This is a genomic window from Rhizobium sp. R634 (genome assembly GCF_002211305.1).
In the GTDB taxonomy this organism is placed as follows: domain Bacteria; phylum Pseudomonadota; class Alphaproteobacteria; order Rhizobiales; family Rhizobiaceae; genus Rhizobium.
This window is the reverse complement of the sequence record NZ_LOKW01000001.1, coordinates 798,088-853,968: the sequence shown is the minus strand read 5'-3', so window position 1 is coordinate 853,968 and position 55,881 is coordinate 798,088. Positions and strand designations below refer to the sequence as shown.

At 63.0% G+C, this 55,881-nt stretch carries 55 protein-coding genes (1 of these 55 only partly in view); 39 read left to right on the top strand and 16 right to left on the bottom strand.

Translation table 11 applies throughout. From position 1 onward, the window contains the following. Nucleotides 1-267, bottom strand: partial view of a GntR family transcriptional regulator gene (locus tag ATY77_RS03860; RefSeq protein ID WP_088686149.1) — the beginning only. The gene continues 450 nt to the left of window position 1, outside the view; the window shows 267 of its 717 coding nt (coding positions 1-267); it begins with the start codon at nt 265-267; its stop codon lies beyond the left edge, outside the window. Between the two features lie 312 nt (nt 268-579). Here ATY77_RS03860 and ATY77_RS03855 point away from each other — a divergent pair, with 312 nt between their 5' ends. From ATY77_RS03855 to ATY77_RS03820, 8 genes are read left to right on the top strand one after another with little or no spacing between them, the layout of a single operon-like run. Then, complete coding sequence (locus ATY77_RS03855; protein WP_088686148.1) at nt 580-1,707, top strand: BMP family ABC transporter substrate-binding protein; 1,128 nt, start codon at nt 580-582, stop codon at nt 1,705-1,707. Between the two features lie 20 nt (nt 1,708-1,727). After that, complete coding sequence (locus ATY77_RS03850) at nt 1,728-2,855, top strand: ABC transporter permease (RefSeq protein ID WP_088686147.1); 1,128 nt, start codon at nt 1,728-1,730, stop codon at nt 2,853-2,855. Continuing rightward, nucleotides 2,855-3,781, top strand: a complete 927-nt coding sequence (locus ATY77_RS03845; RefSeq protein WP_088686146.1) for an ABC transporter permease — start codon at nt 2,855-2,857, stop codon at nt 3,779-3,781. The genes ATY77_RS03850 and ATY77_RS03845 overlap by 1 nt, the downstream gene beginning before the upstream one ends. An 18-nt stretch (nt 3,782-3,799) precedes the next feature. Then, the gene (locus ATY77_RS03840) at nt 3,800-4,816 is read left to right on the top strand and encodes a formamidase (RefSeq protein ID WP_088686145.1); all 1,017 of its coding nucleotides are present in this window, start codon (nt 3,800-3,802) and stop codon (nt 4,814-4,816) included. A gap of 12 nt (nt 4,817-4,828) precedes the next feature. Further along, nucleotides 4,829-5,530, top strand: coding sequence for an isochorismatase family cysteine hydrolase (locus tag ATY77_RS03835; protein ID WP_088686144.1), 702 nt, complete (start codon nt 4,829-4,831; stop codon nt 5,528-5,530). Further along, the gene (locus ATY77_RS03830) at nt 5,527-7,077 is read left to right on the top strand and encodes an ABC transporter ATP-binding protein (protein ID WP_088686143.1); all 1,551 of its coding nucleotides are present in this window, start codon (nt 5,527-5,529) and stop codon (nt 7,075-7,077) included. The genes ATY77_RS03835 and ATY77_RS03830 overlap by 4 nt, the downstream gene beginning before the upstream one ends. Beyond that, a complete protein-coding gene (locus ATY77_RS03825) occupies nt 7,077-7,745 on the top strand; it encodes a cysteine hydrolase (protein WP_088686142.1) in 669 nt (222 codons plus the stop codon). The genes ATY77_RS03830 and ATY77_RS03825 overlap by 1 nt, the downstream gene beginning before the upstream one ends. Next, a complete protein-coding gene (locus ATY77_RS03820) occupies nt 7,738-8,079 on the top strand; it encodes a cupin domain-containing protein (protein WP_088686141.1) in 342 nt (113 codons plus the stop codon). The genes ATY77_RS03825 and ATY77_RS03820 overlap by 8 nt, the downstream gene beginning before the upstream one ends. Before the next feature lie 684 nt (nt 8,080-8,763). On the opposite strand, the gene ATY77_RS32360 is transcribed toward ATY77_RS03820, so the two are convergent. Beyond that, on the bottom strand, nt 8,764-9,039 hold the full coding sequence (locus ATY77_RS32360) for a hypothetical protein (RefSeq protein WP_141103907.1): 276 nt from the start codon (nt 9,037-9,039) through the stop codon (nt 8,764-8,766). A 526-nt stretch (nt 9,040-9,565) separates the two neighbouring features. Between ATY77_RS32360 and ATY77_RS32355 the strand changes: the two genes are divergently transcribed. From ATY77_RS32355 to ATY77_RS33115, 5 genes are all read left to right on the top strand, one after another. Next, on the top strand, nt 9,566-10,342 hold the full coding sequence (locus tag ATY77_RS32355) for a hypothetical protein (RefSeq protein WP_141103906.1): 777 nt from the start codon (nt 9,566-9,568) through the stop codon (nt 10,340-10,342). Between the two features lie 258 nt (nt 10,343-10,600). Next, entirely contained in the window at nt 10,601-10,903 is a 303-nt protein-coding gene (locus ATY77_RS03800) for a hypothetical protein (protein WP_088686137.1), read from the top strand. Between the two features lie 312 nt (nt 10,904-11,215). Continuing rightward, nucleotides 11,216-11,593 carry a VOC family protein gene (locus ATY77_RS03795; protein WP_088686136.1) on the top strand — a complete coding sequence of 126 codons (378 nt, stop codon included), beginning with the start codon at nt 11,216-11,218 and terminating at the stop codon, nt 11,591-11,593. 35 nt (nt 11,594-11,628) lie between these two features. Further along, nucleotides 11,629-12,087, top strand: a complete 459-nt coding sequence (locus ATY77_RS03790) for a hypothetical protein (RefSeq protein WP_088686135.1) — start codon at nt 11,629-11,631, stop codon at nt 12,085-12,087. A 295-nt stretch (nt 12,088-12,382) separates the two neighbouring features. Next, on the top strand, nt 12,383-12,568 hold the full coding sequence (locus ATY77_RS33115) for a hypothetical protein (protein WP_088686134.1): 186 nt from the start codon (nt 12,383-12,385) through the stop codon (nt 12,566-12,568). A 61-nt stretch (nt 12,569-12,629) separates the two neighbouring features. Here ATY77_RS33115 and ATY77_RS03780 read toward each other — a convergent pair whose 3' ends face one another. Next, entirely contained in the window at nt 12,630-13,172 is a 543-nt protein-coding gene (locus tag ATY77_RS03780) for a hypothetical protein (RefSeq protein WP_088686133.1), read from the bottom strand. Between the two features lie 373 nt (nt 13,173-13,545). Here ATY77_RS03780 and ATY77_RS03775 point away from each other — a divergent pair, with 373 nt between their 5' ends. After that, nucleotides 13,546-14,685, top strand: coding sequence for an ROK family transcriptional regulator (locus ATY77_RS03775; protein ID WP_088686132.1), 1,140 nt, complete (start codon nt 13,546-13,548; stop codon nt 14,683-14,685). On the opposite strand, the gene ATY77_RS03770 is transcribed toward ATY77_RS03775, so the two are convergent. Next, a complete protein-coding gene (locus tag ATY77_RS03770; protein WP_088676007.1) occupies nt 14,682-15,731 on the bottom strand; it encodes a Gfo/Idh/MocA family oxidoreductase in 1,050 nt (349 codons plus the stop codon). The genes ATY77_RS03775 and ATY77_RS03770 overlap by 4 nt on opposite strands. A gap of 353 nt (nt 15,732-16,084) precedes the next feature. On the opposite strand from ATY77_RS03770, the gene ATY77_RS03765 reads away from it, so the two are divergent. The 9 genes from ATY77_RS03765 (at nt 16,085) to repC (ending at nt 26,642) form a co-directional block, all read left to right on the top strand. Continuing rightward, nucleotides 16,085-17,383 carry an extracellular solute-binding protein gene (locus tag ATY77_RS03765; RefSeq protein WP_088686131.1) on the top strand — a complete coding sequence of 433 codons (1,299 nt, stop codon included), beginning with the start codon at nt 16,085-16,087 and terminating at the stop codon, nt 17,381-17,383. 259 nt (nt 17,384-17,642) lie between these two features. Next, nucleotides 17,643-18,572, top strand: coding sequence for a sugar ABC transporter permease (locus ATY77_RS03760; RefSeq protein ID WP_088686130.1), 930 nt, complete (start codon nt 17,643-17,645; stop codon nt 18,570-18,572). Beyond that, on the top strand, nt 18,569-19,411 hold the full coding sequence (locus ATY77_RS03755) for a carbohydrate ABC transporter permease (RefSeq protein ID WP_088676004.1): 843 nt from the start codon (nt 18,569-18,571) through the stop codon (nt 19,409-19,411). Before ATY77_RS03760 ends, ATY77_RS03755 begins: the two co-directional genes overlap by 4 nt. A gap of 40 nt (nt 19,412-19,451) precedes the next feature. After that, entirely contained in the window at nt 19,452-20,690 is a 1,239-nt protein-coding gene (locus tag ATY77_RS03750; RefSeq protein WP_088676003.1) for an ROK family transcriptional regulator, read from the top strand. A gap of 27 nt (nt 20,691-20,717) precedes the next feature. Continuing rightward, nucleotides 20,718-21,572: a sugar phosphate isomerase/epimerase gene (locus ATY77_RS03745; protein WP_088686257.1), complete on the top strand. Its 855-nt coding sequence runs from the start codon at nt 20,718-20,720 to the stop codon at nt 21,570-21,572. A 22-nt stretch (nt 21,573-21,594) separates the two neighbouring features. Beyond that, a complete protein-coding gene (ugpC, locus tag ATY77_RS03740) occupies nt 21,595-22,656 on the top strand; it encodes a sn-glycerol-3-phosphate ABC transporter ATP-binding protein UgpC (RefSeq protein ID WP_088686129.1) in 1,062 nt (353 codons plus the stop codon). Between the two features lie 239 nt (nt 22,657-22,895). Next, complete coding sequence (gene repA / locus ATY77_RS03735) at nt 22,896-24,104, top strand: plasmid partitioning protein RepA (protein ID WP_088686128.1); 1,209 nt, start codon at nt 22,896-22,898, stop codon at nt 24,102-24,104. A gap of 69 nt (nt 24,105-24,173) precedes the next feature. Then, a complete protein-coding gene (gene repB, locus ATY77_RS03730) occupies nt 24,174-25,148 on the top strand; it encodes a plasmid partitioning protein RepB (RefSeq protein WP_088686127.1) in 975 nt (324 codons plus the stop codon). Between the two features lie 213 nt (nt 25,149-25,361). Continuing rightward, the gene (repC, locus tag ATY77_RS03725) at nt 25,362-26,642 is read left to right on the top strand and encodes a plasmid replication protein RepC (protein WP_088686126.1); all 1,281 of its coding nucleotides are present in this window, start codon (nt 25,362-25,364) and stop codon (nt 26,640-26,642) included. On the opposite strand, the gene ATY77_RS03720 is transcribed toward repC, so the two are convergent. Then, entirely contained in the window at nt 26,635-27,105 is a 471-nt protein-coding gene (locus tag ATY77_RS03720; protein WP_088686125.1) for a ProQ/FINO family protein, read from the bottom strand. The genes repC and ATY77_RS03720 overlap by 8 nt on opposite strands. 231 nt (nt 27,106-27,336) lie before the next feature. Here ATY77_RS03720 and panC point away from each other — a divergent pair, with 231 nt between their 5' ends. The 3 genes from panC (at nt 27,337) to ATY77_RS03705 (ending at nt 30,650) form a co-directional block, all read left to right on the top strand. Continuing rightward, entirely contained in the window at nt 27,337-28,254 is a 918-nt protein-coding gene (panC, locus tag ATY77_RS03715) for a pantoate--beta-alanine ligase (RefSeq protein WP_088686124.1), read from the top strand. Further along, the gene (gene panB, locus ATY77_RS03710) at nt 28,251-29,072 is read left to right on the top strand and encodes a 3-methyl-2-oxobutanoate hydroxymethyltransferase (RefSeq protein ID WP_088686123.1); all 822 of its coding nucleotides are present in this window, start codon (nt 28,251-28,253) and stop codon (nt 29,070-29,072) included. The genes panC and panB overlap by 4 nt, the downstream gene beginning before the upstream one ends. A gap of 177 nt (nt 29,073-29,249) precedes the next feature. Beyond that, nucleotides 29,250-30,650, top strand: coding sequence for a VWA domain-containing protein (locus tag ATY77_RS03705; RefSeq protein WP_245314279.1), 1,401 nt, complete (start codon nt 29,250-29,252; stop codon nt 30,648-30,650). A gap of 229 nt (nt 30,651-30,879) precedes the next feature. Here ATY77_RS03705 and ATY77_RS03700 read toward each other — a convergent pair whose 3' ends face one another. Further along, a complete protein-coding gene (locus tag ATY77_RS03700) occupies nt 30,880-31,794 on the bottom strand; it encodes a hydrogen peroxide-inducible genes activator (RefSeq protein WP_088686121.1) in 915 nt (304 codons plus the stop codon). 144 nt (nt 31,795-31,938) lie between these two features. On the opposite strand from ATY77_RS03700, the gene katG reads away from it, so the two are divergent. Together katG and ATY77_RS03685 are read left to right on the top strand one after the other, a co-directional pair. Further along, nucleotides 31,939-34,125 carry a catalase/peroxidase HPI gene (gene katG / locus ATY77_RS03695; protein WP_088686256.1) on the top strand — a complete coding sequence of 729 codons (2,187 nt, stop codon included), beginning with the start codon at nt 31,939-31,941 and terminating at the stop codon, nt 34,123-34,125. A gap of 1,066 nt (nt 34,126-35,191) precedes the next feature. Then, nucleotides 35,192-35,917 carry an SDR family oxidoreductase gene (locus ATY77_RS03685; RefSeq protein WP_088686120.1) on the top strand — a complete coding sequence of 242 codons (726 nt, stop codon included), beginning with the start codon at nt 35,192-35,194 and terminating at the stop codon, nt 35,915-35,917. Between the two features lie 70 nt (nt 35,918-35,987). On the opposite strand, the gene ATY77_RS03680 is transcribed toward ATY77_RS03685, so the two are convergent. The 4 genes from ATY77_RS03680 to ATY77_RS03665 form a co-directional block, all read right to left on the bottom strand. Further along, the gene (locus tag ATY77_RS03680; protein WP_088686119.1) at nt 35,988-36,404 is read right to left on the bottom strand and encodes a type II toxin-antitoxin system VapC family toxin; all 417 of its coding nucleotides are present in this window, start codon (nt 36,402-36,404) and stop codon (nt 35,988-35,990) included. After that, a complete protein-coding gene (gene vapB, locus ATY77_RS03675) occupies nt 36,401-36,661 on the bottom strand; it encodes a type II toxin-antitoxin system VapB family antitoxin (RefSeq protein WP_088686118.1) in 261 nt (86 codons plus the stop codon). Before vapB ends, ATY77_RS03680 begins: the two co-directional genes overlap by 4 nt. A 65-nt stretch (nt 36,662-36,726) precedes the next feature. Continuing rightward, on the bottom strand, nt 36,727-37,278 hold the full coding sequence (locus ATY77_RS03670; RefSeq protein WP_190237572.1) for a DUF3299 domain-containing protein: 552 nt from the start codon (nt 37,276-37,278) through the stop codon (nt 36,727-36,729). Nucleotides 37,279-37,812: 534 nt separating this feature from the next. Next, nucleotides 37,813-38,268, bottom strand: coding sequence for an SgcJ/EcaC family oxidoreductase (locus ATY77_RS03665; RefSeq protein WP_088686117.1), 456 nt, complete (start codon nt 38,266-38,268; stop codon nt 37,813-37,815). Nucleotides 38,269-38,461: 193 nt separating this feature from the next. Here ATY77_RS03665 and ATY77_RS03660 point away from each other — a divergent pair, with 193 nt between their 5' ends. The 4 genes from ATY77_RS03660 to ATY77_RS03645 all read left to right on the top strand — a co-directional run bounded on the left by ATY77_RS03660 (nt 38,462) and on the right by ATY77_RS03645 (nt 42,869). Beyond that, the gene (locus tag ATY77_RS03660; protein ID WP_088686116.1) at nt 38,462-39,583 is read left to right on the top strand and encodes a sensor histidine kinase; all 1,122 of its coding nucleotides are present in this window, start codon (nt 38,462-38,464) and stop codon (nt 39,581-39,583) included. Continuing rightward, complete coding sequence (locus tag ATY77_RS03655; protein ID WP_088686115.1) at nt 39,580-40,239, top strand: response regulator transcription factor; 660 nt, start codon at nt 39,580-39,582, stop codon at nt 40,237-40,239. The genes ATY77_RS03660 and ATY77_RS03655 overlap by 4 nt, the downstream gene beginning before the upstream one ends. Beyond that, a complete protein-coding gene (locus ATY77_RS03650; protein ID WP_088686114.1) occupies nt 40,236-42,152 on the top strand; it encodes an ATP-binding protein in 1,917 nt (638 codons plus the stop codon). The genes ATY77_RS03655 and ATY77_RS03650 overlap by 4 nt, the downstream gene beginning before the upstream one ends. Nucleotides 42,153-42,401: 249 nt before the next feature. Next, nucleotides 42,402-42,869, top strand: coding sequence for a response regulator (locus ATY77_RS03645; protein WP_088686113.1), 468 nt, complete (start codon nt 42,402-42,404; stop codon nt 42,867-42,869). A 29-nt stretch (nt 42,870-42,898) separates the two neighbouring features. Here the strand turns inward: ATY77_RS03645 and ATY77_RS03640 are convergent, their stop codons facing one another. Together ATY77_RS03640 and ATY77_RS03635 are read right to left on the bottom strand one after the other, a co-directional pair. Continuing rightward, nucleotides 42,899-43,471, bottom strand: coding sequence for a pyridoxamine 5'-phosphate oxidase family protein (locus tag ATY77_RS03640; protein WP_088686112.1), 573 nt, complete (start codon nt 43,469-43,471; stop codon nt 42,899-42,901). A gap of 13 nt (nt 43,472-43,484) precedes the next feature. After that, nucleotides 43,485-44,189: an SDR family oxidoreductase gene (locus ATY77_RS03635; protein WP_088686111.1), complete on the bottom strand. Its 705-nt coding sequence runs from the start codon at nt 44,187-44,189 to the stop codon at nt 43,485-43,487. Between the two features lie 106 nt (nt 44,190-44,295). On the opposite strand from ATY77_RS03635, the gene ATY77_RS03630 reads away from it, so the two are divergent. Next, nucleotides 44,296-45,171 (top strand): LysR substrate-binding domain-containing protein, encoded by an 876-nt coding sequence (locus ATY77_RS03630; RefSeq protein ID WP_088686110.1) that lies wholly within the window; start codon nt 44,296-44,298, stop codon nt 45,169-45,171. Between the two features lie 34 nt (nt 45,172-45,205). Here the strand turns inward: ATY77_RS03630 and ATY77_RS03625 are convergent, their stop codons facing one another. Continuing rightward, a complete protein-coding gene (locus tag ATY77_RS03625; protein ID WP_088686109.1) occupies nt 45,206-45,667 on the bottom strand; it encodes a nuclear transport factor 2 family protein in 462 nt (153 codons plus the stop codon). Nucleotides 45,668-45,808: 141 nt separating this feature from the next. On the opposite strand from ATY77_RS03625, the gene ATY77_RS03620 reads away from it, so the two are divergent. Further along, nucleotides 45,809-46,168, top strand: coding sequence for a helix-turn-helix domain-containing protein (locus ATY77_RS03620; protein ID WP_088675981.1), 360 nt, complete (start codon nt 45,809-45,811; stop codon nt 46,166-46,168). A 233-nt stretch (nt 46,169-46,401) separates the two neighbouring features. Here the strand turns inward: ATY77_RS03620 and ATY77_RS03615 are convergent, their stop codons facing one another. Beyond that, a complete protein-coding gene (locus tag ATY77_RS03615; protein ID WP_088686108.1) occupies nt 46,402-47,370 on the bottom strand; it encodes a zinc-dependent alcohol dehydrogenase family protein in 969 nt (322 codons plus the stop codon). 53 nt (nt 47,371-47,423) lie between these two features. Here ATY77_RS03615 and ATY77_RS03610 point away from each other — a divergent pair, with 53 nt between their 5' ends. The 5 genes from ATY77_RS03610 to ATY77_RS03585 all read left to right on the top strand — a co-directional run bounded on the left by ATY77_RS03610 (nt 47,424) and on the right by ATY77_RS03585 (nt 52,309). Continuing rightward, nucleotides 47,424-47,840: a thioesterase family protein gene (locus tag ATY77_RS03610; RefSeq protein ID WP_088686107.1), complete on the top strand. Its 417-nt coding sequence runs from the start codon at nt 47,424-47,426 to the stop codon at nt 47,838-47,840. Between the two features lie 3 nt (nt 47,841-47,843). After that, on the top strand, nt 47,844-49,364 hold the full coding sequence (locus ATY77_RS03605) for an AMP-binding protein (RefSeq protein ID WP_088686106.1): 1,521 nt from the start codon (nt 47,844-47,846) through the stop codon (nt 49,362-49,364). Next, nucleotides 49,342-50,535, top strand: a complete 1,194-nt coding sequence (locus tag ATY77_RS03600) for a thiolase family protein (protein ID WP_088686105.1) — start codon at nt 49,342-49,344, stop codon at nt 50,533-50,535. The genes ATY77_RS03605 and ATY77_RS03600 overlap by 23 nt, the downstream gene beginning before the upstream one ends. A 554-nt stretch (nt 50,536-51,089) precedes the next feature. Further along, a complete protein-coding gene (locus tag ATY77_RS03590; protein ID WP_088686103.1) occupies nt 51,090-51,854 on the top strand; it encodes an SDR family oxidoreductase in 765 nt (254 codons plus the stop codon). Nucleotides 51,855-51,895: 41 nt separating this feature from the next. Beyond that, nucleotides 51,896-52,309 carry a cupin domain-containing protein gene (locus ATY77_RS03585; protein WP_088686102.1) on the top strand — a complete coding sequence of 138 codons (414 nt, stop codon included), beginning with the start codon at nt 51,896-51,898 and terminating at the stop codon, nt 52,307-52,309. 48 nt (nt 52,310-52,357) lie between these two features. Here ATY77_RS03585 and ATY77_RS03580 read toward each other — a convergent pair whose 3' ends face one another. Both ATY77_RS03580 and ATY77_RS03575 read right to left on the bottom strand, forming a co-directional pair. After that, nucleotides 52,358-53,641, bottom strand: a complete 1,284-nt coding sequence (locus ATY77_RS03580) for a cystathionine gamma-synthase family protein (protein WP_088686101.1) — start codon at nt 53,639-53,641, stop codon at nt 52,358-52,360. A gap of 71 nt (nt 53,642-53,712) precedes the next feature. After that, complete coding sequence (locus ATY77_RS03575; RefSeq protein ID WP_088686100.1) at nt 53,713-54,792, bottom strand: YihY/virulence factor BrkB family protein; 1,080 nt, start codon at nt 54,790-54,792, stop codon at nt 53,713-53,715. Nucleotides 54,793-55,881 lie beyond the last annotated feature (1,089 nt).

Below are 55,881 nucleotides of genomic sequence, written 5' to 3'. Positions count from 1 at the left end.
CGTCACATTGGTGACGACGGCGCTGCGGTTCGGTTCGCGTTCGACAAGCCCCATCGCTCCGAGCTCCCGGAGCGCCTCACGGACCGGGGTGCGCGACACTTCGAAACGGGCTGCCAGCGAAATTTCGTCGAGCTTGTCACCCGGCAGCATCTGCCCGGTCACGATCATGTCGGCGATTGCCCGCACCATCTGCTCGACAGTCGTTCCTGCCCGGATGATCTCCCGGCGCCGGATCTGCTTCGATGGGTCACTCTGGTCCTTGGTCATGCTGCATACACATGCATTGTCCGCGAAACAAAGTCAAATACGGAAACAATACATTGTTTTCATTTGAAAAACTGAATTAATCCGCGGCTGGAAACAAGCTCACTTTCTTTGTCACGTGGAATTTCAGCCAACTTTATAGGCTTTGCATAAATTTTATACTTTGAATCGATGAAATTGCATACACTTACGACACCCGTCGAGCGGCTTTAAAATTGCCGTTGAAAAATCAATCCCTTAATATCTGGCACATCAGTTGCATACACTTCCCCGTAACCAATGCACCGGCAGAACCGCCATAAGGGGAGCATTCCAATGACCAAACTCCTTTCCATGAACCGCCGCAATTTTCTTCAGGCTTCTGCCGCTGCCGCCCTCGCCGGCGCCGCACCCGGCCTCCTATCCTCGCGCGCCCTTGCCCAGAGCGCCCTTACCGTCGGATTCATCTATGTCGGTCCGAAGGACGACTATGGCTACAACCAGGCGCATGCCGAGGGTGCAGCCGCCGTCAAGGCGCTGCCCGGCGTCACCGTCGTCGAGGAAGAGAACGTGCCGGAGACGGTCGACGTCCAGAAGACGATGGAATCGATGATCAACCTCGACGGCGCGGCTCTGCTTTTCCCGACCTCCTTCGGCTATTTCGATCCGCACATGCTGGCGATGGCCGCCAAATATCCCGATACCCAGTTCCGCCATTGCGGCGGTCTCTGGCAGGAGGGCAAGCACCCGGCCAATACCGGCTCCTACTTCGGTTACATCTTTCAGGGCCAGTATCTGAACGGCATCGCGGCCGGCCATACGACGAAAAGCAAGAAGATCGGCTTCGTCGCCGCCAAGCCGATCCCGCAGGTGCTGCAGAACATCAATGCCTTCCTGCTCGGCGCACGCACCGTCGATCCGACCATTACCTGCCAGGTGATCTTCACCGGCGAATGGTCGCTCGCCGTCAAGGAAGCCGAAGCCACCAACGCGTTGGTCGATCAGGGCGCCGATGTCATCACCTGCCATGTCGACAGCCCGAAGGTCGTGGTCGAGACGGCGGCGGGCCGCGGCGCCTTCGTCTGCGGCTATCACGCCAACCAGAGCCCGCTCGCGCCCGAGAAGTACCTGACCGGCGCCGAATGGGCCTGGGGCAACGTCTACAGCGACTACGTCAAAAAGGCCCAGGCCGGCGAAAAACTCGGCAACTTCGTGCGCGGCGGCCTGAAGGACGGCTTCGTCAAGATGAGCGCACTCGGCCCCGGCGTTTCCGAAGGCGGGCGCAAGGCCTTCGAGGCCACCCACGCCGAGATGATGAAAGGCGGCTTCTCGGTCTTCAAGGGACCGCTCAAGGACAACAAGGGCAGCACTGTCGTGACCGCCGACAAGAGCTACGCCGAAGACGCGATCGAGCTCGAAAGCATGAACTATCTGGTCGAAGGTGTCGTCGGGTCCACGGCGTAAACCGCAAAGGGAGAAGCGCCATGACCGTCCAGGCCAATGATCCCGCAATATCCATCGCCGAAAACCCGGCTTCGCTGCGCCCCATCCTCGCATGGATCGCGCGAAAAGCCGAACCTCTTGTCATCGGCCTTGCCGCCATCCTGACCGGTCTTGCGCTCTTCTCCCTGTTCATCCTGGCGATCGGCAAGTCGCCGGTGGTGCTTTTCCAGCTCATGTATACCGGCGGCTTCGGCAGCTGGTTTTCGGTGCAGAACAGCCTAAGCCGTGCCGCACCCCTTCTCCTGACGGCACTCTGCGTCGCCCTGCCCGCCCGCCTCGGCCTCGTCATCATCGGCGGGGAAGGAGCGGTCGTGCTGGGCGGCGTTGCCGCCGCGGCCATGACCATGCCGCTCGCGGGTTCGGCGCCGGTCTTGCTGACGCTCGTTCTCATGGGAATTGCCGCCATGGCGGCCGGCGGCATCTGGATCGGCCTTGCCGGTTTCCTGCGCCACTACCGCGGCGTCAACGAGACCATCTCGTCGCTGCTGCTCTCCTATATCGCCATCGCCTTGATGAACCAGTTCGTCGAAGGGCCGCTGCGCGATCCTGCTAGCCTCAACAAGCCGTCGACCAAACCGCTGCCTGCTGAGTACATGCTCGGCAACATCCCCGGCATGGACGTGCATTGGGGCCTTGTCATCGGCATTGTCGCCTGCATTCTCTCCTGGATCCTGATCGAGGTGACGAGTTACGGCTTTGCCGCCCGTATTGCCGGCGGCAACGTGCGCGCGGCCCAGATCCAAGGCTTGCCCGTGGGCCGGCTGATTGCCGGCTTCACCGCGATCGCCGGCAGCTTCGCCGGGCTTGCCGGCATGATCGAGGTCGCCGCCGTCCAGGGCAGCGCCAACGCCTCCCTTGCCGCCGGCTACGGCTATACCGGCATCCTCGTCGCCTTCCTGGCCAGACACAACCCGCTGGCGATCATCCCCGTGGCGATCCTCCTCGGCGGCATCGACGCCTCGGGCGGCCTGATCCAGCGCCGCATGGGGCTGCCTGATGCCACCGTGCTGGTGCTGCAAGGCATGCTCTTCCTCGTCATCCTGTTCTGCGAAACCTTCTACGGCCGCTTCAAGATCTTCAATCCCGACCTCTGGAAAAGGAGCCTCTGATGGAAGAGACAGGCATCGGCATCTGGGGCGTGCCCCTCGCCATCCTTGCGGGCGCCATCCGCGTGTCCACCCCTTTCATCTTCGTCAGCCTGGGCGAGACGATCACCGAGCGCTCCGGCCGTATCAATCTCGGTCTCGAAGGCACGCTCGTCTTCGGCGCGATGACGGCCTATGCCGTCGCCGTCATGACCAACTCCCCCTGGCTCGGCGTCCTTGCGGCCATGGCGACAGGCGCGATCTTCGGCCTCGCCCATGGCTGGATCTGCAGATGGCCGAAGGTCAACGATATCGCGATCGGCATCGCCATGATGCAGTTCGGGCTGGGTCTCGCCTTCTTCCTCGGCAAGCCCTTCATCCAGCCCGCAGCGCCGCATCTGCCGGCAATTCCACTCGGCTTCTGGTCCAGTCTGCCGCAGATCCAGGCGGCGCTGAACATCAACGTGCTCTTCCTCCTCGGAGCCACCCTCGCCTTCCTTCTCTGGTGGGCGTTCAAGAATACCCGCATCGGTCTCGTCCTGCGCGTCGTCGGCGACAGTACCGATGCTGCGCGGGCCATGGGCATCGATCCGGACCGCGTGCGACTGCTCGCCACCGCCGTCGGCGGTTCGCTGGCGGCGATCGGCGGCGCCTATCTCTCGCTCTATTATCCCGGCTCCTGGAACGAGGGCATTTCCTCCGGTCAGGGCCTGATGGCCGTAGCCCTCGTCATCTTTGCCAGATGGAATCCTGTCGGCTGCTTTCTTGCCGCCCTGCTCTTCGGCGGCGCCGGCGCGCTCGGGCCGGCGCTGCAATCGGTTGGGGTAAGCGAGGGCTATTATCTCTTCTATGCCGCCCCTTACGTGCTGACGCTGGTCATTATGATCGCAACCTCTTCGCCGACACGTTCGCTCGCCGGTGCGCCGGGGGCGCTTTCCCTGACAAAGTAGCACGAAAGGAGCCAAGCCATGAACGGTCTCGGCGGTTTGAACAAATCGGAACATGGCGTCGGCATCGGCCTCGTCCAATTGCAGCTTCCAGTTACCGTCACCAGAGAAGACCTCGCCCGCCAGACACAGGTGATCGTCGATCTCGTCGCTAAAGCTCGACGCAATCAACCCGGCATGGATCTGGTTGTTTTCCCTGAATATGCCCTTCACGGGCTGTCGATGGATATCAATCCCGCGATCATGTGCACGCTCGACGGGCCAGAGGTCGCAGCCTTTAAGAAGGCTTGCAAGGCGAACGCGATATGGGGCTGCTTCTCGATCATGGAGCGGAACCCTGAGGGCATGCCCTACAATTCCGGCATTGTCATCGATGATAAGGGCGAGCTGAAGCTCTACTATCGCAAAATGCACCCATGGGTGCCGGTCGAGCCATGGGAGCCTGGCAATGCCGGTATCCCGGTCACCGACGGGCCAAAGGGTGCAAAGCTCGCGCTCATCATCTGCCATGACGGTATGTTCCCAGAGATGGCCCGCGAATGCGCCTACAAGGGTGCGGAAATCATGATCCGCACGGCCGGTTACACGGCGCCAATTCGTGAAAGCTGGAAATTCACCAATCAGTCGAATGCCTTCTGCAATCTCATGGTTACGGCGAGCGTCTGCATGTCCGGCTCGGACGGCACCTTCGATTCCATGGGCGAAGGTATGGTCTGCAATTTCGACGGCACGATCATAGCTCACGGCGCCTCTGGGCGCGTCAACGAGATCATCACTGCCGAAGTCCGTCCCGATCTGGTGCGCGAAGCGCGCCTCGGCTGGGGCGTCGAAAACAATATCTACCAATTCGGCCATCGCGGCTATGTCGCTGTCTCCGGCGGCGCGGGTGACGCGCCCTATACCTACATGCACGACCTCGTCGCCGGCAAATACCGCCTTCCCTGGGACGATCGGGTGAAGGTCACGGACGGTACGTCCTGCGGCTTCGAGAAGCCGACGCGGCGCTACAGTGAAACATTCAAGTTCGCGGGTGAATAGGAGAAGAAGACGATGGACGCCATGGTCGACACCAAAGGACATTATATCGACGCCGACCCCTATGCCTGGCCCTATAACGGCGATCTGAGGCCTGATAACACTGCCCTCATCATCATCGACATGCAGACGGATTTCTGCGGCACGGGCGGCTATGTCGATCACATGGGTTATGACCTGTCGCTCGTCCAGGCGCCGATCGAGCCGATCAAACGCGTGCTGGCCATCATGCGCGCCAAGGGCTACCACATCATCCACACGCGCGAAGGCCATCGGCCCGACCTTGCCGACCTGCCGGCCAACAAACGCTGGCGCTCGCAGCGGATCGGCGCAGGGATCGGCGATCCAGGCCCTTGCGGGCGTATCCTGACCCGCGGCGAGCCCGGATGGGACATCATCCCCGAACTCTATCCGATCGAAGGCGAGACAATCATCGACAAGCCGGGCAAGGGCTCCTTCTGCGCCACCGACCTGGAATTGATCCTGAACCAGAAGCGCATCGCAAACATCATCCTGACCGGCATCACCACCGATGTCTGCGTCTCCACAACGATGCGCGAGGCCAACGACCGCGGTTTCGAATGCCTGCTGCTGGAAGATTGCTGCGGCGCGACCGACTACGGCAACCATCTCGCCGCCATCAAGATGGTGAAGATGCAGGGCGGCGTCTTCGGCTCCGTCTCCAATTCACAAACGCTTGTGAGCCAGCTGCCATGAGCACGGTCCGCGACACACCTCTCCCACAGGCCGGCCGAGCCGTCGGCATCGATACGCTCGACATAACGATGCGCTTCGGCAGCTTCACGGCCCTCGACCGCGTCTCGATCAAGGTGCCCCCCGGCAGCTTCCATGCTTTGCTCGGAGAAAACGGTGCCGGGAAATCGACCCTCGTCAAGTGCATCATGGGCTTCTACCACGCCACCGCGGGCGCGCTTTCGGTCGACGGCCGCGAAGTGGCCATCGCCTCACCCAAGGACGCCGCCATCTATGGCCTCGGCATGGTCTATCAGCACTTTACGCTCGTCCCGTCGCTGACCGGCGCCGAAAATCTCGTTATCAGCCGCGCCGAAGTGCCCGCCATCATCAACTGGGCGAAGGAGCGGAAGGACCTTGCCGCCTTCATGGACCGCATGCCGTTCAGGATCCCGCTGGACCGCCCCGTGAGCGAGCTTGCCGCCGGCGAGAAGCAGAAGCTGGAGATCCTCAAGCAGCTCTATCTCGGCCGCTCCTTTCTCGTTCTCGACGAACCGACCTCGGTTCTGACGCCTGCCGAAGCCGATGAGATGCTGGGTCTCATCAGGGGAATGACCGAGCGCGGCAAACTGACCGTGCTGATGATTTCGCACAAGTTCCACGAGGTGACGAAATTCGCCGATGCCGTCTCGATCCTGCGGCGCGGCAGGCTGGTCGGCACCGGCAAGGTCGGCGACCTCTCGACATCGGATATGGCCGCCATGATGATCGGCGACGTGAAGCTTGCAGAACTCGACAGCCGCGTTCCCGTCGCCGAAAACGCCAGGCCCGTCCTTGCGGTGGAACAGGTCAAGGCGCCGGACCGCTCTGGCCTCAAGACCATCGCGATCGACAATCTCATGGTCCGCTCCGGCGAGATCGTCGGCATTGCCGGCATTTCGGGCAATGGTCAGAAAGAGCTGACGGAAATCCTCGCCGGCCAGCGGCCGGTCGACAGCGGCCGCGTGAGCGTCAATGGCGAGGCCTACGGCGCAACGCGCCCCGAGACCCGCAGGAATAACGTCCGCTTCATCCCGGAGGAGCCGTTGCAGAACGCCTGCGCCCCGCGCATGACGGTCAGCGAAAATCTCGCCTTCCGGACCTTCGACCTGGCGGCCAACGGCAAGGATGCGACCTGGCTGAACAAGGGCAAGATGAAAGAGCGGGCGGCCGTGCTGATTTCGGATTTCAAGGTGAAGACCGCCTCCTCATCCTCGCCCATCGCGGCACTTTCGGGCGGCAACGTGCAGCGCGCGGTGCTCGCCCGCGAACTGACCGGCGAGGTGGACCTCCTGATCGTCTCCAATCCCTGTTTCGGCCTCGACTTCTCGGCTGTCGCCGAAATTCGGGCCCGCATCATGAAGGCCCGCAATTCCGGCACGGCCGTGCTGCTGCTGTCCGAAGATCTCGACGAACTGCTCGAGATGTCCGACCGCATCATGGTCATTTCCGAAGGCAGGCTGGTTTACGAGACATCGGCGCGTGCGGCCGATATCGCCGTGATCGGCGCCCACATGGCGGGGCATCATTGATGGCCGAGATCAAGGCAGAACCCTTCGCTTTCCCGGTAAAGCACGACCAGCTCGCCCTTATCGTCATCGATATGCAGCGCGATTTTGCAGAGCCCGGCGGCTTCGGCGCAAGCCTCGGCAACGACGTCAGCCGCATCGGCAGGATCGTGCCCGATGTCAAACGTCTCATCCAGGGCTTCCGCTATGCCGGCCTGCCGGTTATCCATACGATGGAATGCCACCGGCCCGACCTTTCGGACCTGCCGCCGGCAAAACGCGACCGCGGCAATCCCATGCTCAGGATCGGCGACGACGGTCCCATGGGCCGCGTCCTCATAACGGGCGAGCCCGGAACGGCCATTCTGCCGGAGCTAGCTCCGATCGACGGCGAAGTGGTCATCAAAAAGCCCGGCAAGGGCGCCTTCTATGCCACGAACCTCGGAGAAGTGCTGCAGCGAAAGGGCATCAGGCAACTGGTCTTTGCCGGCGTGACCACCGAGGTCTGCGTGCAGACGACCATGCGCGAGGCGAACGACCGCGGCTATGAATGCCTGCTCGCCGAGGAGGCGACGGAAAGTTATTTTCCCGAATTCAAGACCGCCGCCATCGCCATGATCCGCGCCCAGGGCGCGATCGTCGGCTGGACCGCCCATGTCGACGACATTCTGGAAAGCATCGCCCATGCCTGAAACCACCCGCGAACTTCTGACGTCAGGCGGCTGGAAGGAATTGGAATTCGGCCCCTTCCGCGATCAGGTAACCATCCATTGGATCCGTCCCTTCGAGGACGACCAGCCGGGCGTGGCGCTTCTGAAATACGAGGCCGGCGCCAGCGTTCCGCGCCATCGGCATGAGGGACTGGAAACCATTCTCGTTCTCGATGGCGTACAATCGGACGAGGCGGGCGATTATGGTCGCGGCAGTTATATCGTCAACGCTCCCGGTACCGAACATTCGGTCTGGAGCGAAACCGGCTGCGTCGTGCTCATCCAATGGGATCGGCCGGTGAAAATACTGGAATAGGACGTCGCATAAAACCGGCGATCCGGCCTTCCACATTGCCCCGCTGCGCCAGTCTGTCGCAATGATCTCAGCACGCCGCGATCGTTGCATTATTCCTGGCCGCGTGACCGATCCCGGCATGAAGCCGTACGATCAAGGGTTCCACGTAGGTTTTTCCAATCGATCGCCTTGAAAGGATCTGAACCGCCGACCTGCACCTCGGATATACTAAGGCATTGAAAGTCCACCGATTCTATGCGCGAAGCACCGGCTGCAGCGGACCTCATTATTACTTCCGAGGCGTCTCCGTGTTTCTACCAGCCTATCTCCGGTCCGCAGGCATTCGGAAATTCGTAAGCGACAAGCAGCCCCCGTCTGGCAAGACTGCAATTATCGCGTTACGGCATGAGACATCGGTTTTTCTCATTGTGATGATCCAATGTCTACGCCTACGGCTATCCGTCATGGGACCAGCGAGAACCCGAGCATTGCCGAGATATCTTGTTATCCGCCAGAATTGATCGTTTGCGGAGATCTTGACGAAGTCTGGCTTCCTGGAAGGCTGATCCGATTTCGTAGGTAGGATTGCGGACTAGTTCCAGAAACAGGACATCCAGACACGATAGGGGCTTGCGTTGTGCACGATCCGATTTCGCTCGAGGTAAATGCGCTTTGTTTGCCAGATTATCTTTTGGTCATGTCCGCCTAGTGTCGTAGATGTACTTTTCGCAGTTTTGAGCCCGTAAGTAATCGGAACGTTCGCAGCTGTCCAAGTGGCCGGTCGGCCATGAGTGCCTGGAGGTCTTTGGAAACTGTTAGGTATTTCGGATCGAGAATTGCAAGGCCGAAGCGGTGGGGTTCGGATATGGTTTCTTTGATCGGTTTGATGAGGTCAGCAAAGCGTTCAGGTTCTTTTTCTCGATGAAGGGAATACACCCATTGCAGCATGTTTCGGAAGTAAGCGGCGCGTTGCGCCGTCACGACGGCCTCACAGATTTCGCCAATCCTATTTTCCTTATCCTTCAGCTCGGCAGAAGCCCTTCTAGTGCTGACCATACCGAGACAAGCTGCGTCGACAAGCCGTCGGCGTGAAACCCGTTCGCGTACTCCGTAATAGATTTACGAATTTTATCGGAGACCTCCGGCAGTAGGGTATTAGCAAGATGGAAACTCGTTCCCCCACGATCTTGTTGGCATACTTGTCGGAAACTCGTCTGCGCCATCGCATGGGACAGGGGCCCGACAATCGCATGCCCATCTGCGGTTCCGGCCCGCACGATGACCATTCGATCAACCCAATCAGCTTCGGAATGGGCATTCATTGTATAAGCAATCGAGCGAGCTAGGACTAATTTTGCCTCTGCCTGGGCGCGCGCATCTCCAAAATCATAAGCTTCGAGATCCTTGAGCAGAAAGACGCTCTTGGTGGTGTCGCCGGCAGATCTTCGCTTGCCCCATTCATGGCGTCCCCTTCATCCAAGGGCCGCGTATCGAGGAACTCGGCGATTTGTCGCGCTGGGCGGCCTCGACGGTAGTGGAGGGTCGGCCAGATCCTTCCGATCAATACTTCCATCGGCGGGTCTTGGGCTCGGCCGACAACTCCTACTTGGACGCGTTGGATGCCGACGTCGCGACGGAACTCTGCTCGATCCTTGGTCACATGGCCGCGACAACCGACGCGAAACGAATGCTCGACCGCGTTCCAGATGGCTTCGAAAACATCGACTGCCGCCATGAAGGTTTCGAGATCGCCAAGCTCGGGGAGCAAGCTGTGTCCGATTTTCTCCGCAATCGCCCCACGGCCACCGACCGGCGATTTGGCGCGCATAAGTCGCTCTACTCGCCGGTCATTCGCTGGCTCGACTGGAATATCAATGATCCCAATTATAAGGGCCTGATCGACTTCTTCCAGAGCTTCGCGGAGCAGAACCTGCCGATGGCACCAAGCGAGCGGTTTGTTCGGCCGGTCAATGAGCGTATCGTGCATTCGGTCAAAAGCGCGGCCGCGGAGTACGACATCTCCGAAGCCCGCATCGAATGCGTGGTCCGTGAATACCGGGGGTTCATTTGCGGCGGCAAAAGCTTTAACCGCGCCGCGATGCATGCACACATCATTCGTGAGCAGGAAATGCTAACCACTTCGGTAGCGGCCAAATTGCTTGGGTGCACTGTGATTGTATTGACCAACTGCTCAAGGCGGGCTTGCTTGGCTACCAGTCAAACGACGGCCTTAGGGAGCGGATCTTTCGCTTCGTTGCCAAGGACGAGGTCGAGGGGCTTCTGAAGAAACTCGAAACAATTGTTGAGGAGGTCGACGCGATCGGTACCCCCACGATGCGACCGATCGCGGCATCTAACTACAGCCTCACCACGGCGGTTCAGCATGTACTCGGCGGGAAGATCAATGCAGCCGTCGTGCGCGGGAACCCGATCAGGCTCGATAATATCAACTTGAACGTCGAGGACATGCTTAGGCAAAAAAGGGCGGACCCGAAACGGCGCCGCAATGTCCGCGTAAAATACCCGGATACACTGTCAGTCGATGAATCCGCGTCAGCTTGAACGTAACCGGATCGTTGAGGAGCTGTTCAAGCTTGGATTGTTGGTGGGCGTGCCACGCCGCGCGAACGCGAAATTTCATGCGCGGCGAGCACCCAAGACGGAAATCGAGGAATTCAAAAAGACCTACATTTCAGCGGAGGAAGTCGCGCCCATGCTCGGCACGGTGACGACGAAGCTTGTCAAGAAACTCGACCGCTTTGGTATCGAACCGGTTCTTCGCGGCGTCAAGCACGTGGCGAAGATCTACCGCCGCGAGGATTTGGAGCAGAATCTATCGGTCTGAAAACAACCTCGTAATTGCAGAAAGAGCCCGACGTTGTCGGGCTTTTTTTGTATCTTTATTCAGGAAGGCGACAAGATTGGAAACGAGTTACGGGAACATTTGGAAAATTGGTCTGAAATTTCGATTTGCCCCTAAACAATTTCAATGACTTACTTTGAAAAATGGAAAAAAGTTAAGGGCGTCGACATCGACGCTCCCAGTTCTCTGAGCTCACGGTTTCCGTCGGAACGAAAATTTCTGATAAGGTCCACCTCACCGCGCGTCGTGAAAATCACCCACCAATGGAAAGGCCACCGAAAGAGGAGATACCGCTTGCAACTGAGATTGGAGTTGTTCGTCGAAGCGGCAGAGAGATCGCTCGATTTCTATCGGCGGGTTCTGGGCTTCGAAATTCGGGGCTCGGCAAGCGCGGAATATACCATGCTGACGAACGGTGACGCAGTGATCGCGATCAATTTGCGGAGCGCCCTTCCAAGCGATCATCCGTTGCGGATCGAAACGGGCGAGAAAGCTGGCCTCGGCATCGAGATCGTCTTAAGCGTCGCCGACGTCGAGGATGCCTATCGCACGGCAAAGGAGAGCGGCTGGCCACTTTCCGATCTTGCGCAGCAACCCTGGGGACTTCGCGACTTTCGCCTTGTCGATCCTGACGGCTATTATATCAGAGTGACCAGCCGTCACGCGGGCTGACAAGCTGAGGGGCAAGAAACCGAAAAAGGGGCAGCATGGCACTATTCGACTTCTTAAAACGCAAGCGGTCGCTTGCGACAATTAAAGATACGACGGCCTCTCACGCGCCGGTTATGACGCCGCGTTTCTCTTGGATGATCCTTTTCCGTGACGGCTTTGGCGATCTGACGTTACTTCAAGCAGCGTTGATGAGATATCAGGAACCTCTTCGGCAGGTGACCTCGCACCAGTTGAAGTTCGGGGCACCGGCAGAGTTGGACATTCGATTGAGCAGCGAGAGCCATGTGCTGGCTGAATCCCAGGGGATCGCAGCACAATTTCCTCATGCCGAAAGCAGCGCAATTGCACGCTGCAATCAGCGTGTCGAATTGTCATGGGGCATTGAGGATGACCCGAGCTTAATCACAAATCTCATCGGCTTCGTGGAGCCTGAGGTACGCCGTTTAGTCGGCAACTGTTGGACATTTGACTGCGACAGCGGGCAGTGGTTTTGAATGCTCCATCCGGTCGCAAAATCCGTACTTTACGAAAGCTAACACAGGATTGCATGAACGACGCCGGAAGAACTCGCGGCGGTCATCAAGAACAAGTAGAGGCCTGCGACTATGGCCTGATGACCTAATACTCGCCGGGCGGGCAGTTTCTCGGCGATCTCAGGGTCAAGGCTGGGGCTTGAACGAATAACGGAATCTTGATCAGCAAAAACGGTTATCGGATCGCGAGACCGGCCTATTTGCGCATTCATCGCACTGAAATCGCCGTTTTTTGGGGAAGCGATAGGAGGGTGGGATGCTTCAAATTCGTAAACTATTGGCTGCGATGGCAGCCGTCGTCTTGGTTGCCGTTTCATCGTCCTGCACGACAAGTTCGACCGACTCGGTCCAAACCGGCTCGGTTGGATATAGCAGCGTCGACTATGGCCTCAGACCAGCCTGCCGCGACGGCTTCGGCAACGATCGTCCTTGCAGCTATTAGATCGCCCGGCCGCTTGACGAGCGCCATCAATAGCAGCGGGAAGCAGAAAATCCATTTGGCTTCAGCTTTGTCGTGAGCGCTCAAAATAGCGATTCACGATGTCCTTGACTTCGCGTGAACTGAACCCCGAAACCCATCTGTGCGGTATCGCGACGACCCGTTCAAGAGGCTGTCGCTTGCGCAACTGTCCAAGGATTTCCGGATCAGCGTCGTTGCGGACAGTCAGATAGATGAATTGCGCCCACCGGGTCTCGGGGATATCGACACGTTCGATCATTGACCAGGGGATGAGCTTCGGCAGCCTTTGAGCAGCGATGCCGTCGGGCCCGATCACCATGATGGGCTTCGTGAAATGGACCTTCCGAGCGTTTACCACAACATAAACGATGACGCCGAGCAAGACGATCGCAAACAGGCCCTCTCCGACACCGCTGGTGCGTCTGCTCATTTCAATCTGCCCAAGGGCGATGAGTGAGAGGTAAACGGAAAAGAGCATCAAGAGGCCAACGGTCATGAAGAGGTATCTGACGCCCCCTCGCAAGACGAGAATTGGCTGGGTGGCGTTTGGGTCGCGGTCGGCGGCGGGAGAATGCCCATCGGTCATGTGTTGAAATCAATCCTTAGGTCTCGTTTCAAGAGAGGAAACCATTTCATGCCGCCTGCTCGACCCAATATTTTACCAGCATCAATGCGGCTGCCTTGCTGAGCAGAACGTCACGCTCCTCCGCCAAATCGTCTTCGAAACGCTCGCAGAGCTTTTCCTAGGCAGTGAAAAGATCCGCCGCGTCAGCGTGGCGACGATACCTCAGCTCCAAGCGAGCGATCGTCGACATCAACTCGGGCGTAGTTGGTATAGACGCCATTTTGACCTCCGGAAGCAGGTAACGGAATTAGTTGGCTACACATCTATTGGAAAATCGTTACGAACACCTGCAAGCGTGCTACACAACCGAGATAGTGCTCTAGGAAAGACGGTCATGCGGTATCTTCGGTCAGGGCCGCGTCGGCTTCACACCCAGGAGATGGGCGGTCCGCGCGCCAAAACGGTGGGTCTGAGGTCGGGCGAGATCGCCGACCGGAACATTCGCGTCATCCTGGAGGCGATCCGGCGGCATGGGCCGCTGACGCGCACCGAGCTTGGGCGCCATAGCGGGCTGACCGGGCCCGGCATCACCAATATCCTGCGTCGGCTGGCGGATGAGAAGCTCGTCACCTCGAACCGGCGCAACGGGCTCGGCGGCGGCGCCACGGCGACCGAATTTGCGCTGCGGCCGGAAGGCGCTTTTTCGGTCGGGGTGAAGCTTCGCGAGCGGCGCGGCGAGATCGTGCTCGTCGATCTGAGCGGCCAGATGCATGAGCGGGCCTATTTCGACGTGGACCCGGCGGACAAGGTCCAGTTGGTGCATACGGCCGTCCGAGACATGGTCGATCGGCATGCCGCCAGGCCGGTCATCGGACTCGGCATCGCCGCCAACGACTGGACGGAGGCTGAGAGCGACGCGATTGCCGCGATCTCGACGATCGCTCGCCCCTATGTCGAGAACGAATGCACGGCGGGCCTTCTTGCCGAGCGCACGATCGGCAGCGGCCTGCCGGAGGGCGGGCTCGCGATGATCATCATCGACGACGACGTGCAGGCGGGCTTCCTCATTCGCGGCGTGCCCTATTCCGGCGTGCACGGACGAGCGGGCAGCATCGGCGAAATGCTGACCGGGCCCGACAATGTCCGGCTCAACACCGTCGTCGGCTTCGGATCGCTGCGGGCGCGCATCGGTGAGGAGGATTTCGCCCGGCTGCTGAAGGGCGAGGAATTCTCCTGCCCCCTGCTGTCGCAATGGATCCGCGAGGCCGCGGGCCATCTCCTCGATCCGATCATCGCCATGGCCGGCTTCTTCGCCCCGAGCACCGTCATGATCGGCGGAGACCTGCCGCAGGGCGTGATCGAGGCGCTGATCCACCAGCTTTCCATCGAGCGGCGCGATACCGCGACGCGGCCGATCATCACGCCATGGATTTCGCCGATGCGGCCGGCCAGCTTCAGCGGCGGCGGTGTCGCGCTCGGTGCGGCGCTGCTGCCCTTCCTCAACACGCTGCTGCTGCCGCCGGCTTCGGCCTAAGAAGTGAGCGCCTCGTCTTTGTGGCTGAGATCGGAAGCGAGCGCCTTGTCGAGTACCTTCTGGATATTCGCCGCGCGGCGGAAGGATGGTTCCTGGGTCTTGCCCGCCCGCACCGCCTGGACGAAACGCTGGTAATTGGTCTCGACGGGATCGAAGGGCACGTCGCGCCAGGTCGCCGTGTGCACGTCCTCGCCGAGGCAGGCGCGCAGCGTCGAATTGCCGGTGTCGTAGATCATCTCGACCGAGCCGGTTTCGCCGTAGACCCTAAGCCGCAGCTGGTCCATCTGGCCGGCGGCGGTGCGCGTCGCCTGGATCGTGCCGATCGCGCCATTGGTGAAATCGACATTCATCGTGAAACTGTCATTGGCATCGAGATCGTACTCGCCGATCTTGTGGCCGGGCGCCTTGTCGAAGGTCTTCAGCCGGGCAAAGACATGGGCGACGTCGAGGCCGGAGCCGTAGGAGGCGAAATCGACGATGTGGATGCCGATATCGCCGAGCGCGCCGTTCGAGCCGTGCTTCTTGCTCAGCCGCCACAGCCATTTGCTCTCGCTCTTCCAATCGCCCCAGTGGCGGCCGACCAGCCAGCTCTGAAGATGCGACGCCTCGACATGGCGCACCGCGCCGATCTCGCCGGCGAGCACCATCTGCCGGCCTTTCTGCAGCGCCGGCGAATTGCGATAGGTGAAGTTGACCATGCCGACCTTGCCCGCCCGCTCGATCGCCTCGGTCATCTCCATGGCCTTCGCCGCATCGGTGGCGAGCGGCTTCTCGCAGAAGACATGCTTGCCGGCGGCAATCGCCTGCAGCGTCGTCGGATGGTGGATGCTGTCGGGCGTGACATTGGCAACCGCATCGAACTCGCCCCAGGCGAGCGCATCCTCCAGCGAGAGGAAATGATTGGCGATGCCATGTTCGGTGCAGAAGGCCGCCAGCCGCTCCGGAACGACATCGACGCCGCCGACGACGCTGACGCCTTCGATCGCCTTGAAACGTGCTGCGTGCTGGTTGGCCATGCCGCCGGTGCCGAGAATGAGTAAACGCATCTTCTCCTCCACAGAGTTTGGATTTCCGGCTGCCGCCGGGCAAAAACCGCCGCTTGCGGTCGCGGCCATCCGCGATCGCTCGGGCTCTTCCTCGGGAAAATTGCGGGGTGGATGCGCCGCGCGTCTGGTGGACGCTCCATCACCTTCGATCCGGTGCATGACCTCGCGAAGTCGACTCGATTTTCGCCGGCAGCGCGCTAGCTGCTGTTGAATGTCGCCAGCATCTCGATCCTCCCAAAGCTCTGGCTTGACATCAAATCAAAGTAACTTAATCTAATTAATGCAGCACGGAAATGAGGAGAGGTCAACTGACCGCCAGGCTGTAATCGTTCAAAATGGGGAGGAGACCCATCATGAAGAGCGCGACCGTCAGCGCATTGACGCTGAGCACTATCTTATTTTCAGCATCCGCCATTTTTGCCCAGGAACTTGCCACCAAAGACCGGATCGGCCTTGCCGATGCGGCCAAGATCCTCGTCGTCCGCCTGACCAACGACAGCCCGAACAATTCCGATCCCACCATCGCCGAGGGCTATCAGAAGCTGTTCGTCGAGTTCATCAAGAAGCATCCCGAGTGGAAACTGCAGATGCAGTTCATGTCCTCCGACATCGGCACCGAGCAGGCCAAGATGCTGGAGCAGGCCAAGGCCGGCAACGCACCGGATTGCGCCGCCGTCGACTCCTTCGTGCTGTCGCAGTTCATGGTCAACAAGGTGCTGGCCGATTTCACGCCCTACTTCTCCAAGGAAGAAGTGGACGATCTCTTCCCCTTCATCCGCGCCGGCATCACCGACAAGGACCAAACGGTGCGCGCCTGGTGGTGGGATACGGACCTTCGCGTGCTCTACCGCAACAAGTCGATCGTTGCAGATGCGCCCGAGACCTGGGACGACCTGAAGAAGGCCGCCCTTGCCTCCACCAAGGAAGGCATGGAAGGCGTGCTCTTCAATGGCGGACGCTGGGAAGGCACGACCTTCGACTGGCTCGCCAATTACTGGGCGCTCGGCGGCAAGCTTGTCGACGACAGCGGTAAGCCGGTGTTCGGCGAGGGCGAGAACAAGGAAAAATTCCTAAAGGCGCTGAACTACTTCAAGGATCTCGTCGATTCCGGCGCGGCCCCCAAACGCGTCAGCACCATCGCCAATTACGACGACATGAACGCGGCGGCGGCAGCCGGCACGACCGCCCTCTTCATCGGCGGCAACTGGCAATATGCGCAGCTGAAGACGACGCTGGAGGAAAACGAGTTCAAGAACTGGACCTTCTCGCCGATCCCCGGCCCGACGGCCGATCAGCGCTCGACGGGCACCGGCGGCTGGACCATCGCTTCCTTCAGCAAGGACAAGGACAAGGTCGAGATGTGCGCCAACCTCGCCCGCGAGGTCTATATGGGCCCGGCCAACGCGCTGCAGCAGCAGCTGCCGACGCGCAAATCGCTGTTCGACAAGTACGAGGTCTTCTCCACCGAAGCCAACAAGACCTTCGCCCAGGCTCTGGTCAACGGCCAGGCTCGCCCCGGCGTGCCGATCTATCCTGAAATATCCAACCAGATCCAAATCATGATGGGCGACGTGCTCTCGGGCACGAAGAAACCGGAAGAAGCCCTCGATGCCGCCTTCAGCGCGGCGATGGAGGCTTACAAGCGGCTGTGATGCTGGCGGCGCAGCTCAGGAGATCGGCGAGAGCAGCCCCTCATCCGGCTGCCGCCACCTTCTCCCCGTTGTGACGGGGAGAAGGAACAAGCCGCAAGCTCTCCGTCCCTTACCAGCGCCTCGCGGGGCACGTCCCCTCTCCCCGTCAGAACGGGGAGAGGGTTAGGGTGAGGGGCAGCGGCGATCTCCAACGCATCAGACAGCGGCGGCGCCTGCCCGTGGGCGTCGCCGGCTTTGCCAAACCCGGACAGAGAAGCCAATGAGCCCCATTGCCATCGAGGCCGACAGCCCGCCTCAAAGCAGAACGTTCATGCGCCGGTTCGCCGGTGCGCCCCTGCCCTGGATCATGCCCGTGATTATCGTCATCGGCATATTCTATCTCTACCCGGTCATCGACGTTTTCCGGCTTTCCTTCACCAATGCGACGCTGATCGGCGACAATCAGGACTATACGCTGGGTTCCATCACCAATGCGCTGAGCTCGCCGCAGCTGCCCGACATTTTATGGGCGACGCTGATCTTCGTCGGCGGCAGCGTTATCGGCCAACAAATTCTCGGCCTTGCGGTGGCCGTCACGGTCATCCGCGGCGAAAAGCGCGGCCTGTTCGGCACGACGATCCTGAGAACGACGGCGCTGGTCGCCTGGGTGGTGCCCGGCATCGCCGGCGGCATCATCTGGCAGATGCTGTTTTCCGAAGCGCCCTACGGCGCGCTGAACAGCATTCTCAGGCTGATGCACATGCCGACCGTCGCCTGGCTTTCCGATCCGGCCATCGCGCCCTGGTCGACGCTGATCTCCAACATCTGGCGCGGCACGGCCTTTTCCATGGTCGTCATGTATGCGGCGCTGAAGGCGATCGATCCCTCGCTTTATGAAGCCGCCGAAGTCGATGGCGCGACCGCCTCGCAGCAGTTCTTCTTCGTCACGCTGCCGCAGCTGCGCGCCGCCATCCTCGTCAACATGATCCTGATCACCATCCAGACGGTGAACACCTTCGATGCGATCATCACGCTGACCGGCGGCGGTCCCGGGCGGGCGACCGAGGTCATCTCGCTCTACGTCTTCAACATCGTCTTCCGAAACTACGATCTCTCAGGCGGCAGCGTGCTCTCCGTGCTGATGCTGATCATCAGCCTCGGGCTCGCCTTCATCTACGCCTCGTTCCTGCCGAAGGAGGAAGAGCAATGAGCCGGCGCACCGGAACACGGCTCGGCGATGCCATGAGCTATCTCTTCATGCTGGCTATGTTCATCTTCTTCGCCGGCCCCCTCACCTATCTCCTGTCGATGGCGATGCGCGACAAGCGCGAGATCTATCGCGGCGCGGCGCGTTATATTCCCAATAATCCAACCATCGACAATTTCATCACCGTTCTCAACAACAGCTATTTCCCGATCTATCTCTGGAACGGCCTGAAGCTCGCAGCACTCAGCGGCTTCGGCGTGCTGATCGTGGCGCTGCCCGCGGCCTATGCCTTTTCCCGCTTCAATTTCCGCGGCAAGGGCCTGTCGATGATGGGCCTGCTGCTTTTCCAGATGATCTCGCCGCTCGTCATCATGGTGCCGCTCTACCGCTACATGAACCGGCTCGGAATGCTCGATACGCATTTTGCCGTCGTCATGGTCTATATCGCGCTCGGTGTTCCGCTGGCGACCTGGCTGTTGAAGAGCACCGTCGACGGCATTCCGCGCAGCCTCGACGAGGCGGCGATGATCGACGGCTGCAACCGGTTCTCGGTCTTCTGGCGGATCATCCTGCCGCTGTCGGCGCCGGGCATCGCCTCGGTCTTCATCATCACCGTCATTGCCGGCTGGTCGCAATTCCTCGTGCCGTTCCTGCTGCTCACCAAAAATGACCTGATGCCGATCGGCGTGGGAATCTTTAACTTCCGCGGCATGCAGACCGACTCGTCCATCCAGCTGCTTGCCGCCGCCTGCCTGATCTCGGTCGTTCCGGCGATCGTGGCCTTCCTGTCGCTTCAGAGGCTGATCCTCGGCGCGATGACCAGCGGCGCGGTGAAGGGATGAGGCCGGTTCTGCCCGTGAGGCGCAAGGAAGGATTGAACGCATGAACCAGATGCCCGGCACGAGGCTCTCCCCGGATCTGACGGGCGCCAATGTCGAAGATGCCGGCGAGCACAACAGGGCCGTCGTCCTGCGCTGCATCCACCGTCAGGCGCCGATCTCGCGCGCCGAAATCGCAAGGCGCACCGGCTTCACCAAACCGGCCATCGCCCGCATCGTCGACCGCCTGCTGGACGAGGGCCTGATCATGGAAGCCCGCCGGCGGCATGGGCTGCGGGGCCAGCCGGCGATCGAGCTCGAAATCAACCCGGACGCCTCTTATGCCATCGGCATCAACATCGACCGCGATCATTTGACGATCCTCGCCGTCGATGCCGTCGGCAATGTGCGCGCCCGCGTGCATCATGAGAAGCGCTTCATCCTGCCTGGTGAGTTCATGCAGCTGACATCGGATGCGATCTCGCATTTCCAGCGCAGCCGGCTGATCGACGATGCCCGCCTTTGCGGCATCGGGCTGGCGGTGCCGGATTGGCTCGGCGAAATCTCGCTGCTCGGCAAGCCCGACGCCTATCAGGAATGGACGGAATTCGATGTGCGCTCAGCCCTCGAGAACCTGACGCAGCACCCCGTCTTCATCGAGAACGAGGCCAATGCCGCAGCCCTTGCCGAGCTCGATTACGGCCTCGGCGCCGAAAGCAGCAGCTTCTTCTATATCGCCGTCAATGCCTGCCCGGGCGGAGGCCTGGTGCTCGACGGCAACGGCCATCGCGGCGCCATGGGCCTCAGCGGCGAGATCGGCTGGTTGCCGATCGCCGACGGCCGCGACGGCAAAGGCCAGAAGGTCCAGCTTCTCGGCGAGATCTTCTCGCTGTTCTTCCTCTATGATTTCCTGGCCAAACACGGCATCGAAGTGAGCGTTCCCCAGGACCTGCTGACGCTCGACGCGCATGGAAGGCGGCTCGTTTCGCAGTGGCTCAAGGAAATGAGCGCGCATCTGGCGGTCGCCGTCAAACATATCGCCATGATCGTCGATCCCGACGCCGTGCTCGTCGGCGGCCGGCTGCCGATCCGCATCGTCGATGAATTGCTGCGTTATGTGCACGAGCATCTCGACGCCGAGGACACCAACCTGCCGTCACTGCATCGCGCCTCGATCGGCGAGGACGCCTCGGCGATCGGCGCGGCGGCGATGCCGATGGCAGCCGCCCTCATGCTCGCATCGGCTGACGTGGCGCAACGCACCCGCTCGCCGCTCAAATTCATGGATCGGCTGAACAGTTGAAACGGCCGCAAGGCCCGGGAGGATATGGTGAAGATCGGCTTCTATACCTCGACATTCAATGACCGCCCGCTGGAGGAAGTGGCGGATTTCGCCGCATCGGCCGGTTTCGATGCGATCGAGATCGATGTCGGCGGCCATATCAAGACACCCGACCGGGTGGCCGACGCCGTCGCGCTGGCGAGAAGCCGCGGCCTCTTCGTCTCCTCTCTCACCTATTTCGGCAACCAGCTCGATGCCGACCGCGACAGGCGCCGGGAGCTCCGGGCAAGGACGGCGGAGTTCGCCCAGGCGATCGGCGAGACCGGCGTACCGATCTTCGTGATCTTTCCGGGCCGGGACGACAGCGCCAGCGACGAGGCCAATTATGACGATTTCGCCGACTTCGCGAACGGTCTGATCGCCGAGACGCAATCCTCCGGCCTCACGTTTGCGATCGAAAACTGGCCGGGACCGAAAGACAATTTCATCGGCACGACGCCGAAGGGATGGCAGGCGCTTTTCGCCAGAATCCCGGATCGCCGCTTCGGGCTCGAATTCGATCCCTCGCACCTCATCCGCATCGGCGTCGATCCCTATCACGCGATGGAGGCGGTGAAGGATCGCATTGCCATTCTGCATGCCAAGGATACCGCGATCGATCGCCAGGCGCTGCAGGCGATCGGCTATCACGGCAAGGGCTGGTGGCAATACAAGCTGCCGGGGCTCGGCCTTCTCGACTGGCCGCGGTTCCTCCGCCAGGCCCGCGGCTACGGCTTCGACGGCACGCTGTCGATCGAGCACGAGGATGCCGCCTATGGCTGGCCGGGCAAGGATCTCCATGCGCGCAAGGAGGGCGAACGCCTCGGCCTCGATTATCTCAAAAGCGTCTTGAACGGACTTTGACGGCGAATTCTGGAGGAGTTTCATGGCCCATGTTTCGGTCAACAATGCACGCAAGGATTACGGCGCCTTCAAAGCCATCAAAGGCGTGTCGGTCGATATCGGCGACGGCGAATTCGTCGTGCTGGTCGGCCCCTCCGGCTGCGGGAAATCGACGCTGCTCCGGATGATCGCTGGCCTCGAAGACATCACCTCGGGCAAGATCCAGATCGGCAAGCACATCGTCAACGAGTTGGCGCCGAAGGATCGCGACATCGCCATGGTGTTCCAGAACTACGCGCTCTATCCGCATATGACGGTCGCCAAGAACATGGGCTTCTCGCTGCGGCTGAAGCGCATGCCGAGGTCGGAGATCGACCACCGGGTCGGCAATGCCGCCAAGATCCTCGGTCTCGAAAATCTCCTGGAGCGCTATCCGAAGCAGCTTTCAGGCGGCCAGCGGCAGCGCGTCGCCATGGGCCGCGCGATCGTGCGCGATCCCGCCGTCTTCCTGTTCGACGAACCCTTGTCGAACCTTGACGCCAAGCTGCGCGTGCAGATGCGCTCGGAGATCAAGGAGCTGCATCAGCGCTTGCAGACGACCACCATCTACGTCACCCACGACCAGATCGAGGCCATGACAATGGCCGACAAGATCGTCGTGATGAAGGACGGGCTGATCGAACAGTCCGGCTCGCCGCTCGAGCTTTACGACCGGCCGAGCAACCTCTTCGTGGCCGGCTTCATCGGCTCGCCGGCGATGAATTTCATCAAGGGCAGCATGACGGAGGGCGGCTTCCGCACTGAGGATGGCCTGCTGCTGCCGAGCGAGCGCCGCCCGCGCGACGCGGTCATCTACGGCATCCGTCCCGAGCATATCAGCCTCGACCCCGACGGCATCGAGGTGACGACCATCGTCGTGGAGCCGACCGGCTCGGAAACGCTGGTCCTCGTCCGGCTGGGAGGGCAGACACTCACCTGCGTCTTCCGCGAGCGGATCAGGGCCGCCCCCGGCGATGTCTTGAAGATCGCGCCGATCCACGATGCCGTGCACCTCTTCGGCGCGGACGAGCAGCGCATTACCACAGGCGAAGCGCCGTTGAGTTAAGCCCGCCGAATGCCCCCTCCCCTTCGGCCGGGCGCCGCCGGGGGCGCTTTATCAGCGCCCCCGGCCCAAACTCCCCGGCCTTCCAGCCATCATGCAGCACCGACCAAGTGCTTGAACGCGCGGCCAAAAGGTTAATATGCGTTAACCTTAAAATTCTTGGCCGGTATCGGAGAATCGCGGATAATAACGGTTAGAGGGGCTTTTGATCCCGAAAATCGTTATCCAAGAGATTGCCGCCGATGAACGCTAATTTGAATGCCTTGAAGGCAGCACCACTGCATTTCGAGGATCAGATTCTCGAACATGGCGACGTGATATCGAAGAAGCTGCATCTGCTCAGCGTGCAGCGTTTTCCGCCCAATGCGAAGAAAACGCTGCGCAGCTTCTCGCTGGCGGAGGTCGCCAATTATGTCGGCGCGTCGCAGAGCACGCTGAAGAAGCTGCATCTCGAAGGCAAAGGCCCCTGCCCCAGGACCTCGCCTTCCGGGCGGCGCTCTTACAGTGCCGAGCAGATGCTGGAGCTGAGGCGCTATCTCGATGCGCATGGCCGCTCCGAGAGCCGCATGTATGTGCCCCATCGCCGCGGAAACGAGAAGCTGCAGGTCATCGCCGTCGTCAACTTCAAGGGCGGCTCGGGCAAGACGACAACGGCTGCCCATCTTGCCCAGCATCTGGCGCTGACCGGCCACCGCGTGCTCGCCGTCGATCTCGATCCGCAGGCCTCGCTCTCCTCCCTGCACGGCTTCCAGCCGGAATTCGACCAGGCCTCCTCGCTCTACGAGGCGATCCGCTACGACGGCGAGAAGAAGAAGCTCTCGGAAATCATCCACCAGACCAATTTTCCTGGCCTCGATATCGTGCCGGCCAATCTCGACCTGCAGGAATACGAATACGATACGCCGCTCGCCATGGCCGATAAATCGAGCAATGACGGCAAGACCTTCTTCACCCGCATCTCGCGCGCGCTCGCCGAGGTCGACGACCGCTACGACGTCGTCGTCATCGATTGTCCGCCGCAGCTCGGCTATCTCACGCTGACGGCGCTGACGGCGGCGACCAGCGTCTTGATCACCATCCATCCGCAGATGCTCGACGTCATGTCGATGGGCCAGTTCCTGCTGATGCTCGGCGGCATCCTGAAGCCGATCCGCGCGGCCGGCGCCGAGGTGAACCTCTCCTGGTACCGCTATCTCATCACCCGCTATGAGCCGACCGACGTGCCGCAGGCGCAGATGGTCGGCTTCATGTCGACCATGTTCCACGAATTCATGCTGAAGAACCAGATGGTCAAATCGACGGCGATCTCGGATGCCGGCATCACCAAGCAGACGCTTTACGAGGTCGAGCGTTCCTCGATGAACCGGGGAACCTATGATCGGGCGATCGAGGCGATGGACGCCGTCAATGCCGAGATCGCCGGCCTCATTCACCAGGCATGGGGACGGTGAATTTGTCGGCTGACAAATTCACGGTTTCCTTCAACCGAATCAATTGTTTGACCGCAATCGGAGAAAGTCATGGCACGAAAGAATCTCCTTGAGGGGCTGGCCGAAATGCCTGACGAGGGCGCCGGCGCGCCGAACTATCCGATGCGTGGGGCAGGCCGCTCGCTCGTCCGCTCGCTGGATGAGCTGGCCAAGCAGGCGGAAAAATTCCTCGAGGGCGAGGCGGTGGTCGATCTCGACCCTGACACCGTCGAGGTCTCCTTCGTCAAGGACCGGCTGTCCGAGGATGACGAGGCGTTCCGCGCACTGGTCGAGGCGATCCGCGCACGCGGACAGGACACGCCCATCCTGGTGCGTCCCCATGGGACGATCGACGGACGTTATCAGGTGGTCTTCGGCCACCGGCGCCTCCGCGCCGCCCGCGAGCTCGGCCGCAATGTCCGCGCCGTCGTCAAGGCGATCGACGACCGCACCCATGTCATCGCCCAGGGGCAGGAAAATTCGGCCCGCGCAGACCTTACCTTCATCGAGCGGGCACTCTTTGCCCGGCGGCTGGAAGAGCTTGGCTACGACCGGGAAGTGATCTCGACGGCGCTCGCCGCCAATGCGGCTTCGGTTTCGAAGATGATGTCCGTCATGGAGCGGCTGCCGCAAGAGGTCGTCCAGGCGATCGGCCCGGCCCCCGGCGTCGGCCGCGAGCGCTGGGTGGAACTGTCGCTGCTCGCCGGCAAAACGGCCAATGCCGCAAGCGTCGCCAAGGTCCTCGAAGGCGACAACTTTCATCAGTTACCTTCCGACAAACGTTTCGAAGCGCTTTATGCGGCGCTGAACAAAAGCGCGCGGCCGGTGAAGAAGACCACCGCCGCCAGGAAGGTGACATGGCAGCCGCTTGATAAGGCGGTGCAGGCGGAAATGAAAAATGACGGCAAGGCGTTCTCGCTCTCGCTGAAGGCGAAAAATGCCGGCCGCTTCGGTGAATTTCTCTCCGGCAGGCTGGATGCGCTCTATGAGCAATTCCTCGCCGAGGAGGGCAAACAAGGAGACTGAAACCGCAAAAGAAAAAGGCCCCCAAACGAACGAGTCGTGGAAGCCCTTCTCACATCCTTAAGCAAGACAGAGAATCGCATTTTCACGAATCCCCGTCAAGAGTCCTGAAGCGGCCCCCGCGTCTTTTCAGATGCGGCAATGACGCTGCAGTGCCCTCAACCTTCGCATCGTTTCGGTGAGCGGATTTCTTTTGCCTGAATAGAGGTGAAGGAAATGGAGAGTGAATCTGTGACGACGCCCTTCGGGCGGCGGCCGATGTCGCTTGCCCTGCTGCTGAAACAGCGGCGCGGCGAAGCGATGGCGGCCGGAACGACGCGCAACAAATGGAAATTGTTCCGATCGGTTTGCGAGGCGCGGGCAGGGCTCGGCGTGACCGACCGGGCGCTCACCGTGCTTGATGCGCTGCTGAGCTTCTATCCCGAGGACGAGCTCTCCAGCGAAAAGGGGCTGGTGGTCTTTCCCTCCAATACGCAGCTTTCGCTCCGGGCACGCGGCATGGCCGCCGCCACGCTACGCCGGCATCTCGCCGTGCTCGTCGAAGCCGGCCTCATCTCCCGCAAGGACAGCCCGAACGGCAAGCGTTACGTCCGCCGCGGCAGGGCAGGCGGCATCGACGAGGCCTACGGCTTCATCCTCGCCCCGCTGCTCGCGCGCGCCACCGAGATCGAAGCGATGGCGGCCGGGATCGCCGCCGACCGGCAGATGCTGCGGGCAACGAAGGAACGGCTGACGATCTGCCGGCGCGACATCACCAAGCTCATCGCCGCAGCCGTCGAAGAAGCCGTTCCCGGCGAGTGGGAGCGGGTTTCCTGCCTGTTTCACGCGCTGCTGGAGCGCATTCCGAAGGCGGCAACGCTCGAAAATCTCCCGCCGCTCCTCGAAGAGCTGGAGACACTGCGCCTCGCCATCATCAACACATTGGAATCGCATGAGAAAATGCAAATGGCGAGCACCAGTGAATCTCAGTTTGAGCGCCACATACAGAATTCTCACCCAGAATCCCTATCTGAATCTGAACCGGGCTTGGAAACGGAGCAGGAGGAGAGGCGGGACGATCAGCCAAAGGCAGGGCTGGAAAGCCATGACCAGGGCAGGCGAGGGGATGGCGGGCAGGGATGGCGGGCTGTTCGGACGGATGCCGGGAAACTGAAATCCTTCCCACTCGGCACGGTGTTGCAGGCCTGCCCCGATATCATCGATTACGGTCCGGGCGGGGCGATCGGCAGCTGGCGGGATCTGATGACGGCGGCGGCCACCGTGCGCACGATGCTGCGCGTCGGCGCGGCTGCCTATGAGGACGCCTGTGCAGTGATGGGGCCGGAAAATGCCGCCACCGTCATGGCCTGCATCCTGCAAAGGGGAGGGTGCATCACCTCCGCCGGCGGCTATCTCAGGGATCTCACGCGGCGCGCCGGACGCGGCGAATTCGCGCTCGGGCCGATGCTGATGGCGCTCTTGCGGGCGCAGGATCCGCCTCTCGGCAAGGCTAGCTGACGGGGCTCTTCCTGCCGCGCAGGAGGGCGGCGCGGATCTGTTCGTTCTTGCTGAGCACCGGCGGGGGAACCGGCGCCGGCTCGGGCGCCTCGGCCTTGGCGCTCTGCTTGAGGCTGAGGAAGCGCTTCTGCGCGACCAGCCGGTCTTCGACGGACAAGGCTTCGACCGGCTCGCCATCGATGTTGTGGCGCATGGAATCCGGCTGGGCGCTGGCGAAATAATAGCGCCGGCAATGGACATAGGCGGCGGTCGCGCGCCGGAGCGTCGTCACCCCGGCCTTGGGCTTCAACAGCGGGCGAAGCTCGTTGAACAGGCCGACGGCGAAGGGAAGGACGGGATCGCCGGGCTTGGCCGGAAGCACGCCGACCGGCCGGATCAACATGCCGTTGATCGCGTTGGCCTTCTCCACGTCGAGCTCCGTCGCCGCAATCGGCCCGCGGCTAATCTTCCAGGGTTTGTCCATGCATCCTCCATAACGGCCGACTGTGATGGTATCTTGACGGACTGGCCAATAGCGCCGCGGCTCGCACATTGCCAGCCCGCGGCAAGCTTCCATTTCCGGGCGGATATAGGTTCGCACCAAGCGATCTGCCATCCATATAATCGTTTTTATCGCGGAATGTGCATTGACCTCCGGCATCGATTACACTTCTTATCCGCGCCCAAGAAGAATGACCGGCCGCGGGGAGGATATATGCGGGTTTTCTCGAGCATTGAAGAGCTGCGCCACACGCTCGATGCGCTGAAGCGGCAGGGGCGCACCGTCGGGCTCGTGCCGACCATGGGCTATCTCCATGCCGGGCATATGCAGCTCGTCACGCGCGCTCGGGCCGAAAACGACATCGTCGTCGTTTCGATCTTCGTCAATCCGCTGCAGTTCGGCCCGGCCGAAGACCTCGCCAAATATCCGCGCGATCTCGAGCGCGACGGCGCCATGCTCAAGCAGGCGGGCGTCAATTTCCTCTTCGCACCCGGCGTCGAGGACATGTATCCGCGCCCGATGAAGACGGTGGTCGACGTTCCCGATCTCGGCCGCGAGCTCGAAGGCGCGGTCCGGCCCGGCCATTTCGCCGGTGTCGCCACCGTCGTTTCCAAGCTCTTCAACATCGTCCAGCCGCAGACCGCCTATTTCGGCGAGAAGGATTACCAGCAGGTCGTCATCATCAAGCGCATGGTGGAGGATCTCGCCGTGCCGGTGCGGGTGATCGCCGTGCCGACGGTGCGCGACAGCGACGGCCTCGCCCTGTCGTCGCGCAATGTCTATCTCAGCCCCGACGAACGGCGCGCGGCGGTGATCGTCCCTCAGACGCTCGACGAGGCCGAGCGCCTGGTCGCCGAGGGTCTCACCGATGCCGGGGAACTCGAGAAAAAGCTCACCGCCTTCATCGGCCGCGAGCCCCTGGCGAAGGCTGAAGTCGTTGCCGTCAGGGATGCCTCGACGCTCGCGCCGGTCGCTTCGATCGAAGACCCCGTCGTCGCGGCGCTCTTCGTCAGCATCGGCACGACGCGGCTACTCGACAACAGAGTGATCCGCAGCCGCGTGCCGGGAGACAATAAGATCGTCCGGGACAATCGCATGACCGGCCAGCCGGGAAAGGGAGTGACGAAATGAGCGCCACCGGAACCCAGAAGCGCCTGACGCCTGTGGGCATCGCGGCCATGAAGGGCGGCAAGCCGATCGTCTGCCTCACAGCCTATACGACGCCGATGGCCCGCCTTCTCGACGAGCATTGCGACCTGCTGCTGGTCGGGGATTCGCTCGGCATGGTGCTCTATGGCATGGAGACCACGATCGGCGTCACGCTCGACATGATGATCGCCCATGGCAAGGCGGTCATGCGCGGCGTCGCCAACGCCTGCGTCGTCGTCGACATGCCCTTCGGCAGCTACCAGGAATCCAAGGAGATCGCCTTCCGCAACGCCGTGCGCATCATGCAGGAAACCGGTTGCGACGCCGTCAAGCTGGAGGGCGGCGAAGAGATGGCCGAGACCATCGCCTTCCTCACCAAGCGGGGCATTCCGGTGCTCGGCCATATCGGCCTGATGCCGCAGCTCGTCCATACCGCCGGCGGCTATCGCTCCGTCGGCCATTCCGAACACGAGACCTCGAAGATCCGCCGCGACGCCCACGCGATCGGCGGCTCGGGCGCCTTCGCCGTCGTCGTCGAGGGCACGGTCGAGCCGCTCGCCCGCGAGGTGAGCGCAGGCATTCACATACCCACCATCGGCATCGGCGCCTCTTCCGCCTGCGACGGCCAGATCCTGGTCTCGGACGACATTCTCGGCCTCTTCAACGATTTCAAGCCGCGTTTCGTCAAGCGCTACGACGAGCTCGGCAAGCGGGTCGCGGATGCCGCCGCCGCCTATGCCGAAGAGGTGCGCTCGCGAAAATTCCCGGCCGCCGAACACACGTTCAAGCGCCGCTCGTAAGGCGAGAGCGCCCGCGCTTCACATGCGCGGCATATCCACAATGAGCGTTGGCTGTCCGATTCGCGTTGGAAAATTTCCCCTGCCGCTCCCAGGCGGCAGCGCGTTTCCCTGTCGTTAAGGTTGCCGCCATAGCGCTGTTCGAAACCAAAGAGAGATCTTGATTTCGAGCCGATGCCCATGTCCCCTCGCTTGCCCCTGCTTTCCCGCCTGATCGAAAATCGCGACGGCGCCGTCGCCATCATCGTCATCCTGGCCGCCGTGCCCATGCTTCTCGCGGTCGGCGCATCGATCGATTACATCAGGGCCTATAACAGCAGGACGGAGCTGCAATCGGCCGCGGACTCGGCGGTGCTCGCGGCGGCCGCGAAATACACGTCCGGCATGCCGGAGGCGAAGATCTCCAAGACCATCAACGCCTTCCTCTCGGCCAACGGCGAGTTCGAAACCGCCTTCGCCGGCAAGCCCGAGGTGGCAAGCGACGAGTCGGAACTCTGTGTCGACGTCACGGACGCCGTGCCCACCACCTTCATGAAACTCGCCAATATCCAGTCCGTCCCGATCGGCATCCGCTCCTGCGCGGCCCTGCCGGGGGTGAAGCAGCTGGAGATCGCGCTCGTTCTCGACGTGTCGAGCTCGATGATCGAGGAGAACCGCTTCACGCCGATGCAGACCGCGGTCGCAGGCTTTCTCCAGGCCTTCTCGTCCAATTCGTCGCTGGTCGACAAGACCAAGATCTCGATCGTGCCCTTTTCCAGCCGCGTCAATTTCGGCCTCGCCAACACCGGCTGGCTCAAATCCTATAATGGCGCGGCCGCCGTTCCCAAACGCTGGACCGATCCCCAATCCGTCTATAGCTCCAGCTACAAGCTCTCCTACTGGATCGACGGCGTCACGCCCGTCATGTCCACCACCAAGAATTATTACTGGATGGGCTGCATCGAGCCGCGCGCCGATGTCGAGGTCCGCGATGACGGCGCGATCGGCGATTACGGCATGAGCGACGCATCGCCCGAGACCGCCGCCTTCGTCGCCATGGACGCCAATCCGAAATCGGGAACGAGCTTCTGCCCGCCCCCGGTCACGCCGCTGACCGGGGACTTCGCCTATCTGAAAAAGGCCGTCGCCAGCCTGACCTCCGAAGGCTCCACCCGGCTGGATGCGGGCGTGGTCGCCGGATGGTACACGCTGTCGCCGAAATGGCAGGGTGTGTGGGGAGACCAATCCTCGCCCGCGCCGGTCTCCGATTCCGTGCACAAGGTCATGGTGTTCATGACCGATGGCGAAATGAACACGAAATATAACCCGAACGACAAGTTCGACTGGATCTGCTCGCAAACCCAATCCTCGGCCTGCAACACCTTCGCCACCTCGGCGATGCTGACCGCATGCACGGCGATCAAGAAGAGCGGCATCGAAATCTATACGCTTTCCTACAGCGCCGATGCCGACGTGGTGAACATCCGCAACTGCGCCACCAACACCGCACATTTCTTCACCGCATCGCCGGCGACGATCAAGACGGTCTACCAGACGATCGCGGCGGCCATTCGCGGGGATACGTTGCGGCTGACGCAGTAATTGCCGAGGCGGCTCGTTGCGGCCCAAGACCCCGCCCCAACCCCTCCCCACAAGGGGGAGGGGCTTAACCTGCGGCCTCGGTGGAGACCAGACGGAGAGGCCTTATTCGCTGCGACCGTTCAGCCGATTGGTATGGTGGAGGCTACGTGAAACGGTGCGGCATGTTAGTCCCTCCCCCTTGTGGGGAGGGGTTGGGGAGGGGTCTGGGCACCCACCAGCAACCTATCCATCACCCCCCGGCATACTGCCCTCGCATCGCCTCCGCCGAGCGGCGGACCGCCTCGGCGACCTCCTGCAGCTGCTTGGCCAGCGGCGTGGAATTGCGCCAGACCATGCCGATGGTTCGCGAGGGTTGCGGAGAGGGGAAGCGGGAGATCGAGACATGGGCCGAGCGGGTTTCGACGGGAACGGCCATCTCCGGGATCAGGGTGACGCCGATGCCGGCGCCGACCATCTGGACGAGGGTGGAGAGCGAGCTGCCTTCCATGATCTCACGCGGGCGGGCGGGCCCGACCTTGCAGAAGGACAGGGCCTGATCGCGAAAGCAGTGGCCCTCTTCGAGCAGCAGCAGCCGCATTTCGCGCAGCGCCTCGCGCTCGGGCACCGGTTTGCCGCCGTCCTCGTGCCGCCGCACCAGCACGAACTCCTCCTTGAACAGTTCGAGCTCGGTCAGCGAGGGTTCCGACACGGGCAGCGCGACGATCGCCATATCGAGCTGGCCCTGCGCCAGCTCCTGGACCAGCTTGCCCGTTTGCGTCTCGCGCACCTCGATCTGAATCCCCGCGAAGCTTTTGTTGAGATCGTTTATAATCGCCGGCAACAGATAGGGCGCGATCGTCGGGATGATGCCGATGCGCAGGCGCGTCAGGAAACTGTCGCGCGAGGCGCGGGCAAACTCGCCGAGTTCATCGACGGCGCGCAGGATATCGCGGACGCGCAGCGCAAAGGTCTGGCCGAAGGGGGTGAGCTTCACCTCGCGGGCGCTGCGCTCGAAGAGCTCGCTGCCCAACTCCTGCTCAAGTTCTTTGATCTGCATGGAGAGCGCCGGCTGGGAAATGGCGCAGGCATCGGCGGCACGGCGAAATCGGCCGTCCCTTGCCAAAGCTTCAAAATAACGCAGCTGTTTCAGGGTAAGATTTTTCATAAGCCCAGCTTATCGCAGCAATCAGTAAATCCAACTTAAAATTATTGAACGCTTCCGATATGAAGACAGCAAGGGAGAGAGTGGGGCGCCAGCTCGGCTCATCTTTTTGAACCGCCGACAGATCAAGCAATGAAGGAGACGATCATGGACAACCCCACTGACACCGCAGGCAAATGTCCTGTGGCCCATGGCAACACGCCGCGCGGCCATTCCAACCGCGACTGGTGGCCGAACCAGCTGAACGTGCAGATTCTTCATCACAATTCCGGCCGCGCCGATCCGATGGGCAAGGATTTCGACTATGCCGAGGAGTTCAAGAAGCTCGATCTCGACGCGCTGAAGAAGGATCTCACCGCGCTGATGACCGATTCGCAGGAGTGGTGGCCGGCCGACTTCGGCCATTACGGCGGCCTCTTCATCCGCATGGCCTGGCACAGCGCCGGCACCTACCGCATCACCGACGGGCGCGGCGGCGCCGGCCAGGGTCAGCAGCGTTTCGCGCCGCTCAACAGCTGGCCTGACAATGCCAACCTCGACAAGGCCCGCCGCCTGCTCTGGCCGATCAAGCAAAAATACGGCAACAGCATCTCCTGGGCCGACCTGCTGATCCTCACCGGCAACGTCGCCTTGGAATCCATGGGCTTCAAGACCTTCGGCTTCGCCGGCGGCCGCGCCGACGTCTGGGAGCCGGAAGAGCTCTACTGGGGTCCTGAAGGCACCTGGCTCGGCGACGAGCGCTACAGCGGCGAACGCCAGCTCGCCGAGCCGCTCGGCGCCGTGCAGATGGGCCTCATCTACGTCAACCCGGAGGGCCCCGCCGGCAATTCCGATCCGCTCGCTTCGGCGCGCGACATCCGCGAAACCTTCGCCCGCATGGCGATGAACGACGAAGAGACCGTGGCGCTGATCGCCGGCGGCCACACCTTCGGCAAGACCCATGGGGCGGGCGACCCGTCCTTCATCGGCGCCGAGCCGGAAGGCGGCGCGATCGAGGACCAGGGCCTCGGCTGGAAGAGCTCGTTCGGCACCGGCGTCGGCAAGGACGCGATCACCGCCGGCCTCGAAGTCACTTGGTCGCAGACGCCCACCAAGTGGAGCAACTACTTCTTCGAAAACCTGTTCGCCTACGAATGGGAGCTGACGAAGAGCCCGGCCGGCGCGAAGCAATGGCAGGCCAAGAACGCCGAAGCCTCCATTCCGGATGCCTTCGACGCCGGCAAGAAGCATCTGCCGACCATGCTGACCAGCGACCTGGCGCTGCGTTTCGATCCGATCTACGAGAAGATCTCGCGCCGCTTCCTGGAAAATCCCGCCGAGTTCGCCGACGCTTTCGCCCGCGCCTGGTTCAAGCTGACCCACCGCGACATGGGTCCGAAGGTGCGCTACCTCGGCCCCGAGGTTCCGGCCGAAGACCTGATCTGGCAGGACGTGATCCCGGCCGTCGACCATCCCCTCGTCGACGACAAGGACATTGCCGAGCTGAAGGCCCGGGTTCTCGCCACCGGTCTTTCCGTGCAGGAGCTGGTTTCGACCGCCTGGGCATCCGCCTCGACCTTCCGCGGCTCCGACAAGCGCGGCGGCGCCAATGGCGCACGCATCCGCCTTGCCCCGCAGAAGGACTGGGACGCCAACCAGCCGGCCCAGCTCGCCAAGGTGCTCGGCGTCCTCGAAAGCCTCCAGCAGGACTTCAACGCCGCCCAGACCGGCGGTAAGAAGATCTCGCTCGCCGACCTGATCGTGCTCGCCGGTGCAGCCGGCGTCGAGAAGGCTGCGGCCGCCGGCGGCACCACCGTGAGCGTGCCCTTCACGCCGGGCCGCATGGATGCTTCCGAAGCCCAGACGGATGCGCATTCCTTCGCAGCGCTCGAGCCGCGCATCGACGGCTTCCGCAACTATGTGAACGGCAAGCGCCTGCAGTTCATGAAGCCGGAAGAAGCGCTCGTCGACCGCGCCCAGCTGCTGACCCTGACCGGACCCGAAATGACCGTCCTCGTCGGCGGCCTGCGCGTCCTCAAGGCCGGCCAGCCGGAACACGGCGTCTTCACCGCCCGTCCCGAGACGCTGACGAACGACTTCTTCGTCAACCTGCTCGACATGGCCACCCAGTGGGTTCCGGCCGCCGGCAAGGAAGGCGTCTATGAAGGCCGCGACCGCAAGACGGGCGCCGCCAAGTGGACCGGCACGCGCGTCGACCTGATCTTCGGCTCGCACTCGCAGCTGCGCGCCTTCGCCGAAGTCTACGGCCAGGCCGACGCCAAGGAGAAGTTCGTCAAGGACTTCGTCGCCGCCTGGAACAAGGTCATGAACGCCGACAGATTCGATCTCGTCTGATCGGTTCAGTGAGTTTTGCCCGGGCGCGGCTTCGGCCGCGCCCGGGTTTTTTTATGCGAATCCCCCGGGGTGGGCTACGACCGCTCGGCCTTTCAATTCTCTACGCGCCTGATGGTTGATCGGGCGCGGGCACCACCTCTCCTTCCCTCATCCCTGTGCTCGTCACGGGGATCCAGCGCGCCCAAGTCCTTGGGCGCAGGAAACTCCCTTGTTTTCAAAAGGGTCATTCACCGCGCGGATGCGCGGTGGCTGGATTCCTGTGACAAGCACAGGAATGACGGAGGAGAGGTGGTGCTTCCGACCTCAATAACCAGCTTCCGAGTGACTGGTGAGGAGTGTGGGGTTGGCCTCCGGCCACTTTTCCGCAGCCGTTTCATTTTCACTAGCGTCTCATTTTCACTCGGCGGCATCCTCGGCCTTGTGCCGAGGATCTGCTGCCCTATCGACCGGAGGCAGATACTCGGGACAAGCCCGAGTATGACGGAAGAGGAGGCAGCCATCTCTCCCGCGCCAAAGCGTCCCGACGCTACCGCCCAACCATCTAGTCCTCAACGCGCGTTATTCTTAAATGGGCAGGCACTACCTCTCCTCCCTCATCCCTGTGCTCGTCACAGGGATCCAGCGCGCCCAAGTCCTTGGGCGCAAGAGACTCCCTTGCCTTCAGGAGAGTCATTCACCGCGCCGACGCGCGGTGGCTGGATTCCTGTGACAAGCACAGGAATGACGGAGGAGAGGTGGTGCATCCGACCTCAATAACCAGTTTACGAGTGACTGGTGAGGAGTGTGGGGTTGGCCTCCCGCCCATTCTCTCCGCAGCCGTCTCATTTTCACTCGGCGTCATCGCTCGGCCTTGTGCCGAGGATCTCCTGCCCTATCGACCGGAGCAGATACTCGGGACAAGCCCGAGTATGACGGAAGGGGGTAACCAAGCCATTCCTCCTGAATCGCTTGCGAGCCACCGCCTCACACACGCCTCGACGCTCGGACCATCCCCGCCACGCCGCGAACTTCTAGCCATGGCGGACCTCGCATGCGATAGAAGATCGACACATTTGGAGGAGTGGATATGAACGGTTTGCAAGGTAAAGTCGCGGCCATCACCGGAGCTGCCTCGGGCATTGGATTGGCGACGACCGAGGCGGTCATTGCGGCGGGCGGTACGGTCGTGATGATAGATCGGGACGAGGCGGCGCTGGGTGCGGCCAGCGGCAGGCTGGGCGAGAAGGCGATCGCGCTGCCGCTCGACCTTCTCAACCCCGAGGATTGCGCCGGCCTGCTCGACGGCATTCTCTCGAAGGTCGGTCAGCTCGACATCTTCCACGCCAATGCCGGCACCTATATCGGCGGGGATCTGGTGGAAGCGAACCTCGACGCGATCGACCGCATGCTCAATCTGAACGTCAACGTGGTCATCAAGAACGTCCGCACGGTCATGCCCCACATGATCAAGAGAGGGACGGGAGATATCATCGTCACCAGTTCGGTCGCGGGCCAAGCCGCGGTTCCATGGGAGCCGGTCTATTCGCCTTCGAAGTGGGCGATGCACTGCTTCGTCCAGACCATGCGGCGGCAGCTCCTGAAGAACGGCATCCGCGTCGGCTCCGTCTCGCCGGGTCCGGTCAGCAGCGCGCTGCTGAAAGACTGGCCGGAGGAGAACCTGCGCAAGGCAAAAGAGGCGGGCGCGCTGATCGAACCGCGCGACGTCGCGGAAGCCGTGCTCTTCATGCTGACCCGGCCGCGCAACGTGACGATCCGCGACGTGGTGATCTTGCCGAGTTCTTTCGACATCTGACACAAGGCCGTATGGCGGGAGAGGGGCGCTCCTCTCCCGACAGGCTGACTGCCTGGGCGGATTCGGCTTCTCAGCTATCGATAGAGACCGTCCAATCCTCGACATCAAGGCCGTCCACGCGCCGGAACTCCCCGACATTGTTCGTGATGAGAATGAGACCCCGGGTCTTCGCCTGCGCGGCGATCAGCACGTCATAGGGACCGATCGGCGTTCCCTTTGCCGCCAATGCCGCGCGGATCTCTCCCGATGCCAGCGCATCCTCGCGCTCGAAACCGATGGCGGGGAAATCCGCCATGAACAGGCGCAGAGTTTCGAGATTGTAGGAGATTTTCGCGCTCTTATAGGCGCCGTAATAGAGCTTGTGCATGACGATGGTGGAAAGCCCGATCGAGCCCTCGTCGCTGCCGATCACGCGCTTCAGCAGCGCGTCCGATTTCCTGCCGATCAGCGCGATCACCGCATTGGTATCGAGAAGGTGCGTGATCACTTGAAGAGAGCTTGAAGATCCGGCCTCTCCTGATCCTCCGGCTGCTCGCGTCCTTGCGCCAGAAAATCGTCGCTGAGGCCGCGTTCGAGGGCGCTCCTCAGGGACGCCCAGCGCATGCCGAGATCGGCGCGCGGCCGCAGAATGACCGCATCGCCTTCGCGCGTCACCTCCACCTGGTCGACATCGAAGCGGAATTCCTTCGGCAGCCGCACGGCCTGCGAATTGCCGGATTGAAACACGCGCGCATATTGGGGCATGGGAAGCCTCCGCGATTTTCGTATATATTCTTATGTATATACGCACTCGGCGATGTTCGCGCAAGCTAGCGCGGCACGACACCGAAAGGGGAAAGCGACAGCAGATCGGGATCCTTCGTCGCCGTCGCCTTCGCCACTTCGGCATGGCCCATGCTGTATCCGTAGGAGAGGACGCGGACGCCGTCGATCATGAAGAACTGCGCCTGATCGAGGCCGGGCCGCAGCGTGCCCGTCACGGTGACGGTCTCATAGATTTTTTCGAGATGCAGCGGCTCCTGCGGAACGACGCGAACCAGCTGGTTGGGCGGCGGCGTGGGCATGTGGCTGCAGGCCCCGGCCCAGGGCACCAGCAGGAATTCATAGACGAGATCGCCGTCCTGATCGGTCGGCAGGACGAAGCCGGTCAGTTCGACCGGATGGCCCTCGTCGCGCCAGACCAGGGTTTCGCCCTGCGGGCCGCTGACCGCTTTTGGCGACAGCGGAACCGTCGCCCTCGCCTGACCGGCCGGCCGCAAGGCGCTCCAGAAAATCGGTTGCGCCGCGGCGAGGGCGCCGGACACCGGCCATGCCGAGCCGAGCGCGAGCACCGTAAACATCAGGAATCCGTGCTTCATCATCGCATCTCCCGGGCCGGCCGCTTCGATGGTCTTGCCGCTGTCCGGGGATGCTACTCGATCCCGCTCGGCCGTCAAAGCTCTCGGGTGTCGCATCCAACTTATCATCCTCGACCCTGTGCCGAGGATCAGCCGCATCTCAACCCTAGCAGATGCTCGGAGCACGAGCCCATGGCTGTCTGGTTCGGCCCCGAATTTGCCCCTCACCCTAACCCTTGCCGGGGTCGAGCCGCTGGTCTCGACCCGTCCTGCGGACCGCCGTTCTGACGGGGAGAGGGGATGTGCATGCGAGACGCTAGCGAGGGACGGAGAGGTTGCGGCATAGTCCCTTCGCCCCTTTACGGGGGTCCGAAGGACGGGTCGAGACCCGTGGCTCGACCCCGGTCAGTGGCGGCAGCCGGATGAGGGGCATTTCTCGCCGATCTTCTAGGCGGGATATCACGCAGCCTCGCCGATCGCTGTTGACAGGCATCGGCACCAATCAAGAGATCCCGTGTGGGGTGGACACGGGATCTCCCTGCCGGATCGGTCGGACCTTTACTTCTCCGGCATCATCGAGGAGTGGTGGGAGGTGATCAGCCAGTTCCCGTCCTTGAACTCATAGGTGTAGGTATAGCGGGCGGGCACCTTCGAGCCGTCCTTCATGGTGAAGGTGTAGGTGCCGGTGTCGACCGCCCAGTTGCAGCCGGTCTTGATGGTGCGGCTGTCGATGTGGCCCTTGGGGCCCTTTTCCAGGAAGTGCTTGAAATAGTCGATCCGCTCTTCCTGGGTGATGCGCGGCTTGTTGGCCAGCGTCGCCAGCAGCACGGAATCTGCGCTGTAGTTCTTGGCGACCTCCTCGGGATTGAGCGTCGCGAGCGAAGCATTCCAGCGGTCGAAGAGCTTGGCGACCTGTTCTTCGCTCACCGGCGCGCAGGTCGCCGTTTCGGCCGCGCTGGCCGACTGGACCTGGACGAAACCGATGACAAGGGCGGCAGCAATGATCGTACGCATGTTTGAGTTCCTTTGTGGCGGTCCCGGGCGACATCGCATCGGTCAACCGCATGACCGATAGTTAAGCGCCGGCGCACCGCAGCCCCATCTGCCGGGTGGCTTCGATCCGATCTGCCGAACGGCATAGATGACATTCCCGCCGGAATGACTATCGTGCCCGCGTCATTGATTTCAGGAACAGCCCCCGCTGGGCATGGAGCATACCATAGATACGACGCATTCGCTCGATGTGGCGGAGATGAGAGCGCTTTACCGGGCAGCGGAAGCGCGGGCGGCGCGGCTGCGTTTCATCATCGAGACGCGCAGCCTGCTCGATGCTGAGGCCTTCGAAACGGCAGCACCCGAGGTCCTGTCACGGCTTGCCGATTTCGCCGGTGCCGCGCTTGCGACGCTCAGCTTTCCGGCATCGCAGGGAGAGACGCGCACGCAGCTGACGATCGGCCGGCCGACCGGCAATGGCGCGATCCTCTTTGCATCAGAGGAGGGCGCCGCTCTTTGCCTGACGCTGACCGGCGCGAAGGCGCGCGCCATCGATGCCGACGACCGGCAGACGCTGGAGGTGGTGGCGGGCCAGCTCGCCGATGCCTGCAATCTCGAACGGCAGGCGGCGGAAAAGCAGGCGCTGCTCGGCGATCTCGAACGCCAGCGCAGCGAACTTGCCGCCCTCGTCGCGCAGCTGATCCAGGCGCAGGAGCAGGAGCGGCAGCGTGTGGCGCTCGATCTGCATGACGGCGCCGCACAGCTTGCCGCCGGCCTCAGCTACCGCCTGCAGGATCTCGCCGCCCGCATCGGCGAGGCGCATGCGCTGAAGCCTGACATCGATCAGCTCGCAGCGCTTGCGCGCCATTCCGTCGCCGATCTGCGCGCCGCCATCGCCGATCTTCGCCCGCCCGAACTCGACGATCTCGGCGTCGCCGCCGCACTGCGCACCCGTCTCGACGCGATCGACGGCATGGAAGTGATCGCCGATCTCGATGCCGGCGCCGACCGCTGGCCGGCCTCGACCGGCATCATCTTCTACCGCGTCGCCCAGGAGGCGATCACCAATGTGGTCAAGCACGCCGAGGCGAGCCGGCTCGTCGTACGCCTTTTCGAAGACGGCGCGGGCCAGGCCCATCTCGAAGTGATCGACGACGGCAAGGGCATCGGCGAGGCGCGTCATCCTGAAGTGCAGGGCAGGGGCGCCCGGCTCGGCATTGCCGGCATGCGCGAAAGGCTGGCGCTGCTCGGCGGCCGTTTCGAGATCGGCGCCGGCGCTTCCGGCGGCACGCATGTCCGCGCCGCGGCACCGCTCACGCAGGAGGCGGCGGGATGACCGCATCCATTCTCGTCGCCGACGATCACGACATCGCCCGCGCCGGCCTGATCGCCATGATCGGCGGCCAGGAGGATTTCCATGTCGCTCTCGACGTGCGCGACGGCGCGGAAGCGGTGGAGGCCGCAGCCCTGCACAAACCGGATCTGGCGCTGCTCGATATCCGCATGCCCCGCATGGATGGGCTAGCGGCGACGCGGGAAATCCGGCGCGTCTCGCCCGGCACCCGGGTGATGATCATCACCATGCATGACAGCCTCGATTATCTGGAAGCGGCGATCGAGGCCGGCGCCACCGGCTATCTGCTGAAGGATGCGAGCCGCGACGACATTCTGCGCACCATCCGCCGCGTGCTTTCGGGCGACGCCTTCTTCGACGGGCCGCTGGTCGCAAGGCTATTGAAGCGCGCCGCCACCAAGCCGCAGACCTATGCCAGCGCCTTGGAGACGCTGACCGTGCGCGAGCGCGAGGTGCTGACCAAGGTGGCCGAGGGCCTGACCAACAAGGAGATCGGCCGGGCGCTGAAGATTTCGCCCGGCACCGTCAAGATCCATGTCGAGCGCATCATCGCCAAGCTCGGGGCCGGCGACCGCACGCAGGCCGCCGTCATGGCGGTGCGCGGCGGGCTGGTGCAGACGGCGAGGGAAGAGCCATGATGCCGCGCTTCGCCGACCTGCCGCTCAGGGCAAAGGGCATCGTCATCATCGTGGTGCCGCTGGCGCTGCTCCTGGCCGCACTCGCCTCGGTCTTCGTCGCCGACCGGCAGAGCCGCATCGCCGAGGACCAGGTGCGGGTGACGCTGGAGATCCAGTCCGGCATTCAGGAGCTGCATGCCCTGATCGCCGAAGCGGCGACGGCCATGCGCGGCTATCTGCTGACCGGCAGGGCCGATTTTCTCGATCCCTTCAACCGGGCGGAGGACAGGCTGCCCGTCGTGCTCGACGAGGTCGGCCGGCGCTTGCGCGACGAGGAGCAGAAGGCCCGCCTCGAGCGCATCCGCGCCCTGGTCGATGCCAAGGTCGACCGTCTGCAGCTCCTGAAACAGGCCGACATTCTGCGCGCCGGCGGGCGCGAGGATCTGGCCGCCAAGCTCATCGAGGGCAAGCAGGTGCTCGATGTGTTGAGACAGGAGATCGACGCGATGAACCGGCGCGAGGCAGATCTCCTCAACGCCCGAACGCAGGCCGCCGACCGGGTCCGCACCCTGTCGCGCAGCCTGATGATATCAGCCGGCTTTCTCGGCTTTGCCGGCGCGCTCGTCGCCGTCTTCCTGTTTTCGGCCAGCATCGTGCGCCGCGTGCATGCGCTGAAAGCAGAGGCGCACCGGCTCTCGCGAGGCGAGGTCGTGACATCGGCCGATCCCTTCCGCGATGAACTCGGCAATCTCGGACAGGCGCTCGCCGATGCAAGCGTGCTTCTGAAAAAGCGCGAGGCCGATCTAACCGAGAGCGAGGAGCGCTTCCGCCAGCTGGTCGAGGGCGTCAGCGATTACGGCATCTTCGGGCTCGATCCGGATGGTCAGGTGGTGAGCTGGAATGCCGGTGCTGCGCGGATCACCGGCTACCAGGCCGAGGAGATCGTCGGCCAGCATTTCTCCCGCTTCTATCCCGCCCAGACCAGGGAGACATTTCCGGGAGAAGAGCTTTCCAAGGCAGCCCTGCACGGCCGCACCGAAGCGGAGGGCTGGCGCCTGCGCAAGGACGGCTCGCGCTTCTGGTCGCATGTCGTCGTCACCGCCCTTCACGACGAGACCGGGCGGCTGCGCGGCTTTTCCAAGATCACCCGCGACATCACCGAGCGCAAGCAGTTCGAGGAGGCGCTGCTTGCCGCCCGCGAGGATGCGGTGCGCGCCAGCAATGCCAAGAGCGAATTCCTGTCGCGCATGAGCCACGAGCTGCGCACGCCGCTGAATTCGGTGCTCGGCTTCGCGCAGCTTCTGGAAATGGACGTCGACGACGCCGAATCCCGGGAGAGCGTCGCGCAGATATTGCGGGCCGGCCGGCATCTGCTGAGTCTGATCGACGAAGTGCTCGACATGGCGCGGATCGAGGCCGGGCGCATGGATCTCGCTGTCGAACCGCAGCCCGTCGTCGAGGTGATCGAGGAAGCCGTGGCACTCGCAAGGCCGCTCTGCGGCAAGCAGCAGATTCGCATCGAAGTCATTGAGGCCGAGCCGGATCTGACGGTGCTCGCCGACCGCCGGCGTCTGCTCCAGGTGTTTCTCAACCTGCTCTCCAATGCGGTGAAATACAATCGTCCCCAGGGGAGCGTCACCGTCAGCCACAGGGCGCTGGACGACCGCATCCGCATTGAGGTCAGCGACACCGGCCCCGGCATTCCGCCCGAGCGCGTCGCGCGGCTGTTCACCCCCTTCGACCGGCTGGGCGCCGAGCGCATCAGCCAGGAGGGAACCGGCTTGGGGCTTGCGCTCTCCAAACATCTGATCGACGCCATGGGCGGCACCCTCGGCTTCAGCAACCGGGAGGGCGGCGCAACGTTCCACGTCGATCTGCCGCGTGCACCTGCGGCGATGCGACAGGCCGAGGCGCGAGACGTCGCGGTGCCGTAGGCGCCGCCAGGCTACGGACAAACCACTGCAAAACCCGCGACGTCATCCTCGGCCTTGTGCCGAGGATCTACGCCGGCCCAATTAAGGCACTGAAAATAAATGTTTTCCTGTCAAACAATTGTCGTGGTTAGATGCTCGGCACAAGGCCGAGCATGACGGAGGAGACTTTGTCAAAAAACTGAAGCCATCGCCTTCGGCCTCCTCGCTTGCTATCAGTGCGGCATCGCTTTCGACGAAGTTTTGGGGTCCATGACAGATACCACCGATATCCTGCGCGCCTCGACGATCCTGATCGTCGATGACGAACCGGCCAATGTTTCGCTGCTGGAGCGCATCCTGAAGCGCGAGGGCTTTACGGCGCTGATCAGCACGACCGAGCCGCGCGAGGCGCTGCGGCTCTTCCGCGAGCATCCCGTCGATCTCGTCCTGCTCGACCTGATGATGCCCGATCTCGATGGTTTCGCGCTGCTGGAGACCTTTGCAAGGCTCATCCCCGACGACAGCTATCTGCCGATCCTGGTTCTGACCGCCGATGCGACGCTGCCGACACGCCGGTGCGCGCTTTCGCTCGGCGCGAAGGATTTCCTGACCAAGCCCTTCGATGCGATCGAGGCGGTGCTGCGCATCTTCAATCTGCTCGAAACCCGCATCCTGACGCTGGAACTCGCCAGGCACGGGCTGGCGACGCCGAGATCGGAACGTCCGAGGATCGATTGACCGCCCCCCGAAAGCGCCGCGATCTCAGGTCAGGGATTGACCCAGCGGCAAGAGGAGAGGGCGCCGGCTTCGTCATAGGAGAACAACGCCCTGCGATTGTCCTGCTGGCGCAGCTGGAACCAGTCCAGCGTGCTGGCCCGAAAGATCAGCAGGCCGAAACGCGCCTTTCCCCCGGCCTCATCCGCAGGCTCTGCCATGTCGATCGTTTCGAAGGCGCGCTCGTCCCCGGGCGGGCCGCCGGCATAGGTCATCCGCGTCCGCGCGGGCAGCCTGTCCCATGCGGCATCGGCCGCTCCGCTGCCCGGCCCGTGAAGCTCGACCTTTCCCTGAAGCCGAAGCTGCAGCCGGCTTTCGGCGCTGAAGCCGAGAACCGTGACATGCGGATTGGCCGAGAGTTCCGGCCATTTGCGGCTGCGTATATCCGTATGAAATTCGAGACGCCGCGCCGATCTTTCGGCCGCACGCAGCACAACCATGCGCGCCTGCGGCCTCATCTCGGCATCGACGGAGCAGAGGTTGAGATAGCGGAAACCCGACTGCGGGTTCGCCGCAGCCGTTTCGAGCTCCGCCCATGCGGCGGCGTCGATATCGGTCAGATCCACCGGCAGGCTCCGCTCAGACCGAACGGGCGATGCCGCCGTCGACGCGGATGTTCTGGCCGGTGATATAACCCGCACCTTCCGACAGGAGGAAGGCTATGGTGGCCGCGATTTCCTCGCTGGTGCCGTAGCGGCGCATCGGAACGCTGTCGCGCCGCTCCTCGGTGGCGGGCAGGCTGTCGATCCAGCCGGGCAGGACGTTGTTCAGGCGGATGTTCTTGGGCGCATAGCTATCCGCGAAGATCTTGGTGAAGCTCGCTAGGCCCGCCCGGAAGACGGCCGAGGTCGGGAACATCGGCGAGGGTTCGAACGCCCATGCCGTGGAGATATTGACGATGGCGCCGCCGCCCTGCCTCTCCATGATCGGCGCCACCAGCCGGATCGGGCGGACCGCGCTCAGGAAATAGACTTCCATGCCCCGGTGCCAGTCCTCGTCGGAGATGTCGAGGATCGGCGCGCGCGGGCCGTGGCCGGCGGAATTGACCAGCGCGTCGATGCGCCCCCATCGCTCCATCGAGAGATCGACGAGCCGCTTCACGTCCTCGTCGGACTGGTTGGAGCCGGTAACGCCGACGCCGCCGAGCTCCTTTGCCAGCGCCTCGCCCTTACCGGAAGAGGAGAGCACGGCGACGCGGTAGCCGTCCGCGGCCAGTTTCCTTGCGGCCGCGGCGCCCATGCCGGATCCGCCTGCGGTGATGAGAGCGACTTTACCTTCGGACATTGAAACCTCCCGACAGCTGATTTGCGCGGCATTATGCCAGATATGCTCTCTGCTTTCGCGCGAGAAAGAAACATGTAAGACTGTAGAAAATCTACTGGATAAGCCAATGATCCAATCCCGCCGCGCGCTGCCGCCGCTGAATGCCCTGCGCGCCTTCGAGGCTTCCGGCCGCAGGCTGAATTTCCGCGCCGCCGCTGACGAACTCGGCGTCACCCAGGGAGCGATCGCCCAGCAGGTTCGCGCGCTGGAAGATCAGCTTGGCCTCAGGCTGTTCCAGCGCCAGCCCCGCGGCCTTGCGCTGACCGCGCAGGGTGCCGCCTATCTCTCCGACGTGACCCGCGCCTTCGATATGCTTGGCGAGGCGACCGGACGGCTTTTCGCGCGGCCGGAAACCGTGACGATCAGCGTCACCCCGACCGTCGCCGCCAAGCTTTTGATCCCGCGCCTCGCCGAGTTCTACAGCGCCCTTCCCGAGGTGGATCTGCGGACGGTCGCCACCGAGGCGCTGGCGGATTTCGACCGCGATCAGGTGGATATCGCCGTGCGCCTGACCAGCCAGCCTTTCCCGGCGACGCTGGAGGCAAGGCTGCTGTTCCGCCAGGAACTGGTCGCGGTCGCGAGTCCGCATCTGGTGAAAGGGCTCACCCTTCCCTTGAGCCGCGAGGAGCTTTGCAAGCTGCCGCTTCTGCATGACTCGCACGATCGCTGGGGCGTATTCCTCGGAATTCGCGAGAAGCTGCCGGGCGCGGCGTTCAACCATACGACACTGGCGCTCGACGCCGCACTCGCCGGCCAAGGCGTCGTGCTGGCCTGCCGGGCTTTCGTGGCGGCCGATCTCGAAGCCGGCCGGCTGGTGCAGGTGACGAATGCGACGGCGACCATCGGACCCGATTACTTTCTCGTCCGCAAACGTGCATCATCGCCGCGAAAGGCCGTGGACGCGGTGTGGGACTGGTGCGCGGCGCGGCTGTCGCTCGCCTAGTGAGCGAGGCCGGCTCACGCCGGCCCCGTCATGTTCAGAACATGGTGTTCTTGTTGGCGGCCTCTTTCGGAACCGCCTGGATCACATCCCAGTGCTCGACGATCTTGCCGTCCTTGACGCGGAAAATATCGACGATCGCCTGGCCGCGATCCTCGGCGCCGTTCGTCGCATGCACATGCAGCCAGACGAGATCGCCATCGGCGGAGCTGCGGACGATCTTCGCCTTCGATTGAGGATTGTCCTTGAAGAAGCCGGTGAAAAAGGAAACGAGAGGCTTCTTGCCATCCGGAACTTCGGGATTGTGCTGCCGGTACTCGTCCGCCACCACCGAGGCGGCCTCGACATCATGGCTGTTGAAGAAGCGGTCGTAGAATTCCACCACCAGCTTCCGGTTGGCTTCCTCGACCTTCAAATCCCGAGAGGCGGCAAAGGCGCCTGAGGGCATGGCGATGCCTGCCAGAATGGCGAGTGCGCAAAGCGATTTCCCGAATGTCATGCATCAAACTCCTTGGTATGAATCCGCGATCTAGTCTAAGAAACAGACTATGAGGCTTGGTCTAGGACAGCGCGAAATGCCCAGCAAGAAGGCAGTTTTCAGTGCCGAGGTCAGCGTGCGATGACCGAGAGGAAGGACGCCATGCCTGAGAAAACGGACGGGCCGGGCGCGGGATGCCCGATCAGGGGCGTGCTCGACCGCATCGGCGATCAATGGAGCCTGCTGACGCTCGAGGCGCTGGAAACCGAAAAGAAGCGCTTCAACGAACTGCTGCGCGAGATCGGCGACATCTCCAAGCAGATGCTCTCCAAGACGCTGCGGCATCTGGAGCAGGACGGCTATATCAGGCGCACCGTCTATCCCGAGGTGCCGCCGCGCGTGGAATACGAGTTGACGGACCTCGGCCGATCCTTCCTCATCCCGATGAAGGCCCTGGTCGGCTGGGCCGAGCAGAACCATCCCGAGATCATCCGATCGCGGCTGCGGCACGAAACTGAGTAGGATTTGAATAGAGGCAAGAAGCAACGCCGGAGCGCGTCCTTCGAGGCTCCGGCCTGCGGCCTACGCACCTCAGGATGAGGGACGTTGGAGTATGCCGCGCCGGCAACAAGGGACGACGTTCGAGATGCCGCGACCTCTCTCCGACCTCATCCTGAGGTGCCCCGCAGGGGCCTCGAAGGACGAGGGCGGCCACCAGGGGCTGGGCGCAAGAAGCAAGGTCGGAGCGTGGCCCATCAGGCAAGCAGCACCTTGCCGCCAGTCCGGAAGGGAAGGGCGGCTTGCAGCGCCTCGCCGATCCTTTCCAGGGGAAACACCTCCCGCACCTCGGTGGCGATCACCTTCGCGGCGATCTGCGCGGCGACCTCGGAATAGGCGCGCTGGACGACATCCATGGTTTCCGAATGAACCCATTCCCGCAGATGGCAGAAGGAAAAGGTGATGTCGGGATGGGTGGCCCAGAAGGAATTCGGGATGCTTTGGCCGGAGAGCAACCCATAATGCACGAAATGCCCGCCCGGCTTGAGCGCATCGGCAAGGACCGAGGCGCGCGGGCCGCCGACGCAGTCGAGCACGGCATCGAGCCCATGCCGGCCGGCGAGGCCGGCTGCGAGGTCGCTGTCCTCCCTGTCGATGATGACAGCCTCAAGCCGGCCGCGCAGGCGCCGGCGGGATTCTTCGCTGCGGACGATCGCGACTGGCTCGACGCCTGCGGCATTGGCGAGACCGATCAGGATCGATCCGATCGAGGAGGCGGCGGCATTGACGGCGATGCGCATGCCGGACCTCAGCCCGATCTTCCCATGCAGCATCAGCCAGGCGGTCATCGGGTTGACGTAGCTTGTGGCAGCCTCGAAATCGGAAAGCGCGTCGGGCACGCGCAGGCACCAGCCGGGATCGGTGTCCTTGAACTCCTGCCAGCCGCCGGCGCTGCGCACCGGCAGCACGCGCGTGCCCGGCTTCAGGCCATAGACTTCTTCGCCGCAGGCTTCGACCACGCCGAAGGCTTCGAAGCCCGGAATGAAGGGCAGGGTCGTGCGGCCGGCATAGGCGCCCGAGATGGTGATGATATCGGAGGGGTTGATCGAGCGGGCCAGCAGCCGCACCCGCACCTGATCGCGCCGCAGCGCCGGCAGCGGCGTCCGCTCGATCCCGACGACCTCCTGGGCCGGGCCGAATTTTCGCACCACCGCCTGATATTGCATTGCATCCCCCACATACTCGCGGTTAGAACAGCCCACCAATTTCGGGTGATCGAATGAGCGTTGACGACAGGCCTTTAGCATCGTTCCGGGTTTCGATGCGAGACATCGACATCTATGGGCATGTCCACAATTCGGTCTACCTCGATTATTGCGAGGATGCCGTCGTCGAGTTCCTGCGCCATCGTGAGATCCTCGGCCACTTCCGCCACACCACTTCGGGTGTCGCCTATCACGTCAAGAAGGCGGAGATCACCTTTCACAACCCGATCGACGTCGATGATGTCGTCGAGGCAAAGGTCACCGTCGAGAAGATCGGGCGCACCAGCCTCGCCTTTACGATCGAACTCTTTCGCCGGCGCGACGGCGCCCATTGCGCAACGGCCGGCCTCGTCTGGGTCTGCGTCGGCCTTTCCGACAGCCGCCCGACGCCGATCCCCGAGGCGACCAGAGCCGCCTTGTCGCAGGGCTGACCCATGCCGATCCATGCAGAGCTTCGTCGACATGCCATGGCGAGACCGGACAAGCCGGCGGTTGTGATCGACGGCGGCGCGCTCAGCTACGGCGAACTCTACGCGCGCTCGCGGGCGATCTATCGCTTTCTCCAGGATCTTCCCGACTCGAACCCGCGCACGATCGACCTGCCCGGCGTCAAGAAGCTCGTTGCCTTAAGCCTCGGCAACCATATCGGCTTTGCCGAATATTTCGTCGCCGCCACCGCCTTGCCGCATGCCTGCGCTGTCATCGATCCGATGATGCCGCCCGAAAGGATCGAGCGCATCCTTGAGCGCCTCGCGCCCGACGTGCTGGTCGCCGACGACGAGGCAAGCCCCAGTGCGGAGATCGGCCGCCGGCTCGGCCTATCGGTCGTCGTCGCCGGAGCCGAGCCCTTCGATCTCGCCGCACCGGGAGAGGACCTGCCGGATGCAGACGGCATCTTCCTGATCGGCTTCACCTCGGGCACCACGGCCGAGCCAAAAGCCTATTGCCGCTCGCGCGAGCAGTGGCGCCGCAGCCTCGACCGGGGGCGCCTGGTTTTCGAGCTCCAGGACGCGCCCTCGACCCTTTGTCCCGGCGCCCTGGCGCACGGCCTGGCGCTTTACGCCCTGGTGGAAGCCCTCGATGCCGGGGCGACCTTCCATTCGGTGCGCAAGTGGGATGCCGGCGCCGTCGCGCGCACGCTCGCCTCCGCACAGATCGAACGGCTGGTCGCGGTGCCGACCCATATAGCGGGGATTGCCCGCGCATGGGCCGGCGAGCCCGCGCTCGACTGCCTGCGCGACGTGCTGACCGCCGGCGCCAAGCTGAACCTCAACGAGGTCGACTCCATGCGCCGCCTTTTTCCCAAGGCGCGCATCCGGGAATATTACGGCGCTTCCGAGATCGGTTTCATGACCGTCTCGACGCTTGCCGGCGGCGAGACCGATTTTCCGATCGACCGGGTGGGGCAAGCCTATCCCGGCGTCGCGATTTCCATCCGCGACCCAGAAGAAAACGATGTCGGCGTCGACGTGCCGGGCACCATCTTCGTCAACAGCGACCTCATCGCCGACCGCTATCTCTGGGGCGATGACGGCCAGGCGTTCCGGGTGACACCATCAGGCGCGACCGTCGGCGATCTCGGCGAGATCGACGCCAACGGCATGCTGCGGGTGATCGGCCGGGCGGGCGGCATGATGATCTCGGGCGGCAACAACGTCTATCCCGCCGAAGTCGAGAGCGCGCTGAAGACCTGTCCCGGCGTCGAGGAAGCCGTCGTCTTCGGGCTGCCGGATGCCTATTACGGTCAGAGGATCGTCGCCGTCGTTTCCGGCGAGGCGATCGACGCGAAAATCCTGGCTGAGCATTGCGCGGGCAAGCTTGCAAGGTTCAAGATCCCCAGGGAATTCCACCATATCGGCGCCTGGCCGATGACGAGCAGCGGCAAGATCGCCCGCGGCCAGGTGCAGGCATCGGTCACTTCGGGAGACGGCCTTGTCCTACGCCTATCAGCCTGACGAGGATTGGCAGCCGGTCGTGGTGGCCGCCTACCGCACGCCGATCGGCCGGGCCTTCGGCTCGCTTGCGTCGGTTGCGGCCGAAGACCTGCTCGCGCCGATCATCCGCCGCATCATCGCCGAGACGGGCATCGCGCCCGAAGCCATAGACGACGTGCTGGTCGGCAATGCCGCCGGCGGCGGCGGCAATATCGCGCGGCTCGCCGCCCTTTCCGCCGGCCTGCCGATCGCCGTTCCGGGCGTCGCCATCGACCGGCAATGCGGCTCCGGCCTCGAAGCGATCATCCTGGCCGCCCGGCTGATCCAGGCAAAGGCCGGCTCCTGCTTTCTGGCCGGCGGCGTCGAGAGCGTCAGCACCGCGCCGTGGCGGGCCGAAAGGCCGAAAGCCAATGGCGCCCTGCCGCGCTTCTACGGCCGCGCCCGCTTCTCCCCTGATGCGATCGGCGATCCCGATATGGGCGTCGCCGCCGAAAACGTCGCCCGCGAATTCGGCATATCGCGCCAGAGGCAGGATGAGTTCGCGCTGCGCAGCCACCGGCTCGCCATCAAGGCGGCCGAAGCCGGCCTCTTCCGGCCTGAGATCGTCGAAATCGCCACCGGCCACGGGCTGGTGGAGCGGGACGAATGCCCGCGCCCGACGACATCGATGGAAGCGCTGGCAAACCTCAAGCCCGTTTTCCTCGCCGATGGCTCGGTGACGGCGGGCAACGCCTGCCCGCTCAATGACGGCGCCTGCCTGGTGCTCGTCATCAGCCGTGGCATGGCCAGACGCCTCGGCATCGAAAAGGGCCTTGCCTTCATCGACAGCGCCGCCGCCGGCGTCGATCCCAACCTGCTCGGCATCGGCCCGGTCGCCTCGACCAAAAAGCTGCTGCAGCGCCAGCCCGACCTCGCGCTTTCCGCGATCGACGCCATCGAATTCAACGAGGCTTTCGCCGCCCAGGTGCTGGCGTCGCTCGATCAGCTCGAAATCTCTCCGGATGCGGTCAACAAGGAAGGCGGCGCCATCGCCCTCGGCCATCCCTTCGGCGCCTCCGGCGCGATTCTCGTTACCCGGCTACATACTCAGCTCCTCCGCAGCGGCGCTCCCGGCGCCACCGGCCTCGCCATGATCGGCATCGGCGGCGGCATCGGGCTGACGGCGCTGTTCGAGGTGGTCGCGCTTTCGTGAGGGAGAGGATGCCGCAGCGTCTCGATTCCCTCTTCTCCCAGCGGGGAGAAGGTGCCCGTAGGGCGGATGAGGGGGCCTGTGACGCAGGTTCTTCGGCAGCACGCTTGCAGGCGCTCGACCAAAATACCGCGCATGGGTTGCCGTCAAGGTAGCGGGATTAGCTTTACCGAGAGGGATGTTCGTGCGGCCCCCTCATCCGCCTGCCGGCACCGACCTGGGCGAGCCACGGGTCTCACCCGTCCTTCGGACCCCCGCTGGGGAGAAGAGACCAAGCGGATGCCTGTCGACGCAGGTCTCCTCCATTTCCGCAAGACGTTTCCGACCGCAGGGCCAGCCGTCCTACTGCCTTCGCATAGGGTGACAGCGACGCAGGGAGAATGGTTCGCGGCGGCGATCCGGCGCATTCTCCTGCGCATCGGTGGCGACCGCCCGCGCCGGAATTTCGCGGCGGAGGGCCCATACCGATGAAATCGCTCGCCTCGCCAAGGAGGCGATTTCGGCAGCCATCTTCCAGTCAACAGCGGAAAACCTCACAGAGGACAAGGAGACTATCCATGAAGATCGTCATTATCGGCGGCACCGGCCTCATCGGTTCGAAGACGGTGGAGAGATTGCGCAAGAAGGGACACGACGTGCTGCCGGCCTCGCCGAATACAGGCGTCGATACCATCACCGGCAAGGGTCTTGCCGAAGCGCTCGCAGGCGCGCAGGTGGTGCTCGACCTGGCGAATTCGCCTTCCTTCGAGGACAAGGCCGTTCTCGAATTCTTCCAGACCTCGGGCCGCAACCTGCTGAAGGCAGGGGCTGACGCCGGTGTGAAGCATCACATCGCGCTCTCGATCGTCGGCATGGAGCGCCTGCAGGGCAGCGGCTACATGCGCGCCAAGATGGCGCAGGAACAGCTGATCAAGGGCTCCGGCATTCCCTATACGATCGTGCATTCCACGCAGTTCCACGAATTCATGGCCGGCATCGCCCAATCCAACACGCTCGGCCAGACCGCGCATCTGTCGCCGGCCTATCTGCAGCCGATCGCCTCGGACGACGTCGCCGACGTCATGGCCGACGTGGCGCTTGCCGCACCCGTCAACGGCACGATCGAAATCGGCGGGCCGGAGAAGATCCGTCTCACCGAAATCGTGACACGCCTGTTCAAGGCGACGAACGATCCGCGCCAGGTGGTGACCGATCCGCACGCCCGCTATTTCGGCGTCGAACTCGAAGACGACTCGCTCGTGGCCGGCGCCAATGCGCGGCTCGGCCGGATCCGCTTCGACGACTGGTTGAGCCAGCAGCCGCCCCAGAAGAAGAGCGCCTGATCGCAAAGCGGCACTTGTCCCATCAACTGAGGAGACCAGACATGCTCGGAAAGATCATCTCGGCAACGGCATTCGCCCTTACCCTGGCCGCCGGCACGCAAGCGCACGCCGGCGACAACAGAGCGAAAGTCACCGTCGTTTACGACCAGAAGCTTCCCAATGTTCCCGGCAAAAGCATGAAGGCGGTGCTGGTGGAATATGCGCCCGGCGGCATGTCGCCCGGCCATACCCATCCAGACTCAGCCTTCATCTATGCCACCGTTCTCGAAGGGGCGATCCGCAGCGCGGTGAACAAGGGCCCGGAGAAAACCTATAAGGCCGGAGAAAGCTTCTCCGAATTTCCCGGCGATCACCACAGCGTCAGCGCCAATGCCAGCAAGACCGAGCCGGCGAAACTGCTGGCGGTCTTCGTGCTGGACACCACAGAGAAAGAACTGACGATCGACGACAAGTAACCCCCCCGCGATGCCCGGCGCTGCCGGGCATCGTTTCCCTGCGCCGCCTCAGGCCGCCTGCAGCGCCAGTTCCAGATCGGCGATCAGATCGTCCGGATGTTCGATGCCGATGGACAGGCGGATGGTCGATTCCAACACGCCGATCCGCTCTCTTATTTCGGCGGGCACGCCGGAATGGGTCATGGCGGCCGGATGGCTTGCGAGCGACTCCGTGCCGCCGAGGCTGACGGCGAGCTTGAAGACCTGCAGCGCATTCAGGAATTTGAAGGAGGCCGACTGGCCGCCGCGGATATCGAAGGAGAAGGTCGAGCCGGCGCCGCTGCATTGGGCGGCGAAGGTGCGGCCGGACGGCGAGTCCGGATCGTGATAGGGCAGGTAATGCACCTTCTCGACCTTGGGGTGATCGCGCAGGAAATCGGCGACCGCGCGGGCATTGCTGTTCGCCCGCTCCATGCGTAGCTGCAGCGTTTCGAGCGACCGGCCGAGCATCCAGCAGGAATGCGGATCGAGCTGCGTGCCGATCGCGCCGCGCAGCGCCTTGACCTGCTTGATCACCGCCTTGCGGCCGAGGACGGCGCCGGCGATGAGATCGGAATGGCCGCCGACATATTTGGTCAGCGAATAGAGCGAGATATCCGCGCCATGCTCGATCGGCCGCTGGAACACCGGCCCGAGCAGGGTGTTGTCGCAGACGACGATCGGCGTATGTCCCTGCTTCGCGCCGATCGCATCGGCGACGCGGCGGATCATCGCCACATCGACCAGGCTGTTGGTCGGATTGGCCGGCGTCTCGATCAGGATGACGGAGACGCGGCCTTTCGTCATCGCCTCCTCCGCCGCCTTCTGCACCGAGCTTTCGCTGACGCCATCGGCAAAGCCGACGGCGGCGACGCCGAAATTGAGGAAGGTCTTTGCCAGCAGGGTTTCCGTGCCGCCATAAAGCGGCTGCGAATGCAGGATCGCATCGCCCGGCCGCACGAAGGCGAAGAGGGTCGTGGCGATCGCCGCCATGCCTGAGGAAAACAATGCGCCGCTTTCCGTCCGCTCATAGACGGCGAGGCGATCCTCGACGATCTCGCTGTTGGGATGGTTGAAGCGCGAATAGACGAGGCCGGCGCCCTTGCCGGCCGGCGGCTCTCGTCGGCCCGAGACATAGTCGAAGAAATCCTTGCCGTCCTCGGCGGTATTGAAGACGAAGGTGGAGGTCAGGAATACCGGCGGCTTGACCGCCCCTTCCGAGAGTTCGGGATCGTAGCCGTAGTTCAGCATCTGCGTTTCGGGATGCAGCGCGTGATTGCCGATATGAGTTTTGGAAGGATGCGGGGCGGTCATGATCGTCTCCTCTGTCGAACCTGCCGGAGGGATAGGATACATCAATTCGAGAAGCAGTCACCGAGACCGCATCAGCTTACCGTCTCGCCAAGAGTATCGGCGACATAGGCGCCGCGCGCGCCCATCGGCAGCGGATGGCCGGTCGTCGTGTCCCGCGCCGTCTGATGCTCCAGCTCGGCGTTGAGTTCGGCGCCGACGATGAGAATGACAACGGAAAGCCAGATCCAGATGAGGAAACCGATCAGCGCGCCGAGCGCGCCGTAGGTCGCGTTGTAATTGGCGAAATGCTCGAGATAGAAGGAGAAGCCGAGCGACATGGCGGCCCAGGCGAGCGCCGTCAGAGCCGCACCCCAGGTCATCCACCGCACTCTCGCCGGCTCGCGGCTAGGCCCGAAGCGATAGACCAGCATGACGGCCGCCGCCACCACGAGCAGGAGCAGCGGCCATCTCAAGAGAAGGGCCATCTGCTCCTTGAACTGGTCGAGCCAGAGATAGGAGAGCACGACCGGCATGACGCCGACCAGCGCCACCATGAGGACGGCGAAGAAGATGGCGCATAGCGTGAAACAGAAGCCGATCAGGTTCAGCCGCACGAGGCTGCGCTTCTCATCCTCCTCATAGGCGACGTTCATCGCGTCGAAGATCGCGAGCGTGCCGTTGTGCGTGCTCCAGAGCGCGATGGCGAGACCGACGAAGAAGGTGATGCCGAGCGTGCTTTCGCGGTTTTCGACGAGCGCCTTGATCTGATCGGCGAGAAGATCGAAGGCGCCGGGCGGCAAGAGAATGGCGAGTTCGCGCAGATGCTCGGAGATGGTGACGGGATCGGCAACCAGCCCGTAGAGCGAGACGAGCGCCGCCAGCGCCGGGAAGATCGCCAGCAGCAGATAGAAGGTCACGCCGGCGGCAATCAGCGTCACGCGGTCGTGCAGGATTTCGTGGAAGACGCGCCAGAACACGTCGCGAAGGCCGCTCATCGGGATGGCCCCGGGGGTCGCCGCGCTGCGCCCATGATCGTCACCGCTCCAGCCGCTCGCCGCCGGCGGCGCCAGCGACCCGCGTTGCCTTGCCTGCAACACGACAAACGCACCAATCGCCGCCGCCATCACCGTCGCGGCGACGGAGAACCTCTTGAGCTGGAGCGCATCAGCCATTACCCTATCCTCCGATTTGCTTCGTGGATAACGCCGGGCGCCGCTAAAGGATGCAAGCCATTGCTTTCTCGCAGAGATTTGCTGCGGGGGAGGGGGCCTCAGCGCCCTGAGAAGGCCGGACCCGCGAGAGTTTTTCAGATTATAAGCATCTGATTTTGTTGGGATAGATTTTCAGTACGGAACCAAAATCGGACTTTGGTTTCGTTACTGCTGCATGGGCGATATTTCGACCTCTAGCGTGCAAGCGGCAACTTCGCGAATTTCCGAGATTAAAAACCGGCATGCAGCGCTTCGACAAGCGCGATCCGGGGCGGAATTCGAGCCGCATCGCCGGGGCGAAGAAGCAAGGCTGGAGCGCGCCTTCGAGGCTCCGCCCCATCGGCTACTCGTGCTAGGATGGGGAGGCCGGAGAATGCCGCGCAGGACAATGATGCTTGCCGACATGCCGCGACCTCTCCCGACCTCATCCTGAGACGCCCCACAGGGCCTCGAAGGACGAGGTCGGCCACAGCCAGCAACGGGAGCAAGAAGCAAGGCTGGAGCGCGTCCTTCGAGGCTTCGGCCTTTGGTCTACGCGCCTCAGGATGAGGGAGGTTGGCGGATGCCGCACCAATATCGCGGGCGCTGGAGGACGCCGCGACCTCTCCCTGAGGCGCCCCGCAGGCGCCTCGAAGGGCGAGGTCGGCCACGGCCAGCAACGGGGCAAGAAGCAAGGCTGGAGCGCGTCCTTCGAGGCTTCGACCTTTGGCCTACGCGCCTCAGGATGAGGGAGGTTGGCGGATGCCGCACCAATATCGCGGGCGGTGGAGGACGCCGCGACCTTTCCCTGAGGCGCCCCGCAGGCGCCTCGAAGGGCGAGGTCGGCCACCGGCCAGCAACGGGAGCAAGAAGCAAGGCTGGAGCGCGTCCTTCGAGGCTTCGGCCTTTGGCCTGCGCGCCTCAGGATGAGGGAGGTTGGCGGATGCCGCGCCGACAACAATGGGCGCTGGCGGATGCCGCGCCGATAATCACAGGCGTTGATGGACCCAGCAGCCTCTCTCCGGCCTCATCCTGAGGCGCCCCGCAAGGGGCCTCGAAGGACGAGGCCGG

What these genes read in the sequence shown, in the direction of transcription:
- ATY77_RS03685 (WP_088686120.1), top strand. Translation starts at nt 35,192, where the DNA reads ATGAACGGTTTGCAAGGTAAAGTCGCGGCCATCACCGGAGCTGCCTCG.
- ATY77_RS03615 (WP_088686108.1), bottom strand. Translation starts at nt 47,370, where the DNA reads ATGCAATATCAGGCGGTGGTGCGAAAATTCGGCCCGGCCCAGGAGGTC.
- ATY77_RS03765 (WP_088686131.1), top strand. Translation starts at nt 16,085, where the DNA reads ATGAAGAGCGCGACCGTCAGCGCATTGACGCTGAGCACTATCTTATTT.
- ATY77_RS03775 (WP_088686132.1), top strand. Translation starts at nt 13,546, where the DNA reads ATGCGGTATCTTCGGTCAGGGCCGCGTCGGCTTCACACCCAGGAGATG.
- ATY77_RS03670 (WP_190237572.1), bottom strand. Translation starts at nt 37,278, where the DNA reads ATGATGAAGCACGGATTCCTGATGTTTACGGTGCTCGCGCTCGGCTCG.
- ATY77_RS03630 (WP_088686110.1), top strand. Translation starts at nt 44,296, where the DNA reads ATGATCCAATCCCGCCGCGCGCTGCCGCCGCTGAATGCCCTGCGCGCC.
- ATY77_RS03635 (WP_088686111.1), bottom strand. Translation starts at nt 44,189, where the DNA reads ATGTCCGAAGGTAAAGTCGCTCTCATCACCGCAGGCGGATCCGGCATG.
- ATY77_RS03650 (WP_088686114.1), top strand. Translation starts at nt 40,236, where the DNA reads ATGATGCCGCGCTTCGCCGACCTGCCGCTCAGGGCAAAGGGCATCGTC.
- ATY77_RS03720 (WP_088686125.1), bottom strand. Translation starts at nt 27,105, where the DNA reads ATGGACAAACCCTGGAAGATTAGCCGCGGGCCGATTGCGGCGACGGAG.
- ATY77_RS03845 (WP_088686146.1), top strand. Translation starts at nt 2,855, where the DNA reads ATGGAAGAGACAGGCATCGGCATCTGGGGCGTGCCCCTCGCCATCCTT.
- ATY77_RS03800 (WP_088686137.1), top strand. Translation starts at nt 10,601, where the DNA reads ATGAATCCGCGTCAGCTTGAACGTAACCGGATCGTTGAGGAGCTGTTC.
- ATY77_RS03605 (WP_088686106.1), top strand. Translation starts at nt 47,844, where the DNA reads ATGCCGATCCATGCAGAGCTTCGTCGACATGCCATGGCGAGACCGGAC.
- panB (WP_088686123.1), top strand. Translation starts at nt 28,251, where the DNA reads ATGAGCGCCACCGGAACCCAGAAGCGCCTGACGCCTGTGGGCATCGCG.
- ATY77_RS03855 (WP_088686148.1), top strand. Translation starts at nt 580, where the DNA reads ATGACCAAACTCCTTTCCATGAACCGCCGCAATTTTCTTCAGGCTTCT.
- ATY77_RS03755 (WP_088676004.1), top strand. Translation starts at nt 18,569, where the DNA reads ATGAGCCGGCGCACCGGAACACGGCTCGGCGATGCCATGAGCTATCTC.
- ATY77_RS03625 (WP_088686109.1), bottom strand. Translation starts at nt 45,667, where the DNA reads ATGACATTCGGGAAATCGCTTTGCGCACTCGCCATTCTGGCAGGCATC.
- ATY77_RS03850 (WP_088686147.1), top strand. Translation starts at nt 1,728, where the DNA reads ATGACCGTCCAGGCCAATGATCCCGCAATATCCATCGCCGAAAACCCG.
- ATY77_RS03665 (WP_088686117.1), bottom strand. Translation starts at nt 38,268, where the DNA reads ATGCGTACGATCATTGCTGCCGCCCTTGTCATCGGTTTCGTCCAGGTC.
- katG (WP_088686256.1), top strand. Translation starts at nt 31,939, where the DNA reads ATGGACAACCCCACTGACACCGCAGGCAAATGTCCTGTGGCCCATGGC.
- ATY77_RS03825 (WP_088686142.1), top strand. Translation starts at nt 7,077, where the DNA reads ATGGCCGAGATCAAGGCAGAACCCTTCGCTTTCCCGGTAAAGCACGAC.
- ATY77_RS03830 (WP_088686143.1), top strand. Translation starts at nt 5,527, where the DNA reads ATGAGCACGGTCCGCGACACACCTCTCCCACAGGCCGGCCGAGCCGTC.
- ATY77_RS03585 (WP_088686102.1), top strand. Translation starts at nt 51,896, where the DNA reads ATGCTCGGAAAGATCATCTCGGCAACGGCATTCGCCCTTACCCTGGCC.
- panC (WP_088686124.1), top strand. Translation starts at nt 27,337, where the DNA reads ATGCGGGTTTTCTCGAGCATTGAAGAGCTGCGCCACACGCTCGATGCG.
- ATY77_RS03840 (WP_088686145.1), top strand. Translation starts at nt 3,800, where the DNA reads ATGAACGGTCTCGGCGGTTTGAACAAATCGGAACATGGCGTCGGCATC.
- ATY77_RS03770 (WP_088676007.1), bottom strand. Translation starts at nt 15,731, where the DNA reads ATGCGTTTACTCATTCTCGGCACCGGCGGCATGGCCAACCAGCACGCA.
- ATY77_RS03660 (WP_088686116.1), top strand. Translation starts at nt 38,462, where the DNA reads ATGGAGCATACCATAGATACGACGCATTCGCTCGATGTGGCGGAGATG.
- ATY77_RS03760 (WP_088686130.1), top strand. Translation starts at nt 17,643, where the DNA reads ATGAGCCCCATTGCCATCGAGGCCGACAGCCCGCCTCAAAGCAGAACG.
- ATY77_RS03750 (WP_088676003.1), top strand. Translation starts at nt 19,452, where the DNA reads ATGAACCAGATGCCCGGCACGAGGCTCTCCCCGGATCTGACGGGCGCC.
- repA (WP_088686128.1), top strand. Translation starts at nt 22,896, where the DNA reads ATGAACGCTAATTTGAATGCCTTGAAGGCAGCACCACTGCATTTCGAG.
- ATY77_RS03700 (WP_088686121.1), bottom strand. Translation starts at nt 31,794, where the DNA reads ATGAAAAATCTTACCCTGAAACAGCTGCGTTATTTTGAAGCTTTGGCA.
- ATY77_RS03790 (WP_088686135.1), top strand. Translation starts at nt 11,629, where the DNA reads ATGGCACTATTCGACTTCTTAAAACGCAAGCGGTCGCTTGCGACAATT.
- ATY77_RS03835 (WP_088686144.1), top strand. Translation starts at nt 4,829, where the DNA reads ATGGACGCCATGGTCGACACCAAAGGACATTATATCGACGCCGACCCC.
- ATY77_RS03610 (WP_088686107.1), top strand. Translation starts at nt 47,424, where the DNA reads ATGAGCGTTGACGACAGGCCTTTAGCATCGTTCCGGGTTTCGATGCGA.
- ATY77_RS03820 (WP_088686141.1), top strand. Translation starts at nt 7,738, where the DNA reads ATGCCTGAAACCACCCGCGAACTTCTGACGTCAGGCGGCTGGAAGGAA.
- ATY77_RS03645 (WP_088686113.1), top strand. Translation starts at nt 42,402, where the DNA reads ATGACAGATACCACCGATATCCTGCGCGCCTCGACGATCCTGATCGTC.
- ATY77_RS33115 (WP_088686134.1), top strand. Translation starts at nt 12,383, where the DNA reads ATGCTTCAAATTCGTAAACTATTGGCTGCGATGGCAGCCGTCGTCTTG.
- ATY77_RS03580 (WP_088686101.1), bottom strand. Translation starts at nt 53,641, where the DNA reads ATGACCGCCCCGCATCCTTCCAAAACTCATATCGGCAATCACGCGCTG.
- ATY77_RS03620 (WP_088675981.1), top strand. Translation starts at nt 45,809, where the DNA reads ATGCCTGAGAAAACGGACGGGCCGGGCGCGGGATGCCCGATCAGGGGC.
- ATY77_RS03780 (WP_088686133.1), bottom strand. Translation starts at nt 13,172, where the DNA reads ATGACCGATGGGCATTCTCCCGCCGCCGACCGCGACCCAAACGCCACC.
- ATY77_RS03655 (WP_088686115.1), top strand. Translation starts at nt 39,580, where the DNA reads ATGACCGCATCCATTCTCGTCGCCGACGATCACGACATCGCCCGCGCC.
- ugpC (WP_088686129.1), top strand. Translation starts at nt 21,595, where the DNA reads ATGGCCCATGTTTCGGTCAACAATGCACGCAAGGATTACGGCGCCTTC.
- ATY77_RS03590 (WP_088686103.1), top strand. Translation starts at nt 51,090, where the DNA reads ATGAAGATCGTCATTATCGGCGGCACCGGCCTCATCGGTTCGAAGACG.
- repC (WP_088686126.1), top strand. Translation starts at nt 25,362, where the DNA reads ATGGAGAGTGAATCTGTGACGACGCCCTTCGGGCGGCGGCCGATGTCG.
- ATY77_RS03705 (WP_245314279.1), top strand. Translation starts at nt 29,250, where the DNA reads ATGTCCCCTCGCTTGCCCCTGCTTTCCCGCCTGATCGAAAATCGCGAC.
- repB (WP_088686127.1), top strand. Translation starts at nt 24,174, where the DNA reads ATGGCACGAAAGAATCTCCTTGAGGGGCTGGCCGAAATGCCTGACGAG.
- ATY77_RS03575 (WP_088686100.1), bottom strand. Translation starts at nt 54,792, where the DNA reads ATGGCTGATGCGCTCCAGCTCAAGAGGTTCTCCGTCGCCGCGACGGTG.
- vapB (WP_088686118.1), bottom strand. Translation starts at nt 36,661, where the DNA reads ATGCCCCAATATGCGCGCGTGTTTCAATCCGGCAATTCGCAGGCCGTG.